Raw genomic sequence first — 55921 nt, 5'->3', positions numbered from 1 at the left:
CGCCGTCCGGCAGCGGGTCGACCCGGATCTGCCCGAGGGCGGCGTTCTCACGCTGGCTGACGAAGCGTCCGGTGGGGTCGGCGAGCATCCAGCGGCGGTCTCCGGCCAGACCCCAGGGGTGGACCGCGGCGGTGTCGGGGCTGAGGCGGTACATCGACTTGACGGGGTAGACGTGGAGTCCGGTGAGGTGCATCCCTCCATCCTGCCAGCAGCGGTCGGGGCGGACGCGGCTGCCCCGGAGGCGCCCCTGAGCGACTCCCGCCCGCGTGGTCCGGTACGGTCCGGCCCTCTCCGAAGCCCCCGTACGCGCACGGACCGCCCGGTACGCCGTGGGGGGCGTTCCGGGCGGTCCGTGGATGACCCGTTCTCCGTTCGCCCGGCGTTCAGGGGGCGCCGGGTGGTGCTCAGGTGGTGCGGGTGCGGGCCGGTGGGGTCGGCCCTGTGGTGTGCTCGGGCTCAGTAACCCTGGCCCTGCGGCTGGTAGCCGCCCTGCTGGTAGCCGCCGGGCTCGCCGTACGGGCCCGGGCGCTGCGGCTGCATCGGGCGGACCGGCGCGACCGGCGCCATGGCCGGGCGCAGCTGGGCGCCGCCGAAGCTCTGGTCGCCGCCCTGGCCCTGGAAGCCGGGGCCGGCCGGGTTCGGGCCGCCGAAGCCCTGCTGGCCGCCGAAGGACTGCGGACCGCCCTGCGGGAGGCCGCCGGGCTGGCCCTGGCCGAAACCGGCCGGTCCGCCGGTGGGCTGCGCGCCGAAGGTCTGCTGCCCGCCCTGGCCGATGAAGGTGTTCTGGCCGCCGAAGCTCTGGCCGCCGGTCGGCTGGTAGCCACCGCTGGCGGTCTGCGCGAAGGTCGGGGCTGCGGGTTGCGGTCGCTGGTACGGCTGGGGGGCGCCGTAACCGGGGACGGGCGGTTGCGGCGCGGAGGCGTACGCGGGCGCGGGCTGCGCCGGGATGTACGCCGTGGCCGGGCCGGCGGAGGGGCCACTGCTCGGGCCGGGGCCCAGGGCGAGGCGGGCGGGCGGCAGCGCGGGGAGGTTGCTGCCGGCGCTCTCGTACCCGTTGCCGTACCGGTTCTCGTAGGACTGGCCGGGGCCGGATCCGTAACCGGAGGACAGCGCCGGGGGCAGGGCCGCCGGCACGTTGATGGGTGCGATCTGGGGGACGCCGCGCTCAGCCACGAGGCTGTCGTAAATCGGCGTGCCGGAGGAGAAGGACGGAGAGGGGTAGCCGACTCCGTCGTAGGAGCGGGGCGAGGTCATGGGGCATACGGTAAGCCCACAATGCGCCTGCTGAGGAGAGCGGGAGGGGGAGCAGTTCGAGTGTTTACACAGTCTTCGCCCGCACAAAGGTTTCGAAAGTAGGAAGAACGGACATACCGGCGTACAGTTCCGGACAGTCCTGGCGCCCCGTCAGTGATCGAACAGCACCCGGACGCGGCCGCCGCAAGGCCTTGCGGTGACCGGCCGGTGGCCGTTCGGAGGCGTCGTGGAGAAACTTTTGCGGACGGGGCGTGCGCCGGCGCATTCGAGCCCCCGCCGACGGTCCGGCGGGGGCTCGTGAATGTTTGGGGAATAAATTTCCCGTCAGCGCCCACAGTGGGCGATCCGGACGCGGTCGGGACGCGGTGCGGACTCGATCAGGGCACGGTCCGGACGCGATTCGGCGTCAGTGCGACTGCAGCGCCTGGGACTGCGCGGGCAGACCGGGCCGGGCGGCCACCTCGGTGGTGCAGAAGGAGCAGCGGGTCGCGGCGGCCGGGATCGAGCTCAGGCACTCCGGGCAGTCGACCTTCGCGGCCGGCGCCGGCGCGGCCTTCTCGAAGCGCTCCTGCAGCTTGCCGACCGGCACCACCACGGCGAAGTAGATGAGCGCGCTGACCAGCACGAACCCGATCAGCGCGTTGACGAAGAGGCCGTACGGGAACTTGGTGCCGCCCACCTCGAAGGTCTTCTGGGTGAAGTCGCCGACCGCGCCGGTGGCGACCCCGATCAGCGGGGTGAGGAACGCGCTGACGAACCCGGTGACGACGGCGGTGAAGGCCGCGCCGATCACGATGCCGACCGCGAGGTCCACCACGTTGCCACGCAGCAGGAAGCTGCGGAATCCCTTGAACACCGGGTGACTCCAAATCCGAACGGGGAAGGGGGAGATGGGGCAGAACGGCGGGCGCCCCGGCCGGACATCCTGCCGACCGGCGCGGGCCGAGGTCCAACCGCGTTCACCCGATTCGCGTAACCGGCCGACGGCCCGGAGCGGGTGCGCCGGGGCGGGGTACGGGCCCTCCGCGTACCGGCGGTCGGGCCGCCGACGGCCCGCGGTTGACCCATTGGTGTGACGCGCCGGTGCGAGCCGCTGGTGTGACCCGCTGCTGCGGCCCGCCGGTGCGGCCTCCCGGTGCCCCCTCCCGGCGGCGTGAGCCGGTGCCCGACGCGGCGTGCGGGGGAGCGAAGGGCGGCCCCGCGGAGCGGCAGGGGGCGAGGCGGGGCGCACGGCGGTCGCAACCGGCGCACGACGGCGGGTCCTCAGCGCACACCGGGTGTACGGGCGCGGGCGCACGGGCCACCACCAGGTTGCGCGAAGGGGCTGTACGGCGCGGGGCGCTGTGCCAAGGTCGGTCCATGCCCGACCCTACGGCGGCCGATTCGGCCGGAGCCCGCCCGCGTGTCCTGCACCTGATCAGCGACGAACGCCGGGGCGGCGCCCAGAACTTCGCCCGTGACCTCCACCGGGAACTGCGCCGCCGGGGCCAGGCCTCCGCGCTGTGCGCGCTCGCCCCGCACCCGGCCGTACCGCCCGCCCGACCGGGTGCGGGCACGACCGGGGTGTGCACCGCGGGGACGGCCGTCCCGGGGACCTGCGGCGAGGGCTGCCCCGACACCGCCCGGCTGCGCGCCGCCGCCGTCCTCGGCCCCGGCCGCCTGCGCCCGAGCACCCTGTGGGCGCTGCGCTCCGCCGCCCGCGCCGCCGACGTGGTGCTCGCCCATGGCTCCGACACCCTGGCCGCCTGCGCCCTCGCCCTGGCCGGCACCCCGACCCCCTTCGTCTACGTCTCGGTCGGCCACCCCCGCTACTGGACCGCCAACCGGCTGCGCAGGCTGCGCGGGGCCGCCCTGATGCACCGCGCCGCCGCCGTCACCACGCTCACCGACGAGGCGCGCGCGGTGCTGGAGGAGCAGTTCGAGCTGCCCGGCGGCAAGGTCCGGGTGATCCCCAACTCCCGTGCCGCCGAGAGCTATCCGCCCGCCGACGGCCGGGACGACCGGCGCGCCGCCCGACACGCCCTGGGCCTGCCCGCCGACGTCCTGCTGGTCGCCTGGATCGGTGCGATAGCCCCCGAGAAGCGGTTCGACCTCGCGCTCGACGTGCTCGACCGGCTGCCCGACGTCCGGATGGCCGTCGCCGGGGACGGTCCGCTGCTGGAGACCCTGGCCCGTCACCCGGCCGCCGCCCGCGCCCACTTCCTCGGCCCGCTGCCCGACCCGGCCCCGCTCTACCGGGCCGCCGACGCGCTGCTGCTCACCAGCGACAGCGAGGGAGTGCCCGGGGCGCTGATCGAGGCGGCCCTGGCCGGGGTGCCCGCCGTGGCCACCGACGTCGGCTGGGTGCGCGAGGTGGTCCGGGACGGCGCCACCGGAGCGCTGGTCGCCCCCGGGGACCCGCTCGCACTGGCCGAGGCGCTGGCCAAGGTGCTGGCCTGCAACCGCGCGGGCCTCGGCGCGGCCGCCCGGGCGCACGCGCTGGAGCACTTCGAGCTGGGCGCGGTGGTGGACGACTGGCAGCGGCTGGTCGCCGAGGTGTGGAGGGGCGGCCCGCCGAGCTGAGCCGCGGCCCGGTTACGCCGTTCGGGCGAATCCGGGCCCGCCGCTACGTACCGACTCGCCGGTAACGGGGCGTCGGCACCACACTGCCCGGTGTGAACTCGAAGTCGCTGCTGCGGTCCACCGTCCTGCTCGCCGTCGCCGCCGGGATCGCCGCGTCCCCCGTCCAGGCCGGTGCGGTGACCCACCAATCACCCTCCGAGGGAGCGCAGTTCGTCAAGCTCGACCACCCGCAACCGGTGCGCGAGGACACCCGCACCGAGGCCGTCGAGTTCTTCTGGTACGACTGCGGCCACTCCCAGGCGCTGGAGCAGCCGCTGGAGGCCTGGGCCGAGAAGCACCGCTCCGACGTCGCGCTCCGCCGGGTCCCGGCGATCTGGCCGGGCAGTCCGGAGGAGGGCGTGCAGCGCGCTCACGCCCGGCTGTACTACACCCTGGAGCGCCTCGACCTGGTCGACCGGCTCCAGGTCAGCGCCTTCCGCTCGATCCACTCCGACCACGCCGACCTCACCACCGAGACCGCCGCCACCGACTGGGCGGTGCGCCACGGTGTCGACGCCCAGCGCTTCCACGCCGCCTACCGCTCCGCCGAGGTGCGGCAGTCGGTGGACGACGCGGCCGCCCAGTTCGTCCGCTACGGCATCAACGAGCTGCCGACGGTGGTCGTCCAGGGCGAGTACCGGACCTCGCCGACCAAGGCCGGCGGCGTCGAGGCGATGCCCGAGGTGCTCGACTACCTGGTGCAGCAGGAGCAGGTGAAGAGCCACCGGACCACGACCGGCAGGTGATCATCGGTCAGCTCGCTGCTGGTGGGCCTTCGCCGGACCCCACCAGCCCGTGCCTAACCGTTCAGATGCTCTTTAATGGTTAGCATGAGTGAGCTGACGAGCGGCCAGTACGAGGGCGCACCACCGACCCGAGCCTGGTCGCCCCCGACGGCTGGACCCTCGACCAGCACTTCCTCGACCAGCACTTCCTCGACCTGCCCGGCCGCAAGGGCATCCAGGTCGAACTCGCCCTCGACTACTTCTCCAACGTCGAGCTCTATCCGGCCTGGCAGGCCTGGCTGCGCGCCGAGCAGCCGCCCACGCTGGTGATCTGGGGGCGCAGCGACCCGTTCTTCACCGAGGCCGGCGCCCGCGCCTACCTGCGCGACCTGCCCGGGGCCGAACTGCACGTCCTCGACACCGGGCACTTCGCCCTGGAGGAGAAGCTGCCCGAAATCGCCCCGCTGATCGACGACTTCCTCGCCAGGACGCAGAAGTAGCCCTGCCGGAAGGGAAGTTCAGTCCCGGCGCAGCAGCAGGGTGACGAAGCCGAGCGTCCCCCGGTAGCCGTGCAGCCATCCGGTGCGGTGCTCGGCCGCGGCCTCGCGGGCGGCCGCCGCGTCCGGGTCCTCCGGGTGGTCCAGCGCCCACTCGGCCAGCGAACCCGTCCAGGAGAACTCGTAGTCGTCCCACTCCCGCGCCGAGCTGACGTGTCCGTACACCGGCGTCCAACCCTCCGCGAGCACCTGGTCGGTGGTCGTCGCGAGGTCCGCGAAGTCCCCCCGGGCGGCGCCCAGCCCGTCCAGCGCGGCCCGGGACGGCTCCCGCTCCCAGAACCCCTCACCGACCAGCAACCGCCCACCGGGCGACAGGAGTTCACGGGCCGCCACGAGCGTGGGCAGCAGCCCGTCGAAGGCGTGGGTGGCACCCACGCAGAGCACCAGGTCGAAGGGCTCGCGGTCGGTGAACTCCCGGGCGTCCCGGTGGTGCAGGCCGATCCGGCGCACCATGCCGAGCGTCGTCGCCGCCTCTCTCGCCCGGGTCAGCGCCGCGGCGTCCACGTCCACTCCCACCGCCCGCCAGCCCGGCCGCGCGGCCAGCGCCCGCAGCAGCCAGGCGCCCTCCCCGCAGCCGAGGTCCAGCACCCGGCCGCTGTCCTGCCCACCCAGGGCGCGCTCCAGCAGCCGGGACACCGAGCCGTCCGACAGGGGCGCCGCGATCGGGTGGTGGGCGTGGGCGAGCCGGGAGATCCGCTGACGGTCCATCCGAGCAGTATGGGCCGAGAGCGGCCCGCCGCGCCCGGCTTTTCCCGCCTCCCGGCTCACGTTTCGGTTCATGTCCCGGCCCCCCTCCCGGCCCCCTCCCGGCTTACGTCCCGGAGTAGGTCCGGCCCTTCCAGGCGGCGCCCCGGCCGCGCCAGTGCTGCACCGCCGAGTCCACCGTCATCAGCAGGTACAGCGAAGCGGTGAACGGCAACAGCAGCACGGCCACGGCCGGCTGCCCGTAGTACCGGACCATCGGCAGGTAGGTGGCCGCCATCAACGCCCAGGCCGCCCCGCCCGCCGCCGCCACCCACGGCGCCCCCGCCACCAGCCCGGCCACCAGCGCCACCGGCGGCACCAGGTACACCAGCGCCAGCCCCAGCACCGTCCCCAGCAGCAACAGCGGCGAGTGCCGCAGCTGGGCGTACGCGCTGCGCGACACCATCCGCCACAACTGCTCCAGCCGCGGGTACGGGCGGACGCTGTCCACCTCCCCGGCCAGGCCCAGCCAGGTGCGCCCACCCGAGGACTTCACCGACCGGGCCAGCGACACGTCGTCGATCACCGCGCCCCGGATCCCCGCCACCCCGCCCGCCCGCTCCAGCGCCTCCCGCCGCACCAGCGAACAGCCGCCCGCCGCGGCCGCCGTCCGCGCGCCCGGGCGGTTGCTCCGGCGGAAGGGGTACAGCTGGGCGAAGAAGTACACGAAGGCCGGCACGACCAGCCGCTCCCAGCCGGTCTCCACCCGCAGCCGGGCCATCTGCGACACCAGGTCCAGCCCGTTCGACTCGGCCGCGGCGACCAGCTCGGCCAGCGAGTCCGGGCCGTGCGCGATGTCCGCGTCCGTCAGCAGCAGGTACTGGACGTCCGGGCCGGCCAGCTCCACCCCGTGCCGCAGCGCCCACAGCTTGCCCGTCCAGCCCTCGGGCAGCGGGGGAGGGGTGGTGACGGTCAGCTCCAGCCCGTCCAGCGTCCGCAGCTCCGCCGCCACCGCGCCGGTGCCGTCCGAGCTGTGGTCGTCCACCAGGATCACCCGCGCCCGCCCCGGGTACTTCTGTGCCAGCAGCGTCGGCAGGCTCACCGGCAGCACCGGCGCCTCGTCCCGGGCCGGCACCACGATCGCCGCCTCCGGCCACCGGGCCGGCGGACGGCGCGGCGGCAGCCGGACGTCGGTGCGCCAGAACGAACCGTGGCAGCACGCCAGCCAGAGCCAGACCAGCAGGGAGAACGCGGCGATCCACAGCAGCACGGTCACCCCGGCAGTCTGCCGCAGAACCGGCGGCGAGGGGTGGATCGACTAAAGTCTTGCCTCGTGAAGATCGCACTGATGGACTCCGGAATCGGCCTGCTGGCCGCCGCCGCCGCGATCCGGGAGCTGCGCCCGGACGCCGATCTGGTGCTCTCCTCCAACCCGGCCTCGATGCCGTGGGGGCCCCGCACGCCCGAAGAGGTCACCGAGCTGGCCCTCGGCTGCTGCCGGGCCGCGGCCGCCCTCGGCCCCGACGCCCTGGTGATCGCCTGCAACACGGCCTCGGTCCACGCGCTCGACACGCTGCGCGCCGAACTCGAACCCGGCCTGCCCGTCATCGGCACCGTCCCGGCGATCAAGCCCGCCGCCGCCCTCGGCGGCCGCGTCGCGATCTGGGCCACCCCCGCCACCACCGGCAGCGCCTACCAGCGCGGGCTGATCCGTGACTTCGGCGGCACCGCCGAGATCACCGAGGTCGCCTGCCCCGGCCTGGCGGACGCGGTCGAACACGGCGACGACGCCGCCATCACCGCGGCCGTCGCCGACGCGGCCGCCCGGACTCCGGAGGGCACCGACGTGGTGGTGCTCGGCTGCACCCACTACGAACTCGTGGCCGACCGCATCCGCGCGGCCGTCGCCCCCACCGCGGCCCCGGGTCTGGTCCTCCACGGCTCCGCCGAGGCCGTCGCCGCCCAGGCCCTCCGCCGCGTCGCCGACCCCGCCCGCACCGGCAGCGGCACCCTCACCGTCCTCCACGCCGGAGCCCCCGCCACCCTCCCCCCCACCGCCACCCTCTACCCCCAGGGCCTCACCCTCACCCCGATCCCCGCCTGACCCCACCCGCCCCTGGGGCCGCAGCCGAATGGCCCACCCGGGCGCGGCCCCTACGGGCTCCGGCGCACAGAAAGTCGGCCCCGTCGACTTCCGGTGCACCACGGCCGCCGCCCGCCGGGCGCCTCCTCCGGTGCTTCTGTGCTTCCGCACTCCGGGGCCATGGCCCCGGCGCCTGCACAGGAAGTCGACCCGGCCGACCTTTCGTGCTGCAGGACTCGGCCCCTGGTCACCCAGGTGCTGTCCGCTCGACATCCGGGCCGGAACCGCACTACGGCGCCACTACACCCTGCACGGGAAATCGACCCGGCCGACCTTGCGTGCTGCGGGGCCCCGCCCCTGGCCACCCGGCCGCCGCCTGCTCGGCGCCCGGGGGCGGAATCGCCCTTCGACCCACCGCACTCGGCACGGGAAGTCGGCCAGGCCGGCTTCCCCCGGTCCTGAGGCGCTCTGCGGTGCCGCATCCCCCTGGTGCTGAGCGATCCTCGCCCGCCCTGATCCTCCGCCGGCCGAGCGCGCGTCCCAATGTCGACTTGTTGCCACGGCGCCCGCCGCACAGGAAGTCGACCCGGCCGACGCTGTGTGCTGAGAGGTTCGACCCCCCTGGGCGCCCAGGCCGCGCCTAGCCGACTGCCCGCCGCTGCACGGCTCCCGTGAGGCGCCCGGGGCGGCCGATGCGGCGGGTCCAGGCTCTGACGCCACCCTTCCCCGGTCCTGCGCAGCAGGGACCGGCTGAATTCGTTCGCCGGGGCATCAACCCGATCTCCCTGCTGGCCACGTGCCCCCACTTCGAAGTCGATCCGTTGCTGCGATGCCCGTGGCCACCCCGTACCGGAAGTCGGCCTGGCCGACTTCTCGTGTGCCTGTGGGGTGGCTGGGGTGCTGCGGCCTCCGCAGCTGCGCGCCGCACAGGAAGTCGGCCTGGCCGACTTTTCATGAAGCAGCGCCCTGCCGTGAGGAGGTGGGGCCGCAATTCGGTCTCCCGTGCGGGGGCTGAGTGGTGCGCGCTGGTCGCCGGACGTCGGCCGGGCCGACTTCTCGAGCGCGGCGGTGGTGCCGTTCGGGCAGCGGGCCTGCCTGGGAGGCAGGGCGGGGTGTGTAGCAGAGCGCCGCGCCGCGCCGCGCGGGGAGTCGCCCGGTCGACTTCCCGCGCGGCGGTGTCACCCGTCAGGCCACCTCTTGGCGGCGCCAGCGGCGGTAGGCGGGTTCGAGGCCGGAGAGGATGGTGTCGAAGCGGCGGGTGCTGGTGGTGGAGTCGACCTGGAGGCGGCTGATCTGGAGGGGGTGGGAGGGGAGTCGGGGGCCGAGGCGGTGGTCGGAGAGGAAGCCGAGCTGGTAGCCGAGCTCCTGCAGGACGGTTTCAGCACGGGGGTCGTGGCCGCCGTCGGGGTAGGCGAAGGCCGCGGGGGGTTCGCCGAGCCAGTGGGTGAGGGCTTCGTGGGCGCCGGTGATCTCGGCGCGGACGGTGGCGTCGTCGCAGCGGCCGAGGCACGGGTGCCCCTGGGTGTGGTTGCCGATGGCGACCCCGCCGTCCCGCAGGGCGAGCAGGTCGGCCGGGGTGAGCTGTTCCTGGCGGGGCGGTCGGCGGTCGGCGCTGACCCGCAGTTCGTGCAGGCTGCGGCGCCGGTCCGGGTCGGGCATGGCCTTGAGCCGGGGGAGCAGCTGGGAGGGGTGGCCGCAGTCGAGTGAGCGGGCGCGGCCGCCGTGGCGGGCGAGGAAGTCGGCCTCGTGCCACCAGAACGGGCGCTCGGTGCCGATGAGTTCGGAGATGACGAAGGCGGTGGCGGGGATGCCACGGGCGTCGAGGGCGGGCAGGGCGTGGGTGAGGACGCTCCGGTCGGCGTCGTCGAAGGTGACCAGGACGCTGCGCGGCGGCAGTGGCCGCCGCTCGGTGACCGCCTGGAGGACGGCCTGCAGCGAGACCGGGGTGGCGAGCCGCCGGAGCCGGTCGAGCTGGGCGCCGAAGGAGCGGTGGTCGGTCACCCCGTGGTAGGCGAGGACGGCGAGTCGCTGGGCGGCCCGGGCCCGGAACAGCGGTTGTACGGGGGCGAACCGCAGCCATTCGCCCCGTGCGTCCTGCTGTTCCTTCGCGGAGTGCTTCGCGTCTACCTGCTCGGTCTCCAGGTGTTTGGTGTCGAGGCGTTTGGCGGCGAGCCGGGTCGAGTCGAGCAGGGTCGGGTCGAGCCGGCCCGCGTCGAACCGGGTCGGGTCGAGCAGGGTGGGCTCGACCCGGGTCTTCTCGATCCGCACCGTTTCGAGCCGGCCCGCGTCGAGTCGGCCCGCGTCGAGTCGGCCCGCGTCGAGGCGCTTGGTCTCGACGGCCGGACGGGGTCGGCCGGCGCCGTGGTGGTCGGACGCGCAGCCGGTGGTGGGTGGGAGGGGGCGCAGGCCAGGCCGGGGCCTGGCGCGCGCTGTGGCGGTCGATGGGGTGGACTGGGTCTGCGGCAACGGTTCCCCCTTGGTCGCCGAGCGGCGTGGCGGTACCGCCGGAGGACGGAGCCCGGCCTCCGGCTCCAGGGGGCGGCGGCTCCGCTCCCTGGGTATTCCGGTTCGCGGTGGGGTTCTCGCCCGTCCCGTGAACGGCTCCTGGATCACTCGATGCCATTGAGACCCCTGCACCGGACGGATGGTTGTACCGGGGGGACGAGGATTTTTCGTGGACTGATTGTGGAGCCCGTACACGCGTCAGCAGGCTTGGAGCACCTCCGGACGGGCGGTTGCGGAGGGTGTGCCGGCCTTCACTCCCTGCGGGCTGCCTCGGGGGCTCGCCCGGGGTACCTTGGGCTCATGGCAGATGCGGACCGTGATCACTTCCACCTGCACGGGGCGACCCGGTGGAACCGCGCGTGCAGCGGCGGAGCCCTGGTCACCCACCGGATTCCGCTGGCGGTGGCGGGTGTGGCCTGTCTGGTGCTGGGCATCGTGGTGGCCGTGATCGTTCCGGACAGTGACGGTCCGGCGTGGGCGATGGCGGTGGCCGGCTGTTTGGCGGCAGGGGTCCTGCTGCTCGGCCGGATCGCCTTCGGGGTGGTCCGGCGGCGGGGTGCCACGCTCTGACGGAGCCCTCGCGGTCACTCCGTCGGACGCCCGGTCGAACGGTCCGGTGTGGGCCGATCAACTTTTCAACAGATGTATCAACAGATAAGCGAATTTGGTCAGAACGACCGAATTTCATCTCATCAGACAATCCCGCACCCCCTTCTCCCGCAATTCCGGACGACGGTCCCTTCCCCCCTCTCCGGTGAATGCGTTTCCCGCGGCCCCGACCGTCCCGAGCGGCCCGAGCGGCCCGACCGGCCCGAGCGGCCGGTGGCGGTGACCGCCGGAGGCCCGCGCGGCGGCCTGGATAGGCTGCGTCGCATGGCGATCCCTCCCTTCCTCCTCGAACTCCGCTCCCTCGTGGGCCACCGTCCGCTCTGGCTGAGCGCCGTCGCCGCCGTCGTCGTGGACGACCGGGGACGGGTGCTGCTCGCCCGCCGGGCCGACGACGGCCGGTGGGCGTCGGTCGGCGGCATCCTCGACCCCGGCGAGCAGCCTGCCGACGGTGTGGTGCGCGAGTGCCTGGAGGAGACCGGTGTGGAGGTGGTGCCCGAGCTGCTCGCCTCGGCCACGGTCAGCCGTCCGGTCCACTACCCGAACGGCGATGTGACCCAGTACCTGGAGCTGACCTTCCGCTGCCGGGCGGTCGGCGGCGAGGCCCGGGTGAACGACGACGAGTCGCTGGAGGTGGGCTGGTTCGGGCTGGACGAGCTGCCGCCGATGCTCGACTTCGAGCACGACCGGCTGCGCCACGCGCTGGAGTGCCGGGGCCCGGCGGTGTTCAGCTGGGAGGGCCGGGAGCGCCCGTAGCGGGCCCGGCGGGTTTCAGCCCTTGCGACGGGCCTCGGTCCTCGTGATGTGCCTCAACCCGTGTGACGGGCCTCAGCCCTTGTGCTGCCGGTAGGCCTCCTCCGCGGCGTCCAGCACCGCGGCCAGGTCCCCGCCCGCCGTGGCGGTCGCGGTGGCGGCCACCGCGCCCTCCACGAACGGCGCGTTCGCGAAGCGGACCGGGAACGGCAGACCGTGCTCGTCGGCGTCCGAGAGCAGCGCCCGCACGGTGGTGACGGCTCCGCCCAGGTCGGCGAGCACCACCACGCCGTGGCCCTGGTCGACCCGCCGGGTGGCGGCGGCCACCAGGACCGCGCTGATGCCCGGTCCGTCCGCCGGGTCGCCGCCCGTCGCGGCGACCGGCGCGGGGGAGTCGGATCCGGTCAGCGCGAGCGCCAGGGAGCGTACGGCGGTGGCCAGTTCCTGGCTGTGCGAGACCAGCACGATCCCGACCCGGCCGTGCGTGGGGGGCCGCGCCGGGGTGGGGCGGGGCAGCGGGGTGGGCGAGGGCGGGGTGCGGGGGGCCGGCGGGTGGGCCGAGGGAGCGTCGGAGATGGGGATGACGTCGGCGCGGGTGCCGTCCCGGCGGCTCATCGGCTGCTCCCTGGGTCGAGGTGGCGGGCGGGGTGGTGGGCGGGGCGCGGGCGGGACCGTACGCGCCCTGGCAGCACTCTGGCAGCTGCCCGCGGCCCGGTCCGGCGGGACACGCCCCACCGGGCCCCGACCGCTCCTCCACCGGCCCTCCGCCCCGTACGGCGGGAGACGTGGCGCGGACGCGGCGCGGACGTGGCAAAGTCGCGGCGCCGGCGTCGGGGGCGACCTCGCCAACCCGCTGACCGGGGCCGCTGGCTGTGGTTAGGCTGGCGCTGGAATGCCGTCGGGAGGAGATCGGTCAGTGGCAGTCAACAGCGGTACGGACACCGGGGCGAACACCGGGACGGTCGGCGCCGAGCCGGAGCTCGCGCGGAACGGGAAGCCGAAGGTGGACTTCACCGGGGCCGAGTGGCTGTGCAGCAGCCAGGGCGTCGGGGACGTCCAGATCGCGTTCGTGGACGGGTACATCGGGATGCGGGACGGTCGTCAGGAGGACGGGCCGGTCCTGGTCTTCACCCCGGCCGAGTGGCGGGCCTTCGTACTTGGCGCCCGCGACGGGGAGTTCGACCTCACCTGATCGTCCGCGCCGTCCGGGCGCACCCGCGGAGCGGTCCGAGCTGCAGGAAGAGGTGCGGCGTCCGGGTCCGCTCCGTCGGTGTGTCCGGGCCAGCCGGGTCGGCCTGGGACGGCCTGGTCAGCCCGGGTCGGTCGGGTCGCTGATTCCGGTACCGAACATACCGAACATCACAACTGATGATCTTTTGAGCGTGCCCCGTCAGAATTTCTGTTGACTGTTAGACAAACGCAGCTCAGAGTATGAGCACAGGCAGACGCCGTGCCCACCGCCCCCACGCGGCCAGACACGGCGCCTGCTGTTGCGGCCCGGCAGCACTGCCAGGCCATACCTCCCAGTCATCCCCTGCGCACCGGGGTGCGTCGGCCGGTCCCGGCCCACGAGGGGCCGGCAGTCGCCGGGAGGCTGGCGCCACCGCCGAGAGCGACTCGGCTGACGGCACCGTTTGCTCGGGACCCGCACGCCCCCACGCGGCGGCGTCCCGAGCAGATCCACGGGAGCGACGGGCCGGGGCCCCGCGGATCTGGCTCTTGTTGCACGGAACTGCGATGGAACTGTTGGCTTGTGTGTTTGTGCTGTGTGCGACGACGAAGCTGGGTGCTCGGCAGTTCGGCACGACAGGTGCACAGTGAGGGATACGCGTGTAGGGCCGCGTTGCGACATGCCGTCCCCCCGGAGGGTGAAACCCAGAACGGCTGTCGTGCTGAACCGAACGTAGCCCGGACGGTTGCTCAGAGTCAACATTGGTCTCTGAGCGTCGACCTCCCGCCCGTCCCCCGTCGGTGCCCCACCCGCCTCGCGAGTGTGGTGTGCCGGACACGTACGATGTTCCCATGTCTTTTCTCCGCCGTCGCTCCGGACAGCCCGCCGGCCCGGACTTCGACGTGCTCGCGATGGACCCGGGTGACTGGCCCGGCGACTTCGGTGCGGCCATGATGACCGGCCCGGACGGCTCCTGCCAGGGGATTTTCCTGCGCTACGACCTGTTCGGCGGCAGAGGCCCGGCGATGTTCATCGGCAACCTCCCCGAGGGGTCGCCCGCCCGGGACACCGGCGACGAGGTGCCCTTCGAGGTGCGGCAGCTGCTCGCGGCGCTGGAGAACGACGAGCCGGTCGAGTTCACCTCGGCCGAGGACTTCCCGGTGATGCTCGGGGACGACCTGCTGATCGTGCAGAAGGTCAAGGTCAGCGAGGAGCGCGTGTTCTGCGCCCAGTTCGGCCGCAGCGACGGGGTGCTGGTCACCATCGCGTCCTGGGACCGACCGATTTCGGACGACCTGTATCAGCTGTTGAAGCCGCTGCCGGCCGACATGTTCCAGCAGGGCTGACCGACACCGCCCCGGCCTGCCCGCGGCCCGGTTGGGGCCCGGTCGGGGCCCGGGGTCGGGGCCCGGCCAGGGCTCGGACGCTGCTTGACGGTATCGATCACCGGTTCGTACAGTCGCGAACATGCCGTGCCGTCTCCCGCTGTTGACCCGTCGCAGGCATCTGGACCTGTGCCGGACCGCCGGCGGGGTGTGTCCGGGCCACTGAGGGGGGATCTCGCCCCCGTGGCGGTGGGCAGCCGACCGGACCGGGTCGGCGCCGAGACCGGGGGGTGGGCCGCGGGCCGGCCTCCGGGGCCGCCGGCCCGTCCGCGCGCCCGTACGGCGTGCCGTCCGCACCCGCTGAGCCCATGCTGCCGCCCGGAGGCACCAGTCCCATGACGACCATCGCCGCCGACGACCGTTCACCGAACGATCGTCCCCGAACCGAGCCGTCGGATTCCGGCCATCTCGCACCCACCGCCCCGCCCGCGCGTCCGGCGGCCCCCGCCCGCCCCGCCCGGCCGGCGGCACCCGTCCCGCCCGCACCCGCCGCTCCCGCCGCACCTGCCGCCTCCGGTGCCGCAGCCGGACCGGCGACGGCCACCGGCGCCGCCGCGGCCACCGAGTCCGACCGCTCGGCGGTCGAGGCCGCCCTGGCCGGCCTGCCCCGGGTGGTCGACCTGCTCGCCGCCCGCGCCGAGGAGCACGACCGCGACGCGACCTTCCCGTACCAGGGCATCGAGGCCGTCCACGAGGCCGGGCTGCTCACCCTGACGGTCTCCCAGCGGTACGGCGGACCGGGCGGGACGCTCGCCGACACCGTCCGGGTGCTGGCCCAACTCGGCCGCGGGGACGCCTCGGTGGCCGTGGTCACCGCCTTCACCTTGCTCCAGCACGCCGAGCAGGCCCGCCGCGCGAGCTGGCCGGCGGCCGGCTACCGGCGGCTGCTGAGCGAGTCCCGGCGCGGGCCCGCGCTGGTCAACACGCTGCGGGCGGAGCCCGGCGGCCGGCCGGACGAGCCGCTCGGGACGGTGGCCCGACGCGACGACGAGGGCTGGCTGCTGACCGGTCGCAAGACGTACTGCACCGGCGCCGAGGCGCTGGCCTGGATGGCCGTCACCGCGCGGACCGACGAACCCGAGCCGCGGGTCGGCACCTTCCTGGTCCGGGGCGAGAGCGAGGGCCTGGAGATCGACCCCACCTGGGACCAGCTCGGCCTGCGGGCCAGCGCCAGCCACGACGTCGTCCTCGACGCGGTGCGGGTCCCGCTCGAACTCGGGCTCGGGCTGCGCACACCCGACCGGGAGGGCGCGCAGGAGGCCGAACTCGCCCGCGCCTGGCACGACCTGGCCCTCGCCGCGGTGGCGGTCGGGGTCGCCCGGGCCGCCGAGGCCTGGCTGGTCCGCTTCCTGAACCAGCGCACTCCGGCCAATCTCACCGAGCCGCTCGGCACCCTGCCGCGCTACCGCGCCGCCCTCGGCGAGATCGACGCCCAGCTGATCGGTGCCGAGGAGCTGCTGCACGGGCTGGCCCCCCGGGTGGACCGGGGCGAGCCGGACGCCGTGGCCCGGACCGGGCCGGCCCACCTGCTGGCCACCCGGGCCGCCACCGCGGCCGTCCAGCAGGCCGTCGCGCTCACCGGCAACCCGGGACTGAGCCGGCGTCACCCGCTGGAGCGCTACCTGCGGGACGTGCTCAGCAGCCGGGTGCACCTGGCGCCCGAGGAGGCCGTGCTGGACGCAGCCGGCCTGGCCGCCCTGGCGCACGGCGCCAGGGCGTAGCGTCACCGGCCGCGGCGCGGTGCGCCAGGGCCGGTGACGGGGGCAGCGGAGCCGACAGGGCCAGCAGGGCTTCGGCGGAGGCCTCAGCGGGTGCCGACCGCCGCCCGGACCGCGCGGCGGGCCAGCGCGGCGTCGTCGTAGAGCCGGCGGATCATGATCCGCTGCTCCTCGCCGGCGCCCGGCACGTCGTACAGCCGGAGCTCCCGCATCAGCACCAGCACCAGGTTCACCAGGAACGCGTCCCGGGCCAGGGTGCCGCCGCTCTGGGCGAGTTGGCTGATCTGGCGGCGGGCGGCGGTGTCGCCGGAGAGCACGCTCCAGAGCACCGCCAGGTCGTAGCCCGGCAGGTACCAGCCGGCCTGCTCCCAGTCGACCAGCACCGGCCCGGACGGCGCCAGCAGCATGTTGCTGAGCAGCGCGTCGCCGTGGCACAGCTGCAGCGGGGTGTTGCCCAGGCCGTGCAGCAGGCCGCGCAGGTCGCCGGCGTCCCGGTCGGTGAGCTGGCCCACCGAGTGGTAGCGGGAGATCTCCAACTGGTAGTCCAGGCGCGGCTGGAAGACGTCGCTCGGCGGCCGCCAGAGGTTCAGCGTCCGGACGGCGCCGAGCAGGGCGCGGACCTCGCCCGGGGTGGGCGCGTTGACCGGGTGGCGCTCCCGGGCGGCCGGGCGGCCGGGGACCCGCTCCATGACCAGCACGCACCGGTCGTGGTCGGCCGCGACCAGCCGGGGCAGCCGCACCGGCGGGCGGTGCCGGACGAACGCCCGGTAGACCGCGACCTCGTGGTGGAAGTCGGCCACCAGCTGCTCGAAGTACTCACTCCGCACCGCCTGCGGCGCCAGGCACTTGGCGACCACCGGCGCCCGCCCGATGGTGCCCGCCACCAGGATGTGGCGGCTGCCCTCGCGCAGGACCTGGCGCGGGGTGAACGCCGGACATATCCGCGCGATGCTCCCCAGCGCGGCCCGTACCGACGGGGTCTGCAGCGCCGCCGGGTCGATCCGCTCGGGCCCGACCGGCTGGCCGGGCCGCCGGGTGCGCAGCACCTGGCCGTCGGCCTGCCGGGCCAGCGGGAGGCGGTGGCCGGCCGCCGGCGGGGCGGCCTCGGGGGTGCGCAGTCCCAGCGCCGTGCGGCCGACCGGGACCCGGGCGTCCGCGGCCCGGCCCTCGGTGCCCCGCGGGGCCACCGGACGGCTCGCCGGGGGCACCTGCCTGGGCCCCGGACGGCCGGTGGCTGCGGTGGGGGGGCGCAGCGCGGTGCGGCTCGCGGTCGGCGTGGGGGTCGTCGCTGAGGAGTACATGGGCTGAGGGTGGTCCCTTCCGGTCCGTCTGCGGGTTCGCCCCGCGGGGCGGGGGAGGGCTGGTGCCGCGTGCTTCCTGGCGTGACGGCGGCCCTGCTTCGGTCGGTGGGTGGTGCGCGGGCGCCGGGCACGGACGAGGGGTCGGAAACCCCTGTTCGACGGCGTCCCGGTCGTCCGCACCCTGGGGAATGCGGTCGCCCGGACTGCCGTGGCCGTGCCCGGCGCCCCCGCGCCACCCGGCCGCGCCACCCCCTCGGGTGATGACCGGGAGCGTCCCGTGCCACGGTCGGGGGACCGCCCCGACGCTGGTGGGACGCCGCCCGACCCGAGGGGCGAGGTGGCGCATCCCTACAACACACCCGTCGGGCACTGGCTTAGTAGTCTGGCGGGCCCTGGCGAACGGTGGCGAATGCTCGCCTGGCACTTGCCGGAGCCTCTAGCCTCGGAGGTGCCGAGGAACCTGGGGGCTTCATTTGAGCAGGGAACCCAACACCCGACTCGCCGATCTGTTCGTCCTGACCGGATGGTCCAAGGGCGAACTGGCCCGGCTGGTCAACCGTCGGGGTGCCGCGATGGGTCAGCAGCAGCTGTCCACCGACACGTCGAGGGTACGGCGGTGGATCGAGCAGGGGGAGATCCCGCGCGATCCGGTGCCGAGGGTGCTGGCGGCCGTGTTCACGGAGCGGCTCGGACGTGTCGTCACCACTGAGGACCTCGGTCTGGAACGACACCGGCCCACCAGGTCCGGAGCGGAGCCGTCCGCAGCAGTCCCGTGGTCGCCGGATCGAACAGCCGCGGTCCTCACCGAGTTCACGGGAATGGACCTCATGCTGAACCGACGTGGATTGGTGGGCGCCGGAGCCGCGCTCACGGCCGGGGCGGTCGTCGCCGACTCCCTCAAGGGCTGGCTGGGCGGGGACGCGGTCGCGTACGCGGCCTCCCTGCCGGGCCCGCGCCAGGTGGTCACCGGGGGCGGCGCGCGCCCGGTGGTCGACGTGTACGACGCGGGCCCGGTCGGGCTCGACGAGGTGGAGTCGCTGGAGCGCTCCGTGCAGGTGTTCCGGGCCTGGGACGCCGCGCGCGGCGGCGGGCTCCAGCGCAAGGCGGTGGTCGGCCAACTCAACGAGGTCGGCGGCCTGTTGACGCACCGGCACGCGCCGGTGGTGGCGCAGCGGCTGTGGCTGGTCGCGGCCGACCTGGCGGTGCTGGCCGGCTGGATGTCGCACGACGTGGGCCTGGAGCCCACCGCCCAGAAGTACTTCATGATGGCGGCCGAGGCGGCCAAGGAGGCCGGCGACCGGCCGCGGGCCGGCGAGGCGATCTCCCGGGCGGCCCGGCAGATGGTGCACCTCGGCCGGGCCGACGACGCGATCGAACTGATGTCGGCGGCCAAGGCGGGCGGCGGCCTGCTGCTGCCCAGAACGCAGGCGATGTTCAACACCGTTGAGGCCTGGGCGCACGCCTCGATCGGGCACTCCCAGGACACCTACCGGCTGCTCGGCGAGGCGGAGGACCTCTTCACCGAGGACGCGCCGGCGCCGCCGCCGACCTGGATGCAGGTCTTCGACGAGGCCGAACTGCGCGGTATGCAGGCGCTGGTGCTGCGCACCCTGGCCGAGCACGACCCGGCGGCGGCCCCGCTGGCGCGGCGGCACGCGGAGCGGGTGATCACCCTGCGGGAGGGCACCGGGCAGCTGCGTTCGGCGCTGTTCGACCGGATCACCCTGGCCTCGGTGCACTGGATCACCGGGGAGCCGGACGCGGCGGAGTTCCAGGCCAAGATGGTGATGAACCTGATCGGCCAGAACTCCTCGCACCGCACCTGGGACCGGCTGCGCGAGATGTACCGGCTGACCGCCCGGTACCGGGGGCTGCCGGTGGTGGACGAGCTGCGGGCCCAGCTGGGGCGGGAGCTGCGGGCGGCGGACGCGAAGAACCGGCCGCGGCCGTCGTGAGACGGGCGGCCGGTCCGCGGGCGGAGCGGGTCGCAGCCGGGCGGGAGCGGGAAGGGCCCGGGGTTCAGGTCGGCAGGGCCGGCCCGGACGGTGCGGGCCGGGCGGAGCCGGTCGGGAAGGGCCCGGGGTTCAGGTCGGCGGGGCCGGCCGGAGCAGCATCCGCAGCGCGGTGACGGTGCCGTCGGCGTCGAGCACGGGCTCGCCCGCGCATTCGACGTGGTCGTGCCGTCCGCCGGGGCGGCGGATCCGCAGGGTGCCGGCGGCCGGACGGCCGTGCACCAGGGCGTCGGTCATCATCCGGCGCAGCAGCGGCCGGTCCGCCTCGGGGAGGCGGTCGGGCAGCCGGTCCAGGCTGAGCGGGCCGTGGCCCGGGTCGCAGCCGAGAAGGAGGTAGGTCGCCTGGTCCCAGCGGACGCCGTCGGTCAGCAGGTCCCACTCGGCCGAGCCGACGGGCCGGTCCTCGCCGGTGCCGCCGCCGAGGTAGGGCCCGGACGGCTCCTGCGCCGTGCCGTCCACTCTGCCGTCCGTTCCGCTGTCGGAGCCGTCGTCGGCGCCGCCGTCCGCGCCCGCCCGGGCGCCGTCCACCGTGGCGGTGTCCGGCGGGCGGGCGGTGCCTAAGGGCATGTTCATGACGGGTCCATCGCTCGGTGTGTCCCCCTGTGTGCGGGGCGTCGTGGTGGTGAGAAGACTGTCGCACAGCGGCCCGGGCGGTGTGGGCGGTTTGGACAGAACGCAGGCAAAATTCCCCTGGCATATGCCACTGTGGCAGTGGCCTCTGTCGCCCTGTGTGCGGAAGGGGATCCGAGGCGGTAACCTTCGGTGATTCCGGCGCCCGGGCGCCCACCGCAGTACCGACCAGAGACCCCGGCGACGGAAATCCCGTTGCCACTACGACCGCCGCAACGGATGCTGACCTCATGTTCGAGCCAGTGATAGCACCTAGCGCCAGCCTCCTTGGCCTCCTGCAACGAGGCCGTGGTGACGGGCAGCTCCATGCGCTGGCTGCCGACCGTGCCGAGGCCATCGCCGCGCTGGAGGAATGCGTCACCAGGGATCCGCGGGCCGACTGGCAGGTCGAGAGCCGCTCCCTCTACTACGCCCGCCTCTACATGGAGCTGGAGGCCTCCCTCGAGGGCATCGAGGACCACCTCCACTCCGCCGAGGACCTCGTCAGCGACGACGAGAGCCGCACCGGCCTCGCTCTCTCCGTCCTGGGCCACCTCGCCGCCTACGGCCGGCGCGACGCGCTGCTGATGCTGCGCGAGTACGCCGCCACGGGCGCCAACTGGGCCTGGGCCCTCGACGAACTCGCCCTGCGCGACGACGACCGGGGCCTGCTGCTGCTCGGGACGGCCGTGCTGGACCGGTTCCCGCCGGGCCCGGAGGGCGACGCCGAGCTGCGCGACTTCATCCGCAACGCCTACGAACCCAGGCCCTGGCGGCTCTGGGCGGCCTACCACCCGCGAGTGGCCGCCGCCGCCGAGCAGTCACCCTTCGACCTCTGGCAGCGGCAGCTCAACCGCGGCGGCGTCACCCCGGGCTGGTCCACCGCCGACGTCCTGGCCTGGGCCGATCAGGGCCAGCTGGGCGACCTCGGCGCCGGCGCCTTCCTGAGCCGCCCCGAGCCGGTGCGTACCGACGAGGACCGCTCCGGCCCCGACGCCGTGGACCGCCGGGCCGCCGCGGCCGCCCGCTGTCTGACCGCCGTGGTCCGCCCCGAGGACCGTCCGGTCCTGCTGGAGGCCGCCCGTGGCGGCCTGCCCGGCGCCCGGCGGGCCGCCCTGCGCTACCTGGTCGACCAGCGCGACCCGGCCGCCCTCGAACTGATCGAGGCCGCCGCAGCTGACGTGGACGACCGGATCGTCCGGGCCGCGTTGGAGCTGCTCGGCCGGATGCGCGGCCCCGAGGTGCTGGCGCAGGCCCGCCGCTGGGCCGACCCGGCCAGCGGGGGCGCCGACAGTGCGCTCGGCGAGACCGCCGTGCGCCTGCTCGCCGACGCGGGCGAGCCGGCCGACGCACCGCTGGTGGTCGCCGGTCTGCGCCGCTGGATCTCCGTGCACGGGGTCAGCGGTGCCGGGCTGGGGTCCCTGGTCGACGGTGCGGGGCGGCTGGCCGCCGCCGACGCCGTCCCGGTCCTGCGCCACGTCTACGGGGAGGCTGCCTCCTCCGAACTGCGCGGCCGCGCCGCCCGGGCGCTCGCCGTGACCGATGTGCACTTCCCCGAGGGGCCCGCCGTCGAGTGCCTCTGGGACTGCGAGGAGTCCACCCGCGAGCTCGCCGCGCGCCATGTCGCCACCACCGGCGACGCGCGTGTGCTGGAGCGACTGCGCAGGCTCGCCGCCGACCCGGCCGAGGAGGCCGAGGTCCACGCCGCCGTTCGCGGCCGGCTGACCGCCCGGGAGCCCGGGCGGTAGGGCGTGTCTGACAATTCGCGTCGGATCAGCGCGCGGCGTTGGGGTGCGTGCATCGCAAGGCGGAGGAGGGAGTCCATGCGGAGCATCGGCGACTGACGACAACGCGGCGAGGTGCGTGCCCCGGCGTCGCGCGCCCGGCGGGAATTGTCAGACACGCCCTTGTGGTCCGGTCGGCATCGGGTGGGCCGGGGCACCGTGTCGGTGCCCCGGCCCACCGTCCTTCCCGGCCCACCGTCCTTCCCGGGCCGTTCCGGCCCTTGGTGGAACGGCGTTCTACTTCACCGGGCCCGCGTCCGGGGCCAGCACGCCGCCCGCCACCAGGCCGATGATCAGAACGCCGAGCAGCACCCGGTACACCACGAACGGCAGGAAACTGTTGTTCGAGATGTACTTGAGGAACCAGGCGATCGCCGCGTAGCCGACCGCGAAGGCGATCAGGGTGGCCAGGATCGTCGGACCCCAGGCCGGCGCCGGGCCCTCGCCGATCTTGAACAGCTCCAGCGTCCCCGAGGCGAGCACCGCCGGGATCGCGAGCAGGAACGAGTAGCGGGCCGCCGCCTCCCGGCTGTAGCCGAGCAGCAGGCCCGCGCTGATCGTGCCGCCGGAGCGGGAGACCCCGGGGATCAGCGCCAGCGCCTGGGCGAAGCCGTAGGCGGCCGCGTGCGGCAGGGTCAGGTCGGTGATCGGACGGGCGTGGCGGACGGCGCGGGTGCGGTCCGCGAGGGCCAGCACGAGGCCGAACACGATCAGCGTGGTGCCGATGATCCGCAGGTCGCGCAGGTGGGTTTCGATGGAGTCCTGGAACAGCTTGCCGAGGACGCCGATCGGCAGCGTCCCGATGATCACGAACCAGCCCGTCCGGGCGTCCGGGTCGGAGCGCAGCGCCGGGCGGACCAGCGACAGCGCCCAAGTGCGGACGATCGAGGCGATGTCCCGGCGGAAGTAGATCAGCACGGCGGCCTCGGTGCCGAGCTGGGTGACGGCGGTGAAGGCGGCGCCCGGGTCGTCCCAGCCCAACAGGGCCGAGAACACCCGCAGGTGGGCGCTGGAGGAGACGGGCAGGAACTCGGTGAGCCCCTGGATCAGGCCGAGAACGGCCCCGTGGAACCAGTCGATCACCGAACACCCGCCGGGGGTATCGGGCGGGCGTGGCGGGGGTGCGGCATGGGCGGGTCCTCGCGGGTCGGTGCGGGCGTGCGGACGACCGCGACCCGCGCGACCCCGGGCCGCGCACGGGCCCGGCGCGCGGCCGATGGTACGGGGTGAAGGTAACATTTCTTTGTTCACCCTTTAATCGGACTTTGCGCACCGGGCTCGCACCGGGGCGGCGTCGGTTTCCGCGCCCGGGCCCGCGCCGGGCTAGCCGGCCGGCCGGGCCCGGACCCAGGTGCGGTCCTCCGTCAGGTACGTCTCGACCCGCAGTCCCGCGTCCGCCAGGGCCTCCTCGAAGGCCGCCGTCGAGAGCGGGCGGGACAGGAAGGTCTGGGTCCAGGTGCCGTCCGGGAAGACGTACTCCGCCCGGACCGAATTCACCCCGGCACCGACCGGTGTCGCCGAGAGGATCCGGACCACCCCGTCCGTCCCGGCGATCCGGCTCTCCCGCGGCACGTTCCGGTGCCAGTCCTCGCCCTCGCGCTGCACCAGCACACAGCCGTCCCCGGCGACGTGGCGGCGGCAGGTCTCCAACAGGCCCTGGCGGACGGCCGGATCGCTGGCGTGCACCAGGAAGGAGGCGAGCAGCACGACGTCGAAGCGCTCGCCGAGGTCCAGCCGTTCGATCGGGCTGCGCACCGTACGGACCTCCGGGCGCACCCGGGCGAGCATCTCGGCGGACTCGTCCACAGCCGTCACGGTGAAGCCGCGCTCGACCAGCGGGTGGGTCATCCGGCCGACGCCGCAACCCAGTTCGAGGATCCGGGCGCCGGGCGGGGCGGCCGCCTCGATCACGTCCGGGGCGTCACCCACCGGGAGGCGGGTCCACACCTCCACCGCGCAGCCGTCCGGGGTGATCGCGCCCGCGCCCGTGCCGTCGTAGCCCTCGCGCCGCCCGTCCTGCTGGTGCGCGTCGCCGTTCTCGTGCGAGTCGTTGCCCATGGGGCCATCGGAACACGCGCGGGGTGGGGAGGGAAGGCGGTTCCGATGGCTTTCGGTCAACCCGTCGGGAGCTCCAGCTCGGCCAGGGTGGCGCGCAGCCAGGCGAGTTCGGCCTCGGTGGTGGCCCGGGCGGTCAGCAGCAGGCCGCGCCGGAACGGGTCGGTGAACTCCTCGGCGCTGCGCGGGCGGTCGCCCTCGTAGAAGAAGCTGGCCGGCTCGGACAGGAAGGCCAGTCGGCGCCGGAGTACGGCGGCCTGGGCGGCCGGGTCGTCGAGGTGGCGCAGGAAGGAGACCACGGTGGTCCAGCGGTTGCCGTCGCTGATGTCGAGCGGCTCGGGCTCGCGCAGCCGGTCGAGCAGCGCGGCGCGGCCGGCCCCGGTCAGGTGGAGGGTGTGCCGGGGCGCGGCGGCGCTGCCGGGCTCGGTCTCGCGCACCAGCAGGCCGTCGGCCTCCAGTCGCTTGATCGCGGGGTAGAGCGAGCCGTCGCTGATCGGGCGGATGTGACCGGTGAGCGCGGCGAGGTGGCGGCGCAGTTCGTAGCCGTGCAGCGGGCGGTCGTACAGGAAGCCGAGGATCGCGAGCTTGAGCATGAGGTCACTCTCCCAGATCCGTGTCTCGGTACGCCGGTATATCGGTTCCGGTATACCTCGACTTCGAGGTATGGTCTGGCCTCGACAGTACCGAACCGCAGCACCGAACCGCAGCACCGAACCGCAGCCATCGAGCGACCCGACCCAGGAGTGTGTGCACGTGCGCGAGACCCCCGTCACCCCGAACGGCGACCGCATCCGCTGGGTCGAGCTGCCCGGCGCCGAGCCCGCCCGGCTCTACCTGCACGGCCTCGGCTCCAGCTCGCCGGTCTACTTCGCGGCCGCCGCCGCCCACCCGCTGCTCACCGGGCGCCGCGCGCTGCTGCTCGACCTGCTCGGCTTCGGGATCAGCGACCGGCCCACCGACTTCGGCTACACCCTGGAGCAGCACGCCGACGCGGTCGCCAGGGCCGTCGCGGCGGCCGGGCTCCGGCAGGTCGAGGTGATCGCCCACAGCATGGGCGGCGCGATCGCGATCGTCCTGGCGCACCGCCACCCCGGGCTGGTCTCCCGGCTGGTCCTGGTGGACGCCAATCTCGACCCGGTCGCGCCCGATCGCGAGCGGATCGGCAGCAGCGGGATAGCCGACTACACCGAGGCCGAGTTCCTGGCCGGCGGCCGGGCGGAGGTCGCCGAGCGGGTCGGCCCGTCCTGGTGGTCCACCATGCGGCTGGCCGGGCCCGAGGCCCTCCACCGCAGCGCCGTGCACCTCGCCCGGGGCAGCGAGCCGACCATGCGCGCCCTGCTGCTCGGACTCGACCTCCCGCGCACCTTCCTCCACCCGGCGGCGGACGCCCCCTCGGACGCCGACGGCCTGCGCGCGGCAGGGGTCCGGGTGGTGGAGGTGCCGGACTGCGGGCACAACATCATGCTCGACAATCCGGACGGCTTCGCGGCGGCCGCCGCCACGGCGCTCGGGGAGTCCGCGCAGGCTCCCAACTAGGCTGGACGGCACCGTCGGAGAGGAGCCCGTACCATGCCCGTCCTCGTCCCGCCCGCACTGGCCGCCTCACTGGCCGGGTACCTCGGCGCGCGGGGACGCGCCTGGGCGGCCCGACTCCCCTCCCTGGCAGCCGAGTTGACCGAACACTGGGAGCTGTGCCCGGACGGGCCGGTGGCCCACGGCGTGGTCGCGCTGGTGCTGCCGGTGCGCCGCGCCGACGGTACGCCCGCGGCGCTCAAGCTCCAGCCGGTGGACGAGGAGACGGCGGGCGAGCCGCTCGCCCTCCGGGCCTGGGGCGGCCGCGGCGCCGTCCGGCTGCTCGACCACCAACCGGCCACCGGCGCGATGCTGTTGGAGCGCCTGGACCCGTCCCGCTCGCTGCTCAGCGTGGCCGACGACCTCGCCGCGGTACGGGTGATCGCCGATCTGCTACGGGAGTTGACGTTCCATCAGGCACCGCCCGGCCTGCGCACCTTGGCCGATCTTGCGGACGACCTGCTGCTGCGCGCCCCGGCCGCGGTCGCCGCCCACACCGACCCGGACGAGCGGCGCCTGCTCGCCGACTGCGCGGCCGCCCTCCGTGCCGCCCGCGCCGAGCCGGGGGACCAGCTGCTGCACTGGGACCTCCACTACGGCAACGTCCTCGCCCCGCTGCCGGGCGCCGACCGGGCGCCCTGGCTGGCCATCGACCCCAAGCCGCTGGCCGGGCACCCCGGCTTCGAACTGTTGCCCGCGCTGCGCAACCGCTGGGCGGACGTCACGGCCGGCGGAAGTCCGGCCCGGGCGCTGCGGCGCCGCTTCGACCTGCTGGTGGAGGCGCTGGAGGTGGACCGGGAGGTGGCGGCCGCCTGGACGCTCGCCCGGGTGCTGCAGTACGCGGTCTGGGCGGTCGAGGAGGGGGAGACGGCGCTCGACCCGGCCCAACGCGTCATCGCTGAGCTGTTGTCGGGCCGGGGCTGACGGGCGCCCGGTGCCTCCTCCGGGTGCAAGCTCGGCCCCCACGCCGCCACGGCTCCGCCCCGCCTGCCCCCTGCTCCGCCCGCCCCGCCGCTACGCCCGTACCGCCGTGAACCGGACCCGCACCCCCGGCGCCAGCAGGGCCGCCGGCTCCCGGGCCGGGTCCCAGAGCGCCAGCGCCGTCCGCCCGATCAGCTGCCAGCCGCCGGGCGACGGGCTCGGGTAGACACCGGTGTACCTCCCGGCCAGCGCCACCGAGCCGGCCGGGACGGCGCTGCGCGGGGTGGCCCGGCGCGGCACCCCGTACTGCGGCGGCAGTCCGGTGAGGTAGCCGAAGCCGGGGGCGAAGCCGCAGAAGGCGACCACGTACTCGGGCTCGGTGTGGATCCGTACGGCCGCCTCGGCGGAGACGCCCCAGAGCGCCGCGACCTCCGCGAGGTCGGCGCCGTCGTACACGGTCGGGACCTCCACCAGCGGCCCGTCCGCCGCGGTGGCCGCCGCCGGACGGGCGGTGCGCAGCAGCGCGGCCACCGCGGCGACGTCCGCGACCTCGTCCAGCAGGACGGTGCGGGCGGCGGGCACGATCTCGCCGACCTCGCCGAGCTCCCCGCCGGCCTGCCGGTCGCGCAGCCAGCCGTACAGCGCGGCGACCTCGGCCGTCCCCGGGAGCTCGACCAGCAGCGCCCGCTCGCCCACCCGCCGCACCGACGGGCCCGCGCCGGGCGGTTCGCCGCTGAGCCCCCCGCCGAGTCCGGCGCCGAGGCCCCCGCCGAGCCGCCCCCCGGCGGCGCCCGTCATGTGAACGCCTCGACCCGCACCCCGGCCGAGGCCAGCGCCCCGCGGATCCGCCAGGCGAGCTGGGCGGCGCCGGGGGTGTCGCCGTGGACGCACAGCGAGCGGGCCTCGACGGCGATCCGGTCGCCGCCGACGGCCTCCACCGCGCCGTCCCGGGCGATCCCGACCGCCCGGGTGATGACCGTCTCGGGGTCGTGCACCACCGCGTCGGGTTCGCGGCGCGGGACGAGGGTGCCGGCCCAGGTGTAGGCGCGGTCGGCGAAGGCCTCGGCGACCACCGGCAGACCGACCCCCTCGGCGACGGCGAGCAGCCGGGAGCCGGGCAGTCCCAGGACGGGCAGCGGCCCGTCGCAGACCGCGCCGGCCCGCAGCACCCCGGCCACCACGGCCTCGGCCTGTTCGGAGTCGGAGACCACCCGGTTGTAGAGCGCGCCGTGCGGTTTGACGTAGGAGACCCGGGAGCCGGCCGCCCGGGCGAAGACCTGGAGGGCGCCGATCTGGTAGGCGATCTCGTCGGCGAGTTCCTCCGGCGGGACGTCCATGGCGCGGCGGCCGAAGCCCGCGAGGTCGCGGTAGGAGACCTGGGCGCCGATCCGGACGCCGCGTTCGGCGGCCAGGGCGCAGACCCGGCGCATCGTCGACGGGTCCCCGGCGTGGAAGCCGCAGGCGACGTTGGCGCTGGTCACCACGGAGAGCAGGGCCTCGTCGTCGGTCAGGGTCCACCGCCCGAACCCCTCGCCGAGGTCCGCATTGAGATCGATCACCGCATCGGCCACGCCCGTCCGCCTTCCAGCAGCTGTTGAGCCAGATGGTAGGGCCTGGCGGTGAAGCCCGTTGTCCGTCACCCGGATGGGCGGCGGGCCGACCGGCGCGCAGCCTTTACGTGCGCGCCCTGGGGTGGCGCCCCGGCGCGGTGGACTCAGTTCGCGGCAAGGCGCTGCTGGAAGGAACGTTCCAGCGGGCGCAGGGCTCGGAGCACGATCAGCAGCGGAATGACACCGAAGACGCCGAACGACATGTCGATGAATCGCCACGCCGGCGGGTCCCGCGCAGCGGTCCGCAGATCACCGGCTCCGGATGCACCGCCCCCAGACGCACCGCCCCCGGACGAACCGGCGCCCGGCCGAGGCCCGGCGACCGCCCCCGGATGCACCGGCCCCGGACGCACCGGTGCCCGGGCGCCGAAGCGGCACCCGGGCACCGGGAGGGGGAGCGGCTACGCCGTGTACGTGAACGTCATCGGCGCGCTGGTGCCGCCCGCCGTGGTGACCGTGACGTCCACCGGCCCGGGCCCACCGACCGGCGGCGCGTACGCCGTGCAGTACTGCGGCCCGCAGGAGACGCGGTCGGCGGGCACCCCGCCGAACCGCACCGCGCCGTACGTCAGGTTGCGGCCCGCGATGGAGACCGAGGTGCCGCCGGCCACCGGCCCGGCGGCCGGGCCGAGGTACGTGACCGTCGGCGCGGGCGGCGCCGGCGGGGCGGCACCGGTGTAGTCGAAGGCCGCCGGGGCCGCGGCCGTGCCGCCCGGGGTGACCACGCTGACCGGGGCGCTGCCGGATCCGCCGGGGGTGGTCACCGTGCAGGCGGTGTCGGTGCAGCTGCCCGGCGCCGGGACGCCGCCGACCAGCACCATGCCGTGGGCCAGGTTGCCGCCGCTGACGGTGACCGGGGTGCCGCCCGCGCCCGGGCCGGTGGCGGTGTCCAGGCCGGTCACGGACGGCGCGTCCGGGACGACCGGCGCGGGGGTGCTGCCGTCCAGCGTCGCGATCGCGACGTGGCCGGTCGGGTCGGTGTCGTTCGGGTTGCCGATGGTGGCGACCAGTTGGCCGGACGCCTTGGACGGGTCGCCGTACACCTTCAGCTTCATGAACTCGGAGAACCCGACCCGCCGGGAGCCCACCAGGACGGCGTCCAGGTGGCGGCCGTCCGGCGAGACGGTCTCGGTGAAGGTGTAGTCGTACGGCGTGGAGTAGAACATCGCGCCGTCGGTGGTGAGGCCCTGCGGCAGGTCGAGGGTGATGTGGGTCGGCCCGGTGAGGTCGGCCGTGCCGGCCGAGGTCCAGCCGACCGAGAACTGGCCCGGCCCGGGCGGGGCGGTGCGCGGCAGGTAGCCGTTCAGCGAGACCGTCACGTGCTGGGCCGAGGGGCCGGGCGTATCGGTCGGCGTGGCCGTGGCGGCCGTGGCGGCGGTGGCGCCTGCGACGAGGGTGGTCACGGACAGCGCGGCGGCGAGGCCGGCTTTCGCCAGTCGGGTGATCATGGGTCGATCATCACCGAACCATCGCGCTGACCTCACGGTTTTCTCGCATGCTCGTTCGAGAATGGCGGGATTCCGTCGAAATCCCGTTCCGATTCGGCCCCGTGCACCGCCGCCCAGCTGCCGCTCCGCCCGTCCGCAAGGTCCGTTTCGGTCGATGTCGGTGCGAACCTCTAATCTTGTCCACCGTGACCGCCATCGCTGACCCGCCCACCGAGCCCGGCCTCCGCCCGGCCGCCGGCGCCGCCGTGCCCGCACCGCGGCCCGCGCCCGGCCCCGCCGCCGACGAGGGCCTGGCCCGCCGGCTCAAGGCGCTGGCCTGCACCGCCCCGCTGCACGACCTGGACAGCCGCAAGGTCAACCTGGCCGGCGAGTACGGCGGCTACGCGATGGCCGAGGTCGGCCTCGCCGCGATCGACCTGGTCACCCTGCACATGGACTTCGACACCGGGGCCGACCGCGAGATAGTGCTCGCCCGGATGCTGCCCCGGGTCGCCGCCCAGGCCCCGCGCCGGCCCGCCCCCGAGCACGAGCGGGTCGCCCGCTGGGTGCTGGAGTCGCTGATCAACGTCGGCAGCGTGGACCGCGGCTTCCGCGCCGTCTACGGCACCTTCGGCGCCGACGGCGAGTACGTCCGCCGGGACTACGACTTCAAGCTGATCGAGGAGGTCCCCGGCCCCGACGGCGGCGTCTACCTGCGCACCACCGACGAGGCGGTCAACGTCCTGGTCGGCGCCCTCGACACCGACGTCACCTCGGCCCAGATCGCCGCCGAGGTCAAGCTGGAGGTGCTGATCCGCCGCGGCCGCCTGGCCGACGCCCAGCTCGCCGCCGAACAGGCCCGCTACCGCACCGTCCAGTACGCCGAGACGCTGCGCCGCGCCCTCGACGCCACCCGCCGCAACGTCCGCGCGGTCGACTGGATGCAGGCCGTCCCGGACCTCATCGACGAGGCGCTGGACCACATCGCCGACCGCTACCGGCACGAGAACGCGATTCTCACCAACATCCGCAAGGCCCGCGACGAGGCCGAGGACCAGGAGCACAAGCGCCGCGCCGCCGAGCTGGTCGACATCGTCAAGGACTGCATCCGCCGCCACACCCAGCTCCAGACCCGGCTGCTGGAGGCCGGGCCGCTGTTCCGCGCCGAGCAGGACCGGCAGGCCTTCGCCACCCCCGGCGCCCGCAGCGGCATCGACCTGTACGGCCAGCTGCTCGCCCCCGTGCTGCGGCTGCCGGTGGAGCAGGCCGTCCGGCCCACCGGCGCCTTCTTCGCCCGCGGCGCCGGACTGCGCACCCCCGTCTCGGTCCGGGTCACCGACCTGGTCGACCTGCTGCTCACCCCGCCGGTCGAGCGCGAGCACCTCGGCGCCGAGCTGCCCGACCCGGACCTCGTCGCCACCCCGGACGACAGCCGCTTCTCCGAGGCCCAGCTGGAAGCCGCCCAGGAACTCCTCGACCTGCCCCCGGACGCCCCCCGCCGGCTCTCCGGCCTGCTCGCCGACGCCCGCAAGCAGGACCCGGAACTCCCCTACCTGGTGGCCCTGCTGGCCGTGCACGCGGCCAGCCCGCCGGTCGGCACCGCCTACCGCCAGGGCGAGGAGCGGCTGCTGTTCGCCGTGGACGACGGCACCCCGCTGCGCGACCGGGAGTTCGGCGGCGCCGACCTGATCGTCGGCAGCGCCCTGCTCGACGCGGTCGGCATGGCCGCCGACCGCAAGGACGCCGGCTGACGGCCCGGCCGCGACACCCCCAGGCACCCACGTTGACGACCCACCACCACCGCGCCACCCCCGAGGAGCACCGCCCGTGACGACCCACCACGACACGTCCTGGGCGGCCGAGACCGAACCCGCGGCCCCCGCGCCGATCACCCCGGCCGACGTCGCCGACGCCGCCCGGCTGGTCTCCTTCGGCCTCCAGGCCAAGCTGCTCCCCGCCCGCGACGCCGAGTACGCCGAACTCGTCCGCCGCCACCGCGAGGACCCGCCGTTCGCCCGCCTCGCCGACGCCGTCGCCACCGGCATGGGCCTGGTCGTCCTGGAGGTCTCGCCGCGGGCCGGGATGGCCGTCGCCGCCGCCGAGGAGTCGCTGTTCGCCGTCCGGATGGGCGACTACTCCCGCCGCGCCGCCTCCGAGTCCACCGACCGCTTCCTGCACGGACTGGCCCACCTCGCCGTCGCCGCGATGGCCTTCCCCCGCCCCGAGGACCTCGCCGACGACGGCTACCTCGGCCGGATCACCGTCAACGGCGTCGACTCCTTCGTCCGGCAGGCCTGCCGCCGCCTGGAGGAGCAGGCCGACGCCGAGGGCGCCAACACCGACCCGGCCAGCGACGCCCCCGGTCTGGAGGCCGCCTGGCGGGTCTGGGCCCGGCGCACCGCCACCGGTGCCACCAAGGACGCCCGCCGGCTCTCCGGCTCCACCATCGGCATCGTGGCCAAGGCGGTGATGTTCCTGGTCGACTCCGGCTTCCTGCAGAAGGTCTCCGACGACTCCGGCGGCACCTACCGCACCACCGCCCGCTACCAGCTCCAGGTCCGCGACCTGGCCGGCAGCGCCGCGATGGCCGAACTGCTCGACCTCGGCATCGTCCCGGTCTCCGACGGCACCGCCAGCCTGCTGCCGCCGGACACCTCCGACGAGCTGGTCGCCGACGCCGGCCTGCCGTTCCACTCGCTCTGATCGTTCTGACAACCCCATAGACGCACGGAGAACCGCCGCACATGTACGAGCTCAACCGGGTCCGCCTCTACTCGATCGGACCGGCCGGCGCCCGCTACGCCGACACGGTGCTCGACCTGCGCGGCGTCGGCGAGCCCGTCGCCGACCCGGCCCCCCAGCAGATCGGCCTGTTCGGCGAGGACACCGACGGCCCGGTCCGCCGCCCCGCCCCGGCCGGCGTGCTCTTCCTGGAGAACGGCGGCGGCAAGTCCGTCCTGCTCAAGCTGATCTTCTCGGTGATGCTCCCCGGCCACCGCAACACCCTCGGCGGTGCCAGCTCCGGCGTGCTGCGCAAGTTCCTGCTCGCCGACGACTGCGGCCACGTCGCCCTGGAGTGGCAGCACACCGTCACCGGCGAACTGATCGTGGTCGGCAAGGTCAGCGAGTGGCGCGGCCGCCAGGTCTCCTCCGACCCGCGCAAGTTCGCCGAGACCTGGTACTCCTTCCGCCCCGGCCCCGGCCTCACCCTCGACTCGCTCCCCGTCGCCGAACGGGTCAGCCTGGCCGGCGACCAGAAGGCCCGCGGCCGCCGCCGCACCATGAAGGGCTTCCGCGACGCCCTCACCGAGGCCGGCAAGGCCCACCCCCACCTCGACCTGGTCTTCGAGGACGGCCACGACCGCTGGACCGAACACCTCGGCGAACTCGGCCTCGACCCCGAACTCTTCCGCTACCAGCGCGAGATGAACGCCGACGAGGGCGAGGCGGCCGGCCTCTTCGCGGTCAAGCAGGACAAGGACTTCACCGACCTGCTGCTGCGCGCCGTCACCGACACCCGGGACACCGACGGCCTGGCCGACCTCGTCCACGGCTTCGCCGCCAAGCTCGGCCTGCGCTCCGAACTCACCGCCGAACGCGACTTCACCGCCGGCTCGCTCGACCTGCTGGAACGCATCGTCGAGGCCACCGGCGCCCGCGAGACCGTCCGCGAGGCGCACCGCACCGCCGAACGCCGCGCCCGCCGCCTCGCCCACGCCCTCACCTCCCGCGCCGCCGCCGAACGCGACCGCGCCCAGGACCTCGCCATCGAGGTCGCCGCCGCCGTGAGCGCCGTCACCGCCGCCGAGGCCGACCGCACCCGGCACAGCCTGATCGCCGACGAACTCACCCACCGGCACGCCACCCTGAGCCTCGCCGCGGCCACCGCCGAGGCCGCCACCCTGCGCCGCGAACTCATCGACGCCCGCACCCTGCACTCCGCCTGGCAGGCCGCCGAGGCCGTGCTGCGCCAGCGCGCCGCCGCCGACCGGGTCGCCCGGGTCGCCGTCGCCATCCGCGAGGCCGAACTGGACGCCGCCCCGGCGCTCGCCGCCCGCGCCCGCGCCGCCGGCGCGCTCGCCCGCGCCCTGGAAGCCGCCGCCGCGGCCGCCGAGACCCGCGCCGACACCGAGGAGCAGCGCGCCAGCGAGCTCCAGGAGGACGGCGGCAAGGCCCAGACCGACGCCACCGAGGCCGCCACCGCCGCCCAGAAGGCCCGCAGCGAGGCCGAGCACCTGCGCCAGCGCCTCGCCGAGGTCGAGCAGGAGACCGAGGCCGCCGTCGAGGCCGGCTTCATCGACTCCGACGGCGACGTGGACCCGGCCCGCGCCGCCCTGCACGCCGCCGACGTGGAGCAGGCCGCCGCCGCGGCCCTCGCCCAGGCCCGGACCGCCGCGAAGGCCGCCGCCACCCGGCTGCGCGAGGCCGCGGCCGCCACCTCGCGCGCCGAACTCGCCGCCGAACGGGCCGGTGACGCCCGCAAGGACGCGGCCCGGGCGCTGGCCGCCGAGCAGCGCACCGCCGCCCTGCTCGCCACCGAGCAGCGCCTCGCCGACCTGCTCTCCCTCACCCCGTACCAGGACGGCGCCGAGGAGGACGCCGGCTTCCTCACCCCCGCCGTCCTCGACCGCAACGCCGAGTACCTGCGCGAACTCCTCGACGAGGCCATCGCCACCGCCGAACGCACCCTGTTCGACCTGCGCACCGCCGCCGCCGACGACTCCCGCATCCTCGCCGCCCTCGGTGACGGCGGCCTGCTGCCGCCCGGCCCCGACGTGCTGGCCACCGTCGAGTACCTGGCCGAGCACGGCATCCCCGCCCTGCCCGGCTGGCGCTACCTCGCCCAGTCCGTCGACCCCGCCGACCACGAGGCGATCCTCGCCGCCCGCCCCGAACTGGTGGACGGCGTGGTCGTCACCGACCCGGCCTCGCTGGAGCGCGCCCGCGAGGCCCTCCAGGCCGCCGCCCTGCTGCCGCGCTCCACCGTCGCCGTCGGCGCCGCCGCCTCGCTGATCGCCCCGATCACCGACGAGCCCGCCTTCTTCCTGGTGCCGCCGAACCCGGCCATGCACGACGAGTCCGCCGCCGACGGCGAGCGCCGCGAACTGCGCGCCCGCGCCGCCGCCCGCGAGGAGCACATCCGCGAACTCGCCGGCCGGCTCGGCGCCGACCGCGCCCTCGCCGCCCGGCTCGCCTCCTGGCACGCCAGCTGCCCGCCCGGCACCCTCGCCGAACTCGCCACCGCCGCCGAGGCCGCCCGCGAGCACGCCGAGCAGGCCGCCGCCGCCCTGGCCACCCTGCGCGCCGACCACGACGAGGCCGAGACCGACCACGCGGCCGCCGCCTCCGCCCACGAGGAGCACCGGGAGGCCGCCCAGCGCGCCCGCCGCCGTGCCGACGCCCTCTCCGGCCTCGCCTTCCGGCTGCGCGAGCGCGCCAACTGGGCCCGCCGCCAGCGCGAACTCGCCGAGGACGCGGCCGAGTGCGACCGCCGCCAGGCCGTCTGCGCCGAACGCGCCCGCACCTGCGACGAGGACCGCCGCGCCGCCCAGCGCGCCGCCGACGACGCCCGCCGCACCGCGCGCGCGCTGCGCGCCGAACGCGCCGAGATCCCCGCCGCCGAGCAGGCCGACGAGCCCGCCGAGCAGACCGCCCCCGCCGCGCTGCCGGCCCTGCGCGAGGCCTACCGGGCCGCCGCCCAGCTGTACGAGAAGGTCGGCGTCGGCGCCGACCTGCGCGCCGAGCAGGCCCGCGCCGAAGGCGACGAGGCCGCCGCCGCGGCCGAGCTCGACCGGCTCACCAACAAGGTCCGCACCCGCGCCGAGGAACTCCTCGGCAGCCCCGACGGCGCCGACGGCCCCGCCCGCCAGGCCGCCGCCGCCCGCGCCGAGGAACTGGTCGCCACCATCGAGGCCCGCTCCGCCGCCGCCAGCGAGCAGCTCGGCCGGCTGCGCGGCGAGGTCGAGCGCTCCGCCCCCGCCGACGGCGAGGCGCACACCGAGCTGCCCGAGGAGCTGGTCCCCACCGACCCCGAGCACGCCCAGGTGCTGCTGCGTACGGCCACCAGCCGGCTCGCCGAGTGCCGCGAGGCCGTCGAGACCGCCCGCACCGCGCACGCCGACCTCCAGCGCACCTTCGACGCCGCCCAGTCGGCCGCCGCCGACTTCGACGAGCTGGCCGGCCAGCTGCGCGACGGCCTGCGCGAGCAGCCGGAGGAGGACGGCCAGCCGGTCGAGCCCTACCTCGGCCCGCTGCCCGAGGCCCGCAACGCCTCCACCGAGGCCCGCCGCGCCCTGCGCACGGCCGTCGGCGAGCTGTCCTCCGCCGAACTCGCCGTCCGGGACGCCTCCGACGCGCTGGTCCGGCACGCCAACGCGGCCCGCTACGAGGCCGTCCGCACGCCCGCCCGCCAGCAGATCCGCGAACTGCCCGCGTCCGCGCTGCCCGAGCACGCGGCCGCCTGGGCCGCCGCCTTCGCCCCCCGGCTGCGGGTGCTCACCGACGAGCTCACCCAGCTGGAGAAGAACCGCGGCTCGATCGTCGACCGGCTGCGCGGACTGGTCGAGTCCTCGCTCACCACCCTGCGCGCCGCCCAGCGGCTGTCCCGGCTGCCCGAGGGCCTGGGGGAGTGGTCCGGCCAGGAGTTCCTGCGGATCCGCTTCGAGGACCCGGACCACGCCACCCTGGTCGAGCGCCTCGGCGAGGTCATCGACGAGGCCACCCGCGCCGCCGTCCGGAAGAACAGCGACCTGCGCCGCGACGGCATGTCCCTGCTGCTGCGCGGCGTCGCCGCCGCGATCGGCCCCAAGGGCGTCAGCGTCGAGATCCTCAAGCCCGACGCGGTGCTGCGCGCCGAGCGGGTGAGCGTCGGCCAGATGTCCGACGTGTTCTCCGGCGGCCAGCTGCTCACCGCCGCCATCGCGCTCTACTGCACGATGGCCGCGCTGCGCGCCAACGACCGCGGCCAGTCCCAACTGCGGCACGCCGGCACGCTGTTCCTCGACAACCCGATCGGCCGCGCCAACGCCACCTACCTGTTGGAGCTCCAGCGTGCGGTGGCGGACGCGCTCGGCGTCCAGCTGATCTACACCACCGGCCTGTTCGACACCACGGCGCTCGCCGAGTTCCCGCTGGTGATCCGGCTGCGCAACGACGCCGACCTGCGGGCCGGCCTCAAGTACATCTCGGTGGAGGAGCACCTGCGCCCGGGCCTGCCCGCCCCGCAGGACCCGGACGGCCCGACCATCCACGGCGAGATCACCGCCACCCGGATGTTCAAGCGCCCGGCGGAGGTTCCCGCCCAGCCGTGAACTGATTAGCGTGATCGCCATGTTGACGATCGCGCACCTCAGTGACATCCACCTCGGCCAGGTCCACCGTCGGGACGGCGGCAAGCGCGCCCGGCGGCGGGCCGAGCAGGTGATGGCGTACCTCGACGCCCTGCCCGGCCCGCTGGACGCGGTGCTGGTCACCGGCGACCTCGCCGACCACGGCTCGCCCGAGGAGTACCGCCAGGTCGCCGAGGTGCTGGAGTCCCGGCACCCGGTGCTCACCTGCCCCGGCAACCACGACGTCCGGGAGCCGTACCGGGAGGTGCTGCTCGGCGAGGCGCCGTCGACGGGCCCGGTCAACCGGCTGCACCGGCTGCCCGGCGTCGACGTGCTGATGCTCGACTCCTCGATACCCGGGCAGCACGACGGCCTGCTGGCGGACGCCACCCTCGACTGGCTGGAGGCCCAACTCGCCTCCGGCCGCCAGGAGTCGCCGGCCCTGGTGGCCTTCCACCACCCGCCGGTCGAGCTGCACATCCCGAGCGTCGACCGGATCCGCCAGTTCGGCGAGGCCCGGCTGGCGGAGGTGCTGCGCCGGCACCCCCGGGTGGCCGCGCTGCTCTGCGGCCACTCCCACACGCCCGCCGCGTCCACCTTCGCGGGCCTGCCGCTGCTGGTCGCACCCGGGGTGGTCTCCACCACCACGCTGCCCTGCGAGGGCGGGAGGGGCATCACCTTCGACCACCCGCCGATGCTCGCCTTCCACGTCCTGGACGACGACCGCCGGCTCACCACCCACTACCGGATCGTGATCTGACGGCCCGTCGTTCACCGCCTGGCCAGAGCGCCCGGCCGCAGCGCCCGGTCACAGCGCCCGGTCAGGTGGTCGGCAACTGCGGCGGCTGCTGCGACTGGCCCCGGTACGGAGCCTGGCCGGGCCGCCCGGCCTGCGGCTGCTGAGCCTGCGGCGGCTGCGGGCGGTAGGACTGCTGCGGCGCGCTGCCCGGCCCCGGCCGGGGGAACGGGCGGGGCGCCAGCGGTTCGGGGGCGACCCGGCTGCCCGCCATCGGGTGCGCGGAGTTCGGCCCGCGCATCCGCTGGGCGGCGACCTGGCGGGAGATCAGGATCTCCAGCAGGCACCACATCGTGCCGAACACCCCCAGCCCCATCGCCAACAGCGCGGGTGTCAGCAGCCAACTGCCCGCGTACGAGGCCAAGGTCGCGACGACCACGCCCACCAGCGTGAAGGAGAGGCAGAGCACCGCCCGGACTGCGGCGGAGCGCACCTCGTCGGGCAGGCGGCGGCGACGGCGTGGCGCGGACATCGGGCGACCCCCAGGCGCGGATCCGGTGCTGGAACGGGGAACGGGCGCACACGAATTGCGCCCCCTTCACCTCACTCTGCCCCCGCCGAACCCGGACCATGCGTCCGAATCCACCGAACTGCCGTCAAACCGTGCCATCCGGGCAGGCGGCGGGAGCGGAGCTCACCCCAACTGCTGGTTGAGCTCCTCCAGGGCGCCGGTGACGATCGTCCGCATCGCCCGTTCGGCGTGCGCGGCGTCGCCGCCGCAGATCGCGTCGGCGACCTCCCGGTGCAGTCTGATCGCGTACGGCTCGGGCTGATGGGGCATCAGATGGTACTCGGTCCGGCCGGTGAGCACCGCCCCGACGGTGTCGCCGAGGTGGGCGAACATCTCGTTCCCGGAGGCGCGCAGGACGAGGGCGTGGAAGGCGATGTCGTACCCGAGGAAGGTGGTGAGGTCGGCCTCCCGGGCGGAGACCGTCAACTCCACCGCCAGCGAGCTGAGTTCGCGCCGGTCGTCGTCGCTGGCGTGGCTCGCGGCGAGCGCGGCCGCGGCCGGTTCGACGGCCACCCGCAGGGAGCCGAGCGAGCGCAGCTGGGCGGGCCGGTCGGCGCCGGCCAGTCGCCAGCGGATCACCATGGGGTCGAAGACGTCCCAGAGCGACTTCGGCTGGACGGTGATCCCGACCCGCCGCCGGGACGCCACCAGGCGCATCCCCTCCAGGACGCGCACCGCCTCCCGGACGACCGTCCGGGACACCCCGAACCGCTCCTCCAGGTCCTCCCCGCGCAGCACCGCGCCCTCGGGGATCTCCCCGGACGCGATCGCCGGCCCGAGTTCGTCAAGCAGCCGGCCGGGCAGCCCCTGGATCTCCATCCGCCCAGGGTAGTCGGCCGCCCCCGCGCGGTGCGCATCGCCCTGCGATCTACCCCACACCCCAAAAGTATGACGATTTGGTTTCCGGCACTTGAATACGTCATATCTTTGAAGCGATAGTGGCGGCCTGCAACGAAGGAGCACCACTGATGGCTCTCAACGTCGAGAACCGCGCCCTCCCGGGCACCCCCCTCACCGTCGTGGTGATGGGCGTCTCCGGTGTCGGCAAGACCACCCTGGCCCGCCTCCTGGCCGACCGCCTCGATCTCCCCTTCGCCGAGGCGGACGAGTTCCACCCGCCGGCCAACATCGCCAAGATGTCCGCCGGCACCCCGCTGGACGACCAGGACCGGGAACCCTGGCTGCGCGCCATCGGCGCCTGGCTCAAGGAGCACACCGAGTCCGGCACCGGCGGCGTGGTCACCTGCTCGGCGTTGAAGCACGGCTACCGCGACATCCTGCGCGCGGCCGCCCCGGGCGCCTTCTTCCTGCACCTCAGCGGCGGTCACGAGCTGGTCGAGGACCGGCTCTCCCACCGCACCGGCCACTTCATGCCGTCGTCGCTGCTCGGATCCCAGTACGCCACCCTGGAGCCCCTGGGTGCGGACGAGCGCGGCGCCGTCCTGGACGTGGGCCCGTCCCCCGAAGAACTCGTCGAGATGGCCGTGGCGCTGCTGCGGCCCGTCAATGGAGACCTCACGTGAGCGAGCGAAGCGAGCGAGCCGTCAGAAGGCGCGTACGGGCGAATGCCCCTGCCGAGCGAAGTGAGGCGGGCGCATGAGTATTGCCCCCACCCTCGCCCCGACCCTCCTGGCGGCCGCCCCACCGGCCCTGCCGCACACCGGCAGCGACTCCCAGCTGCTGCTCGCGGTGCTGCTCAGCATCGGCGCGATCGTGCTGCTGATCACCAAGCTGAAACTGCACCCCTTCCTCGCCCTCACGCTCGGCTCCGGCCTGCTGGCGGCCGTCGCGGGTGCCCCCTTCGACAAGCTGCTGAGCAGCTTCTCCACGGGCTTCGGATCCACCGTGGCCAGTGTCGGGCTGCTGATCGGCCTGGGCGCGATGCTCGGCAAGCTGCTCGCGGACTCGGGCGGCGCCAACATCATCGCGGACACCGTACTGTCCCGGACCGGCAACAGGGCGCTGCCCTGGGCGATGGCGCTGATCGCCGCCGTGCTCGGCCTGCCGCTGTTCTTCGAGGTGGGCGTCGTCCTGCTGATCCCGATCGTGCTGCTGGTCGCCCGCCGCGGCAACGTGCCGCTGATGCGGGTCGGCATCCCGGCGCTGGCCGGCCTGTCGGTGCTGCACGGCCTGGTGCCCCCGCACCCGGGCCCGCTGGTCGCCGTCGACGCGCTCAAGGCCGACCTCGGCATCACCCTGGCGCTCGGCCTGCTGATCGCCGTCCCGACCCTGATCATCGCCGGCCCGCTGTTCGCCCGGGTCGCCGAGCGCTGGGTGGGCCCGCTGGAGATCCCGGCCGCCACGGCCCCCGAGGGAACCGCCGAGTCCGAGCGCACCCCGTCGTTCGGCGCGGTGCTGGCCACCATCCTGCTGCCCGTCGTGCTGATGCTCGGCAAGGCCCTGGCCGACGTGGTGATCGACGACCCGAAGGCGGTCGGCCAGCGGGTCTTCGACTTCATCGGCTCCCCGCTGATCGCCCTGCTCGCCGCCACCCTGCTGGCCATGCTGACCCTCGGCAGGGCGGCCGGCTTCGACAAGGCCCGGATCTCCGACACCGTCGGCAAGGCGCTCGGCCCGATCGCCGGCATCGTGTTCATCGTCGGCGCCGGCGGCGGCTTCAAGCAGACCCTGATCGACGTGGGCGTCGGCAACGCGGTGAGCGAGTGGTCCGGCAAGTGGCACATCTCCGCGCTGCTGCTGGGCTGGCTGATCGCGGTGCTGATCCGCCTGGCCACCGGCTCGGCGACGGTCGCCACCATCACCGCGGCCGGCATCGTGTCGCCGCTCGCCGCGAACATGTCCTCGACCCACGCGGCCCTGCTGGTGCTCGCGATCGGGGCCGGCTCGCTGTTCCTGTCGCACGTCAACGACGCCGGCTTCTGGCTGGTGAAGGAGTACTTCGGGATGAGCGTCGGGCAGACGCTCAAGTCCTGGTCGGTGATGGAGACGGTGATCTCGGTGGTCGCGATCGCCCTGATCATGCCGCTGAGCCTGATCATCTAGCGCCGGCGCGCCTTCGTCCGCAGGGGCGGCACCCGTACGTACGGGTGCCGCCCCTGCGGCGTTGCGGTCAGTTTCCGAGCAGTCCGGAGAGCACCGCCGTGGTGGCCGCCAGCAGCTCCTCGGCCGCCTCGCCGCCGGCCGCCGTACGGGCCAGCAGCCCCTCGCGCGCCGCCAGCACGACCGCCGCCGTCCGCCCGGCCCCGGCCCCGGCCGGCACCAGCTCGGGCAGCACCCGCTCCAGGACGTCCGCCAGCGCCCGCGCCACCGTCCGGTCGTGCTCGGCGAGCTGCTCGGCCAGCGTCGCGGACCGGGCCGCGACCAGCCGGAACTCCAGGAACAGCAGGATCCACCCGCTCTCCGCCGGCTCGACCCGCAGCAGCGCCTCGACCAGCAGTCGGGCCCGCTCCGGCGGCGCGAGCGCCTCGCAGGCCGCGGCGAGCCGCTCCAGCTCGGCCATCCGCCGGGCGGCCTGGTCGTCGAAGAGCGCCAGCAGCAGGTCCTCCTTGCTGCCGAAGTTCGAGTAGAAGGCTCCGCGGGTGTACCCGGCGGCGGCGCAGACGTCCTCGATGCTCGTCCGGGCGAAGCCGATCGAGAGGAACAGTTCGCTCGCCGCGGCCAGCAGTCGGGCCCGGGTGTGGACGCGCCGCCGGGGTGGTCGGGGAGCGTCGGCTTCGGTGGGGGGTGGGTTCACAGCAGCACGATACATGGTGTATTCAGTACGGGTCGTATTCAATACGTGCCGTACTGAACCATGCGCGCCCGAAGGAGCCGGACATGACCCGCCTGCTGATCACCAACGCCCACCTGCTCCACCCCGAGGACGGCACCCGCACCGAGCCGGGCTGGCTGGAGGCCGCCGACGGCCGGATCACCGCCACCGGCACCGGCCGCCCGCCGGCCGTCACCGAGACGGTCCGGGTCCTGGACGCGCAGGGCGCCACCGTGCTGCCCGGCCTGATCGACGCCCACGTCCACCTGCTGGTCACCTCGCTCGACCTGCGCGACGTCGCGAACTGGACGCCCGGCTACGCCACCGTCCGGGCCCTGGCCGAGGCCGAACGCATGCTGCGCCGCGGCTTCACCACCGTCCGCGACGTCGGCGGCGCGGACCACGGCATGGCCCGCGCCCTGGCCGAGGGCCTCGTCCCCGGCCCGCGCCTGCTGCACGGCGGCAAGGCGCTCTCCCAGACCGGCGGCCACGGCGACCTGCGCCCGCTCGGGGACGACTCGCTGCCCTGCTGCGAGGCCCGCCCCCACTTCGGCCGGATCGCCGACGGCGTGGACGCGGTGCGCGCCGCCGCCCGGGACGAGTTCCGCAAGGGCGCCCGGCACCTCAAGGTGCTGCTCTCCGGCGGCGTCGCCTCCCCGCACGACGAGATCGCCGCGGTCCAGTACAGCGAGGAGGAGATCCGGGCGGCCGTCCAGGAGGCCGAGAACCACAACCGCTACGTCACCGTGCACGCCTACCACCCGCGCGCGATCGACCGCGCCCTGCGGGCCGGCGTGCGCTGCGTCGAACACGGCAACCTGCTGGACGACACCACCGTCGAGCTGCTGCTGGAGAAGGACGCCTTCCTGGTCCCCACCCTGGTCGCCTACGAGCGGACCGCGAAGCTCGGCGCCGCCTCCGGCCTGCCGCCGGCCTCCCTGGCCAAGCTCGCCGAGGTCCGCGACCGCGGCCTGGAGGCCCTGGAGCTCGCCCACCGCGCGGGCGTCAACCTGGTCTACGGCAGCGACCTGCTCGGCCCGCTGCACCACGCCCAGCTGGAGGAGTTCACCCTGCGCGCCCAGGTCCAGCCGGCCCTCGACGTGCTCCGCTCGGCGACCACCACGGCGGCCCGGCTGCTCGGCCTGGCGGGGGAGATCGGCACCCTCGCCCCGGGCGCGCACGCGGACCTGCTGGTCGTCGACGGCGACCCGCTGGCCGACCTCACCGTGCTGACCCGCCCGGAACAGCACCTCCGGCACGTGGTCAAGGCGGGCGCCGTGGTGTGAAAAAGCCGGCGGGCGTCCGGGGAAACCCCGAACGCCCGCCCGCCGTACCGCAGTTACTCTTACTTGTTCCCGCGCTTCGCGAGGAAGGCCTCGACCTCGTCCCGGATCTCCGGGGTGTCCAACCCGCGCACCGTCATGGTGGTGCGGCGGCGCAGCACGTCGTCCGCCGTGTACGCCCACTCGTTCTCGGCCGCGTAGGCGACCTGCGCCCAGACGTCCGGGCCGTCCTCGTGGATCGGCCGGCCGAGCTCCGGGTTCTCGTCGATCATGCGGGCGATGTCGAAGGACAGGGTGCCGTAGTGGCTGGCCAGGTGCTTGGCGACCAGCGGCTCCATCCGCGAGCCCGGCTCGCGGTCGATCAGCAGGCGGTGCGCGACGGCGTTCGGCGCGCCGACGCCCGGCAGCGGGACGGTCGGGGCGATCGGGGACATGTCCTCGGCGAGGCCGGTGCCGGGCACGTGCGCCAGCTTCTCCAGCACCGCGCGGCCGATGTGCCGGTAGGTGGTCCACTTGCCGCCGGAGACCGACAGCATGCCGCCGCGGCCCTCGGTGACGACGGTCTCGCGCTTGGCGGCGGCGGTGTCACCCGGGCCGCCGGGCAGCACGCGCAGGCCGGCGAAGGAGTAGGTGATCAGGTCGCGGTCGAGGTGCTCGTCGCGGATCGCGTGCGCGGCCTCGCCCATGATCTGGTCGATGTCCGCCTCGGTGGCCCGGACGTCCTTCGGGTCGCCGGTGTACTCCTCGTCGGTGGTGCCGAGGAGGACGTGGTCCTCCCACGGGATGGCGAAGGAGACGCGGTACTTGTCGATCGGGATGGTCAGCGCGGCGCGCCACGGCGAGCGGCGCTTGACGACGACGTGGGCGCCCTTGGAGAGGCGGATCGACGGCGCGGCGCCGGCGTCCTCCATGGTGCGCAGGTGGTCGACCCACGGGCCGGTGGCGTTGAGCACCAGGCGGGCGTTCACGCCGAACTCGCTGCCGTCCAGGCGGTCGCGCAGCTCGGCGCCGGTGACCCGGCCGCCGGTGAAGCGCAGGCCGGTGACCTCGGCGTGGTTGAGCACCACGGCGCCGGCGTCGACGGCGGCGCGCACGGTCATCACCGCGACGCGCGAGTCGTTCATCTGGTGGTCGCCGTAGACGGCCACCGAGCGCAGGCCCTCGGTGCGCAGCGCGGGCACCTGCTGGGCGGCGTGCGCGGCGGTGGAGACCCGGCCCATGCCGTCGCGGAAGGCGGACAGCGCCGAGTACAGGAACACGCCGGCGCCGAGCTTGGCCGCGCCGTGCGGGCCGCCCTTGTAGACCGGCACGAAGAAGGTCAGCGGGTTGACCAGGTGCGGGGCCACGTCGGTGGAGAGCGCGCGGCGCTCCTTGTGGTTCTCGGCGACCAGCTTGACCGCGCCGGTCTGCAGGTAGCGCAGACCGCCGTGGACGAGCTTGGAGGAGGCGCTGGAGGTGGCACCGGCGAAGTCGCCGGCGTCGACCATGGCGACCTTCAGGCCGGCCTGGGACGCGGTCCAGGCGACGGCCGTGCCGAGGATGCCGCCCCCGATCACCAGCAGGTCGTAGGTGGCCTTGCCGAGCAGCTCACGGGTCTCGGCACGGGAAGCGGTGCGGCCGGCGGTGCGCTCGGCGCCCAGGGTCGGGATGGTTGCCATGGTGGTTGTGTACGGCGCGCTGTTCCGGCTGCGCCGTTACTCCTCTCGGGTGCGGTGCGGCCCCTGCTGGAGAGGCCGGTCGGCCCGGTGCGGCGGGCCGGTGAAACACGGTTGCGCCCGTTGCCGGAACAGCGGGCGGCCGGCCGGGGCACGGGGCCCCGACCGGCGGGTCGGTCAGTTGGTCTCTTCCTCCTCCACCCAGCCCATGGTGCGCTCCACGGCCTTGAGCCACTTCTTGTACTCGCGCTCCCGGGTGTCCTCGTCCATGCGCGGGGTCCACTCGGCGGCGCGGTGCCAGTTGGCCCGCAGGGTGTCGAGGTCGTTCCAGAAGCCGACGGCGAGACCGGCCGCGTAGGCGGCGCCGAGGGCGGTGGTCTCGGCCACGTACGGGCGCTCGACCGGGGCGTTCAGGACGTCGGCGATGTTCTGCATGAGCAGGTTGTTGCTGGTCATGCCGCCGTCGACCTTGAGGGCGGTGAGCTCGACCCCGGAGTCCTTCTGCATGGCGTCGACGACCTCGCGGGTCTGCCAGGCGGTGGCCTCCAGGACGGCCCGGGCCAGGTGGCCCTTGGTGACGTACCGGGTCAGACCGGCGATCACACCGCGGGCGTCGGAGCGCCAGTACGGGGCGAACAGGCCGGAGAAGGCCGGGACGAAGTAGGCGCCGCCGTTGTCCTCGACGGTGTTGGCGAGGGTCTCGATCTCGGCGGCGGTGGAGATGATGCCGAGCTGGTCGCGCAGCCACTGGACGAGCGAGCCGGTGACGGCGATCGAGCCCTCCAGCGCGTAGACCGGGGCCTGGTCGCCGATCCGGTAGCCGACCGTGGTCAGCAGGCCGTGGTACGAGTTGACGATCTTCTCGCCGGTGTTCAGCAGCAGGAAGGTGCCGGTGCCGTAGGTCGACTTGGCCTCGCCCTCGTTGAAGCAGGTCTGGCCGAACAGCGCGGCCTGCTGGTCGCCGAGCGCGGAGGCGACCGGGACGCCGGCCAGGTCGCCGACGGCCTCGCCGTAGACCTCGGCGGAGGAGCGGATCTCCGGGAGGACGGCCATCGGCACGCCCATCGACTCGGCGATGCTCTCGTCCCAGGCGAGGGTCTTGAGGTTCATCAGCATGGTGCGGCTGGCGTTGGTGACGTCGGTGACGTGCTTGCCGCCGTTGACACCGCCGGTGAGGTTCCAGATCACCCAGGTGTCCATGGTGCCGAACAGGATGTCGCCGGCCTCGGCGCGCTCGCGCAGGCCCTCGACGTTGTCCAGCAGCCAGCGGATCTTCGGGCCGGCGAAGTAGCTGGCCAGCGGGAGGCCGGTCTCGCGGCGGAAGCGGTCCTGGCCGACGTTGCGGCCCAGCTCGCGGCAGAGGCCCTCGGTGCGGGTGTCCTGCCACACCAGCGCGTTGTGCACCGGCTCACCGGTGTTCCTGTCCCACAGGACGGTGGTCTCGCGCTGGTTGGTGATGCCGATCGCGCGGATGTCGTCCTTGGTCAGGCCGGCCTTCTCCAGCGCGCCGCGGACGACCGACTGCACCCGGGTCCAGATCTCGGCGGCGTCGTGCTCGACGTAGCCGGGCTGGGGGAAGATCTGCCGGTGCTCCTGCTGGTCGACGGCGACGATCCGGCCGTCGGCGCCGAAGATGATGCAGCGGCTGGAGGTGGTGCCCTGGTCGATCGCGGCGATGTAGTTGCCAGTGGAGGTCATGTGGAGGGTCCTCGGCTCAAGTTCGGGGGTTACGGGGTGGATGGGCCTGACACGGACGTTCGTTACCCGTACGTCCGGTCAGTCCCCGTGCTCGGCGGTTTCCAACCGGGCCTTTAGAACAGGGCGTTGTACACGCCGCCGGCCGCGAGGCCGCCCAGGAGCGGGCCGACGACCGGGATCCAGGCGTACGACCAGTCCGAGCCGCCCTTGTTCGGGATCGGCAGGAAGGTGTGGGCGATGCGCGGGCCGAGGTCGCGGGCCGGGTTGATCGCGTAGCCGGTCGGGCCACCGAGGGAGAGGCCGATGCCGACGACGGTGAGGGCGACGATCAGGGTGCCCATGCCGCTGTCGCCCAGGCCCTTGGTGGTGCCGAGGGTGAGGATCGCCATGCAGAGCACGAAGGTGCCGATGACCTCGGTGATCACGTTCTGGAGCGGGTTCCGGATCTCGGGCCCGGTCGAGAAGATGCCGAGGGTCGGCTCCTTGTTGGCCTGGAACTGGCCGAGGTAGGCGAGCCAGACCATGACGGCGCCGATGATCGCGCCGAGCAGCTGGGAGCCGATGTACAGCGGCACCTGGCTCCACTCGCCGGTCTTGACGGCGATGGCGACGGTGACGGCCGGGTTGAGGTGGGCGCCGGACTTGGCCCCGGTCATGTAGGCGGCGATGAGGACCGCGAAGCCCCAGCCGAAGGTGATCGCCAGCCAGCCGGCGTTGAAGGCCTTCGACTTCTTGAGGGTCACGGCGGCACAGACGCCGCCGCCGAGGAGTATCAGGGCGGCGGTGCCGAGGGTTTCGCCGACGAAGACGTCGCCGTTGGAGATGGCGGACACAAAGACTCCCTTGTCATGGCCCGAAGTGCGGGTGGGGGCAGGCGGCCGGTCGATCCCTGTGCGGGTGAGCGTGCTGTGGGAGTGATCTTCCCGGCCATCGTTCGACAATGTCGACCGTCATGCGGAAGCTTCCTCCCCAGGTCGGCCCCGCGTCAAGGCGGGGTTACGCAGCTGTGACCCTTCCCTCGGAAGGTCCCCCGAAGTTACCCAGCGGAGTGCCCCGAATCGGGGCAAAACGCCAAGGCGCGGACAGGCTCACCGCCCGTCCGCGCCTCAGCGTGACGAATCGACCGCGTTGCTCAGAACCGCCCGGCGCCCAGATCGCGGGAGATCGCCCGCGCCGCGCTGCGCACCGACGCCACCAGCGAGGGCTTCACGAAGCCGTCCTCGCAGACCCGCTCCACCGGCCCGTTGATGCACACCGCGCCCACCGGGTTGCGCCGCCGGTCCTGGATCAGCGCCGCGATCGAGGCCACGCCCTCCCAGGTCTCCTCGATCGAGTCCGCCCAGCCGCGCTCGCGGATCAGCGCGCACTCGGCGTCCAGGTCGCTCGCCTCGGTCAGCGTCCGCACGGTGTACGACTCGTACGGTCCCTCGCCCAACTCCCCGCGCGCGACCGGGTCGTAGGCCACCAGGACCTTGCCGATCGCGGTGCTGTGCAGCGGCTGCATCGAGCCGACCTCCAGCACTTGCCGGGTGTCGTCGGGCCGGAACACGTGGTGCACGATCAGCACGCCCTGCTGGTGCAGCACCCCCAGGTAGACGGTCTCCCCGGCCGCCCGGGCCAGGTCGTCCGCCCACACCAGCGCCCGCGCCCGCAGCTCGTGCACGTCCAGGTAGCTCTGCCCCAGCCGCAGCAGCTCGGCGCCCAGCTGGTACTTGCCGCTCTCCGGGTCCTGCTCGACGAAGCCCTCCTGCTGCAGCGTGCGCAGGATCCCGTGCGCGGTGCCCTTGGCGAGGTCCAGTGCCGTCGCGACCTCGGACAGCCCCAGGCGGCGCTCGCCGCCGGCCAGCAGGCGCATGATCGCGGCGGCCCGGGAGAGCGACTGGATCGGGCCGGGCATGGATACCTCCGGGCTGACAGGCGGTCGACATTGTCGACCGCAGGGGTGACGGGACGAGTCTGCCAGGCCGCCGTCCGTCCGTGCACCTTCCCCCTCGGTAACCCGTGCTCGACCCGGTGTTAACCTTCCGCGCCCGGCCCGTGCGCTACCCTTCCACCCCGCTGAGCAGCCCGCGCCGCACCGACACCTCGGCCGCCAGCGCGGCGATCCCGTCGGTGCCGACCCGGCAGCAGCCGCCGACCAGCCGCGCGCCGTCCGCCAGCCAGCCGCCCACCCGCGCCGAGCGGAAGGTCGACTCCCCGCGCCAGTCCCGGCGGTCCGGGTCCCACTGCTCCCCGCTGTTCGGATAGACCACCACCGGCTTCCCGGTCACCTCCGCGGCCACCGCCACCGCCAGGTCCGCGTCCTGCGGAGTGCAGCAGTTGACGCCCACCGCCAGCACCTCGTCCACCTCCGCCGCCAGCGCGAACGCCTCCGCCAGCGGCTGCCCGGCCCTGGTCCGGCCGTCCGCCACGCTGTACGACAACCAGGCCGGCACCCCCAGCCCGCGCACCAGCTCCAGCAGCGCCCGCGCCTCGTCCGCGTCCGGCACCGTCTCCAACGCCAGCACGTCCGGCCGGGCCGCCGCCAGCACCTCCAGCCGCGGCCGGTGGAACGCCATCAGCTCCGCGTGGTCCAGGCCGTACCGGCCCCGGTACTCCGAACCGTCCGCCAGCACCGCTCCGTACGGGCCGACCGAGGCCGCCACCCAGCGCCGCCGGCCGCCCGGCTCGGCCCGCGCCGCCTCCCGGGCCAGCTCCACGCTGCTCGCCAGCAGCCGGGCCGCCGCCGCGTGCCCCACCCCGCGCCGGGCGAAGCCCTCGAAACTCGCCTGGTAGCTCGCCGTGATCGCGACGTCGGCCCCCGCCGCGAAGTACGCCCGGTGCGCCGCCACCACCGCGTCCGGATCGTCCGCGAGCAGCCGCGCCGACCACAGCGCGTCCGAGAGGTCGTGCCCCGCGGCGGCCAGCTGGTTGGACATCCCGCCGTCCAGGACCAGCGGGCCGGCCGCCAGCGCCGTGGCGAAGTCCGGCGGGGGAGCAGTGGGCATCTCGGCCTCCTCGGGCGCGGTCGTTCCTGGTCACAGCCTAGAAGCCGGAGCCCGCCGCCGACCGGGAAAACCGTTTGCCGCCGGGGAACGGAGTCGTTACGTTGTGCTCATCCCGAGAACGACAGCACCAGGGCCCCAGGGGCGCGGAGAGGAGCCGGCGATGGCAGCGGACGACCCGTCCCCCCAGCCCGCCGCCGGGCCCGCGGCCGAGCAGGAATGGCTCGCCGCGTACGACCCGCGCGCCTACGCCCCGATCGCCGTCACCGTCGACGTGGTGGCGCTGACGCTGCGCAGCGGCCGGCTGCACGTGCTGCTGGTCGAACGCGGCGCCCCGCCCTACCAGGGCTGCTGGGCGCTGCCCGGCGGCTTCCTGCGGGCGGGGGAGGAGGGCCTCGACGAGGCCGCCGCCCGCGAGCTCGCCGAGGAGACCGGCCTCCAGGGCGTCTCCGAGGCCGAGGCCGCGCTCTGCCGCCTGCACCTCGAACAGCTCGGCACCTACGGCGCCCCCGATCGGGACCCACGGATGCACGTCGTCTCCGTCGCCTACCTGGCCTTCGCCCCGGACCTGCCCGACCCGCAGGCCGGCACGGACGCCGCGGCCGCCGCCTGGCACCCGGTGGCCGACCTCGATCCGGCCCCGCGGTCCCCGGACCGCGCCCCAGCCGCCGGTGTGCCCGCCGACACCCACGGGGGTGGCGTCGACGGGCACACCGGCCCCCCGCCGGTCGCACCGCACCCGATCCGGCTCGCCTTCGACCACGCCCGCATCCTGGCCGACGGCCTCGACCGGGTACGCGCCAAGCTGGAGTACAGCCCGCTCGCCACCGCCTTCCTGCCCCACGACTTCACCATCCCCGACCTCCGCGCCGTCTACGAGGCCGTCTGGGACGAGAAGCTCCACCCCGGCAACTTCCACCGCAAGGTCCTCTCCGTCCCCGGCTTCGTCGAGAGCACCGGCACCACCACCGAGCGCGGCGGCGCCCGCGGCGGCCCCCGCGCCCGCACCTACCACGCCGGGGGCGCCCAACTGCTGCACCCCGCCCTGCTCCGCCCCGCCCGCGAGGACGGCCAGGGCGTCGGAGCCCCCACCGCCCCCGACCACCCCCGCTGAGCCCCGGGCTACCATCCGCCCATGAGCACCGACGAAGCGACCCGCACCATCCACCGGCCGTTCTCCCACTGCCACTTCTGCGGCACGCCGTACCCGCCCGGCACCGAGGCCTGGCCCCGCACCTGCCCCGGCTGCGCCGAGATCAGCTACCGCAACCCGCTGCCCGTCGCCGTCACCGTCCTGCCCGTCACCCGGCCCGACGCCGACCCGGCCCTGGTGGTCATCCGCCGCACCATCGAACCCGGCTACGGCGGACTCGCCTTCCCCGGCGGCTACATGGACTTCGGCGAGACCTGGCAGCAGGCCTGCGTGCGCGAACTCGCCGAGGAGACCGGCATCCTGGCCGACGCCGCCGACGTCCGCCTGATCCACATCGCCTCCGACCCCAACGGCCGCTTCATCATGCTCTGCGGACTCCTCCCCGCCCGCCCGCTCGCCGAACTCCCGCCCTCCCTCCCCACCGACGAGACCGAGGGCTGGCTGCTCGCCACCGCCGACACCGCGCTGGTCTGGGACTTCCACAACGGCATCCTGCGCCGCTGGTTCGACGGCGAGTTCACCCCCCGCTGAGGGGTGGCGCAACCCCCGGCCGACCCTGGCGCAGCGGCCGCTCGCATGGCATGGTCTGCACCGACAGCCCAACCGGACGGGTTGGCCACGAGCTCACCCGTCCCCACCACCGGCCGGGAGACCACCACCGTGAGCACCCCTTCCCAGGACCAGCCGCTCTGGCGCCCCAACCCCGCTCGCGCCGCCGCCACCAGCCTGGTCGCCTTCCAGGCCTGGGCCGCCGAGCACCACGGAGCCCCGGCCGCCCCGCTCGCCCCGGCCGACGACGACCAGCAGGCCGCCCAGCGCTACGCGGACCTGCACGCCTGGTCCACCGCCGACCTCGACCGCTTCTGGACGGCGGTCACCCAGTGGTTCGACGTCCGCTTCACCGAGGCCCCCGAGGCCGTCCTCGCCGACCCGGCCATGCCCGGCGCCCGCTGGTTCCCCGGCGCCCGCCTCAACTACGCCGAGCACGCCCTGCGCGCCGCCGAGGACCCCGCCAACGCGGACCGCCCGGCCGTCCTCCACCTGGACGAGACCACCGAGCAGCCGGCCGCCCTCAGCTGGTCCGAGCTGCGCCGCCAGGTCGGCTCGCTCGCCGCCGCCCTGCGCGCCCGCGGCGTCCGCCCCGGCGACCGGGTCAGCGCCTACCTGCCCAACATCCCGCAGGCCGCCGTCGCACTGCTCGCCACCGCCGCCGTCGGCGCGATCTGGACCAGCTGCGCCCCCGACTTCGGCGCCCGCAGCGTCCTCGACCGCCTCCAGCAGATCGAACCCGCGGTCCTCTTCGCCGTCGACGGCTACCACTACGGCGGCAAGGACCACGACCGCACCGAGGTCGTCGCCGAGCTGCGCCGCGAACTCCCCAGCCTGCACACCGTGGTGCACGTCCCGCTGCTCGGTGCCCCGGCCCCCGAGGGCGCCCTCCAGTGGGACGACCTGGTCGCCGACGACGTGGCGCCGGTGTTCGAGCCGGTCCCCTTCGACCACCCGCTCTGGGTCCTCTACTCCTCCGGCACCACCGGCCTGCCCAAGGCCATCGTCCAGAGCCAGGGCGGCATCCTGCTCGAACACCTCAAGCAGGCCGGCCTCCACCTCGACCTCGGCCCCCAGGACCGCTTCCTCTGGTACACCTCCACCGGCTGGATGATGTGGAACTTCCTGCTGGCCGGCCTCCTGGTCGGGGCCACGATCGTCACCTACGACGGCAGCCCCGGCCACCCCGACACCGGCGCCCTGTGGTCCGTCGCCGCCCGCACCCGCGCCACCGTCCTCGGCACCTCCGCCGCGTACGTCATCGCCAGCCGCAAGGCCGAGCTGCACCCCGGCCGCGAACTCGACCTCTCCGCCGTCCGCTGCATCGGCACCACCGGCTCCCCGCTCCCGCCGGACGGCTTCCGCTGGATCTACGACGAGGTCAAGCAGGACGTCTGGCTCGCCTCGGTCAGCGGCGGCACCGACGTCTGCTCCTGCTTCGTCGGCGGCGTCCCCACCCTGCCGGTACACCTCGGCGAGATCCAGGCCCCCTGCCTGGGCGCCGCCGTCGAGTCCTGGGACGTCCAGGGCCACCCGCACACCGACACCGTCGGCGAACTCGTCGTCACCAAGCCGATCCCGTCGATGCCCACCGGCTTCTGGAACGACCCCGAGGGCACCCGGTACCACGACAGCTACTTCGACACCTACCCCGGCATCTGGCGCCACGGCGACTGGATCACCGTCACCTCCCGGGGCACCGTCGTCATCCACGGCCGCTCCGACTCCACCCTCAACCGCCAGGGCGTCCGGATGGGCTCCTCGGACATCTACGAGGTGGTCGAGCGCCTCCCCGAGATCGCCGAGTCCCTGGTCATCGGCCTGGAGGAGCCCGACGGCGGCTACTGGATGCCGCTGTTCGTCGTCCTCGCCCCCGGCGCCGAACTCGACGAGGACCTCATCGGCCGCATCCGCACCTCGCTGCGCACCGAGCTCTCCCCGCGCCACGTCCCGGACGAGGTGGTCGCCGTCCGCGGCCTGCCGCACACGCTGACCGGCAAGCGCATCGAGGTCCCGGTCAAGCGGATCCTCTCCGGCACCCCGCTGGAGCAGGCCGTCAACCCCGGTTCGGTCGACAACCTCGACCACCTGCGCTTCTTCGAGCAGCTCCGGGTCGACCGCCAGGCCTGACCGACCCGGGAAACGCCGAAGGGGCGCCCCCACCAGTTGCGGTGGGGGCGCCCCTTCGGCGTTCGCCCGGGTCCTACTCGCCGGAGAGCACCTGCTGCGCGGCGGCCCGCGCATCCTCGGCGCTGTCCGCGGCCCGGGCCGCCTCGGCTGCCCGGCGGCACTGCGCCAGCGTGTACTTCGCCAGCGTGCTCCGCACGTAGGGGATCGAGGCCGAGCCCATGGAGAGGCTGGTGACGCCCAGACCGGTCAGCACCACGGCCAGCAGCGGGTCGGACGCGGCCTCACCGCACACGCCGCAGCTCTTGCCGGTCGCCTGCGCGGCCTCGGCGGCCGCGGCGACCAGGTCCAGCAGCGCCGGCTGCCACGGGTCCTGCAGCCGGGCCAGCGCACCGACCTGACGGTCGGCGGCGAAGGTGTACTGGGCCAGGTCGTTGGTCCCCAGCGACAGGAACTCGACCTCCTGGAGGATCGACCGGGCCCGCAGCGCGGCCGACGGGATCTCCACCATCGCACCGAACTTGGCGTCCAGCCCGGCCTCGCGGCACGCGGCGGCGAAGGCCGCGGCGTCCTTGCGGTCGGCCACCATCGGGGCCATCACCTCGAGGTGCACCGGCAGGCCCGCGGCCGCCGTGGCCAGCGCCCGCAGCTGGGTGCGCAGCACCTCCGGGTGCTCCAGCAGGGTGCGCAGACCGCGCACGCCCAGCGCGGGGTTCGGCTCGTCGGCCGGGGTCAGGAAGTCCAGCGGCTTGTCCGCGCCCGCGTCCAGCACCCGGACCACGACCCGGCCCTCCGGGAAGGCCTCCAGCACCTTGCGGTACGCCTCGACCTGCTTCTCCTCGCCGGGAGCCTTCGCCGAGTCGTCCAGGAACAGGAACTCGGTACGGAACAGGCCGACGCCCTCCGCACCGTTCTCCAGCGCGGCCGGCACGTCCGCCGGGCCGCCGACGTTGGCCAGCAGCGGTACCCGGTGTCCGTCCGAGGTCTGCCCCGGGCCGGAGGAGGCGGCCAGCGCGGCCTTGCGCTCGGCGGCGACGGCCCGCAGCTCGTCCTGCTTCTGCTGCGACGGGTCCAGCAGTACGTCGCCCGAGCTGCCGTCCACCGCGACGACGGTGCCCTCGGCGACGTCCGTCGCCCCCGACAGCGCGACCACGGCCGGCACGCCCATCGCCCGCGCCAGGATGGCGCTGTGGCTGGTCGGCCCGCCCTCCTCGGTCACGAAGCCGAGCACCAGCGCCGGGTCCAGCAGCGCGGTGTCGGCCGGCGCCAGGTCCCGCGCGAACAGCACGTACGGTTCGTCGCTGTCCGGCACGCCCGGCATCGGCACGCCCAGCAGGCGGGCCACGATGCGGTTGCGCACGTCGTCCAGGTCGGCGACCCGCCCGGCCAGGTACTCCCCGGCGGAGGCCAGCAGCGCCCGGTAGGCCGCGAAGGCGTCGTACACGCCGCGCTCGGCACTGCTGCCGACGGCGATCCGACGGGACACGTCGGCCATCAGCTCCGGGTCCTGCGCCATCAGCGCCTGGGCCTCCAGCACGGCCTGCGCCTCACCGCCGGCCAGGTTGCCGCGCGCGATCAGGTCGGCCGCGACCGCCTCGACGGCCGCCTGGGCACGAGCCTGCTCGCGAGGGGCGTCCTCGGTCGGGATCTGGGTGGCCGGGGGCTCCAGGACCGCCGTGCCCATGTGCCGCACCTGGCCGATCGCGACCCCGTGGCTGACACCCACGCCGCGCAGTGTCTTCTCCATGTACCTGTTTCTCCGCTGAGAGGAGCGGCCCCGCCGGGAACCGCTGAGTGCCGGGTCGCCCCGTCAACTCCTGCGGGGCGGGTGTGTGTCGGTGGTTGAGGGGTCAGTTCCAGCTGAACAGGTGGTCGTCCGCCTGGACCTCGCCGGACTCGACCAGGGCACCCAGGGAGTCGGGGGCGGCCTCCAGCGCCACGACCGGCGAGATCGGCGACTTGCCCGCGGCCTCGACCGCGGCCGGGTCCCACCGGATCACGGCCTGACCACGGGTCACCGTGTCGCCCTTGTTGACGAGCAGTTCGAAGCCCTCGCCGTTCAGCTGCACCGTGTCGATGCCCAGGTGGGTCAGCACACCGTGCCCGTCCGCGTCCACCACCACGAAGGCGTGCGGGTGCATGGAGACCACGACGCCGTCCACCGGAGCGACCGCCTCGGTGGGCTCGCGCACCGGGTCGATCGCGGTGCCCGGACCGACCATCGCGCCCGCGAACACCGGGTCGGGCACGTTGGCAAGCCCGACAGCCCGGCCGGTCAGCGGCGACGTCACAATGGTCATGGTTGTGCCTCCCAAGTGCGCAATACAGCGAGCGGCCGCGAGGTGCGGCACACAATCAACTGAAGCCTAAATCATGTCAACTTCGGACATCTGTTGACGTTCCCGGGCGAAGACCCACGCCCCGCCCGTCTACCGACCGGCGTCACATCGACTCGCGACTGGTCTAGTCCTCTTGGTCGATGCGCCGCACTCTACAGGCATCTTGGCGAATCGGGACCATTGCTGTATATGCTCGCGAGAGCAACAAATCATGCCGCCGTCCGGGTGACCCACGGCGGGCCCCGATTCGCGCTCCGGCAACCGACCCGCTATGGTTGGGCGAGTCGCCGCAAGTCGGCGGGTTAACGCCAGATTTCAGATGCAAAAAGCCCCGGTAAACGGAGCGGAAAGCATCTGGTAAGCTGGAAACACGAAAGAACGAAGCGCCCGGAGGGCCCGCTGGAAGGCGGTCCGAAGGAAGCGTCCGTTCCTTGAGAACTCAACAGCGTGCCA

The 55921-nt window shown here is 74.5% G+C and carries 49 protein-coding genes (1 of these 49 cut by a window edge); 24 read left to right on the top strand and 25 right to left on the bottom strand.

Features of this window, described 5'->3' with window-relative positions; translation table 11 throughout:
• From ACIQWA_RS35925 to mscL, 3 genes are all read right to left on the bottom strand, one after another.
• A protein-coding gene (locus tag ACIQWA_RS35925; protein ID WP_402489993.1) for an MOSC domain-containing protein crosses the window boundary here: on the bottom strand, positions 1-193 show its beginning. Its footprint begins 683 nt before the window's first position; only the first 193 of its 876 coding nucleotides appear in the window; the start codon lies at positions 191-193; its stop codon lies beyond the left edge, outside the window.
• 263 nt (positions 194-456) lie between these two features.
• Entirely contained in the window at positions 457-1254 is a 798-nt protein-coding gene (locus ACIQWA_RS35920) for a DUF6643 family protein (protein WP_360244704.1), read from the bottom strand.
• A 406-nt stretch (positions 1255-1660) separates the two neighbouring features.
• Complete coding sequence (gene mscL / locus ACIQWA_RS35915; protein WP_402489990.1) at positions 1661-2110, bottom strand: large conductance mechanosensitive channel protein MscL; 450 nt, start codon at positions 2108-2110, stop codon at positions 1661-1663.
• Positions 2111-2613: 503 nt separating this feature from the next.
• On the opposite strand from mscL, the gene ACIQWA_RS35910 reads away from it, so the two are divergent.
• The 3 genes from ACIQWA_RS35910 to ACIQWA_RS35900 all read left to right on the top strand — a co-directional run bounded on the left by ACIQWA_RS35910 (position 2614) and on the right by ACIQWA_RS35900 (position 5080).
• Positions 2614-3816, top strand: coding sequence for a glycosyltransferase family 4 protein (locus tag ACIQWA_RS35910; protein WP_402489987.1), 1203 nt, complete (start codon positions 2614-2616; stop codon positions 3814-3816).
• Positions 3817-3908: 92 nt separating this feature from the next.
• Positions 3909-4601: a thiol:disulfide interchange protein DsbA/DsbL gene (locus tag ACIQWA_RS35905; protein ID WP_402489984.1), complete on the top strand. Its 693-nt coding sequence runs from the start codon at positions 3909-3911 to the stop codon at positions 4599-4601.
• Positions 4602-4735: 134 nt separating this feature from the next.
• Positions 4736-5080 (top strand): alpha/beta fold hydrolase, encoded by a 345-nt coding sequence (locus tag ACIQWA_RS35900; protein WP_402490065.1) that lies wholly within the window; start codon positions 4736-4738, stop codon positions 5078-5080.
• An 18-nt stretch (positions 5081-5098) separates the two neighbouring features.
• Here the strand turns inward: ACIQWA_RS35900 and ACIQWA_RS35895 are convergent, their stop codons facing one another.
• Entirely contained in the window at positions 5099-5845 is a 747-nt protein-coding gene (locus ACIQWA_RS35895; protein WP_402489981.1) for an SAM-dependent methyltransferase, read from the bottom strand.
• 103 nt (positions 5846-5948) lie between these two features.
• Positions 5949-7097 carry a glycosyltransferase gene (locus ACIQWA_RS35890; RefSeq protein ID WP_402489979.1) on the bottom strand — a complete coding sequence of 383 codons (1149 nt, stop codon included), beginning with the start codon at positions 7095-7097 and terminating at the stop codon, positions 5949-5951.
• Between the two features lie 57 nt (positions 7098-7154).
• Between ACIQWA_RS35890 and ACIQWA_RS35885 the strand changes: the two genes are divergently transcribed.
• A complete protein-coding gene (locus ACIQWA_RS35885) occupies positions 7155-7925 on the top strand; it encodes a glutamate racemase (RefSeq protein WP_402489977.1) in 771 nt (256 codons plus the stop codon).
• A 1164-nt stretch (positions 7926-9089) separates the two neighbouring features.
• Here the strand turns inward: ACIQWA_RS35885 and ACIQWA_RS35880 are convergent.
• Positions 9090-10370 (bottom strand): polysaccharide deacetylase family protein, encoded by a 1281-nt coding sequence (locus tag ACIQWA_RS35880; RefSeq protein WP_402489975.1) that lies wholly within the window; start codon positions 10368-10370, stop codon positions 9090-9092.
• 339 nt (positions 10371-10709) lie between these two features.
• Between ACIQWA_RS35880 and ACIQWA_RS35875 the strand changes: the two genes are divergently transcribed.
• A complete protein-coding gene (locus ACIQWA_RS35875; protein WP_402489973.1) occupies positions 10710-10979 on the top strand; it encodes a hypothetical protein in 270 nt (89 codons plus the stop codon).
• Between the two features lie 303 nt (positions 10980-11282).
• Complete coding sequence (locus tag ACIQWA_RS35870; protein WP_402489970.1) at positions 11283-11771, top strand: NUDIX hydrolase; 489 nt, start codon at positions 11283-11285, stop codon at positions 11769-11771.
• Between the two features lie 72 nt (positions 11772-11843).
• Here the strand turns inward: ACIQWA_RS35870 and ACIQWA_RS35865 are convergent, their stop codons facing one another.
• Complete coding sequence (locus ACIQWA_RS35865) at positions 11844-12383, bottom strand: PTS-dependent dihydroxyacetone kinase phosphotransferase subunit DhaM (RefSeq protein WP_402489967.1); 540 nt, start codon at positions 12381-12383, stop codon at positions 11844-11846.
• Positions 12384-12771: 388 nt separating this feature from the next.
• Here ACIQWA_RS35865 and ACIQWA_RS35860 point away from each other — a divergent pair, with 388 nt between their 5' ends.
• From ACIQWA_RS35860 to ACIQWA_RS35845, 4 genes are all read left to right on the top strand, one after another.
• Positions 12772-12960, top strand: coding sequence for a DUF397 domain-containing protein (locus ACIQWA_RS35860; RefSeq protein WP_360243590.1), 189 nt, complete (start codon positions 12772-12774; stop codon positions 12958-12960).
• Positions 12961-13790: 830 nt separating this feature from the next.
• On the top strand, positions 13791-14285 hold the full coding sequence (locus tag ACIQWA_RS35855) for a hypothetical protein (RefSeq protein WP_402489964.1): 495 nt from the start codon (positions 13791-13793) through the stop codon (positions 14283-14285).
• Positions 14286-14406: 121 nt separating this feature from the next.
• Positions 14407-14490, top strand: coding sequence for a putative leader peptide (locus ACIQWA_RS35850; protein WP_360243587.1), 84 nt, complete (start codon positions 14407-14409; stop codon positions 14488-14490).
• Positions 14491-14659: 169 nt separating this feature from the next.
• Positions 14660-16045, top strand: coding sequence for an acyl-CoA dehydrogenase family protein (locus ACIQWA_RS35845; protein WP_402489961.1), 1386 nt, complete (start codon positions 14660-14662; stop codon positions 16043-16045).
• A gap of 83 nt (positions 16046-16128) precedes the next feature.
• On the opposite strand, the gene ACIQWA_RS35840 is transcribed toward ACIQWA_RS35845, so the two are convergent.
• Positions 16129-17343, bottom strand: a complete 1215-nt coding sequence (locus ACIQWA_RS35840) for a phosphotransferase (RefSeq protein ID WP_360243559.1) — start codon at positions 17341-17343, stop codon at positions 16129-16131.
• A 473-nt stretch (positions 17344-17816) separates the two neighbouring features.
• Between ACIQWA_RS35840 and ACIQWA_RS35835 the strand changes: the two genes are divergently transcribed.
• Positions 17817-19298, top strand: coding sequence for a hypothetical protein (locus ACIQWA_RS35835; RefSeq protein ID WP_402489958.1), 1482 nt, complete (start codon positions 17817-17819; stop codon positions 19296-19298).
• 129 nt (positions 19299-19427) lie between these two features.
• Here ACIQWA_RS35835 and ACIQWA_RS35830 read toward each other — a convergent pair whose 3' ends face one another.
• Positions 19428-19928: a PAS domain-containing protein gene (locus ACIQWA_RS35830; protein WP_360243554.1), complete on the bottom strand. Its 501-nt coding sequence runs from the start codon at positions 19926-19928 to the stop codon at positions 19428-19430.
• A 287-nt stretch (positions 19929-20215) separates the two neighbouring features.
• Here ACIQWA_RS35830 and ACIQWA_RS35825 point away from each other — a divergent pair, with 287 nt between their 5' ends.
• Positions 20216-21712 (top strand): HEAT repeat domain-containing protein, encoded by a 1497-nt coding sequence (locus tag ACIQWA_RS35825; protein ID WP_402489955.1) that lies wholly within the window; start codon positions 20216-20218, stop codon positions 21710-21712.
• Positions 21713-21985: 273 nt separating this feature from the next.
• Here the strand turns inward: ACIQWA_RS35825 and ACIQWA_RS35820 are convergent, their stop codons facing one another.
• The 3 genes from ACIQWA_RS35820 to ACIQWA_RS35810 all read right to left on the bottom strand — a co-directional run bounded on the left by ACIQWA_RS35820 (position 21986) and on the right by ACIQWA_RS35810 (position 24396).
• Positions 21986-22828: an undecaprenyl-diphosphate phosphatase gene (locus ACIQWA_RS35820; RefSeq protein WP_402490060.1), complete on the bottom strand. Its 843-nt coding sequence runs from the start codon at positions 22826-22828 to the stop codon at positions 21986-21988.
• Between the two features lie 243 nt (positions 22829-23071).
• Positions 23072-23806, bottom strand: a complete 735-nt coding sequence (locus ACIQWA_RS35815) for a class I SAM-dependent methyltransferase (RefSeq protein ID WP_402489952.1) — start codon at positions 23804-23806, stop codon at positions 23072-23074.
• Between the two features lie 56 nt (positions 23807-23862).
• Positions 23863-24396, bottom strand: a complete 534-nt coding sequence (locus ACIQWA_RS35810; protein WP_402489949.1) for a PadR family transcriptional regulator — start codon at positions 24394-24396, stop codon at positions 23863-23865.
• A gap of 160 nt (positions 24397-24556) precedes the next feature.
• Between ACIQWA_RS35810 and ACIQWA_RS35805 the strand changes: the two genes are divergently transcribed.
• Positions 24557-25339: an alpha/beta fold hydrolase gene (locus ACIQWA_RS35805; RefSeq protein ID WP_402489946.1), complete on the top strand. Its 783-nt coding sequence runs from the start codon at positions 24557-24559 to the stop codon at positions 25337-25339.
• Between the two features lie 33 nt (positions 25340-25372).
• The gene (locus ACIQWA_RS35800; RefSeq protein WP_402489943.1) at positions 25373-26299 is read left to right on the top strand and encodes an aminoglycoside phosphotransferase family protein; all 927 of its coding nucleotides are present in this window, start codon (positions 25373-25375) and stop codon (positions 26297-26299) included.
• Positions 26300-26389: 90 nt separating this feature from the next.
• Here ACIQWA_RS35800 and pxpB read toward each other — a convergent pair whose 3' ends face one another.
• The 3 genes from pxpB to ACIQWA_RS35785 all read right to left on the bottom strand — a co-directional run bounded on the left by pxpB (position 26390) and on the right by ACIQWA_RS35785 (position 29354).
• The gene (gene pxpB, locus ACIQWA_RS35795; RefSeq protein WP_402489940.1) at positions 26390-27094 is read right to left on the bottom strand and encodes a 5-oxoprolinase subunit PxpB; all 705 of its coding nucleotides are present in this window, start codon (positions 27092-27094) and stop codon (positions 26390-26392) included.
• A complete protein-coding gene (locus ACIQWA_RS35790; protein ID WP_360243531.1) occupies positions 27091-27867 on the bottom strand; it encodes a 5-oxoprolinase subunit PxpA in 777 nt (258 codons plus the stop codon). The genes pxpB and ACIQWA_RS35790 overlap by 4 nt, the downstream gene beginning before the upstream one ends.
• Before the next feature lie 440 nt (positions 27868-28307).
• Complete coding sequence (locus ACIQWA_RS35785; RefSeq protein ID WP_402489938.1) at positions 28308-29354, bottom strand: IPT/TIG domain-containing protein; 1047 nt, start codon at positions 29352-29354, stop codon at positions 28308-28310.
• Positions 29355-29539: 185 nt separating this feature from the next.
• On the opposite strand from ACIQWA_RS35785, the gene ACIQWA_RS35780 reads away from it, so the two are divergent.
• From ACIQWA_RS35780 to ACIQWA_RS35765, 4 genes are all read left to right on the top strand, one after another.
• Positions 29540-31084: a hypothetical protein gene (locus ACIQWA_RS35780; RefSeq protein ID WP_402489935.1), complete on the top strand. Its 1545-nt coding sequence runs from the start codon at positions 29540-29542 to the stop codon at positions 31082-31084.
• A 76-nt stretch (positions 31085-31160) separates the two neighbouring features.
• Positions 31161-32036, top strand: a complete 876-nt coding sequence (locus ACIQWA_RS35775; protein WP_360243525.1) for a hypothetical protein — start codon at positions 31161-31163, stop codon at positions 32034-32036.
• A gap of 41 nt (positions 32037-32077) precedes the next feature.
• A complete protein-coding gene (locus ACIQWA_RS35770) occupies positions 32078-36643 on the top strand; it encodes a hypothetical protein (protein WP_402489932.1) in 4566 nt (1521 codons plus the stop codon).
• A gap of 19 nt (positions 36644-36662) precedes the next feature.
• Complete coding sequence (locus ACIQWA_RS35765) at positions 36663-37421, top strand: phosphodiesterase (protein WP_402489930.1); 759 nt, start codon at positions 36663-36665, stop codon at positions 37419-37421.
• A gap of 61 nt (positions 37422-37482) precedes the next feature.
• Here ACIQWA_RS35765 and ACIQWA_RS35760 read toward each other — a convergent pair whose 3' ends face one another.
• Both ACIQWA_RS35760 and ACIQWA_RS35755 read right to left on the bottom strand, forming a co-directional pair.
• Complete coding sequence (locus tag ACIQWA_RS35760) at positions 37483-37929, bottom strand: hypothetical protein (RefSeq protein ID WP_402489927.1); 447 nt, start codon at positions 37927-37929, stop codon at positions 37483-37485.
• A 162-nt stretch (positions 37930-38091) separates the two neighbouring features.
• Complete coding sequence (locus ACIQWA_RS35755) at positions 38092-38787, bottom strand: FadR/GntR family transcriptional regulator (RefSeq protein WP_402489924.1); 696 nt, start codon at positions 38785-38787, stop codon at positions 38092-38094.
• Positions 38788-38936: 149 nt separating this feature from the next.
• On the opposite strand from ACIQWA_RS35755, the gene ACIQWA_RS35750 reads away from it, so the two are divergent.
• Positions 38937-39491, top strand: coding sequence for a gluconokinase (locus ACIQWA_RS35750; RefSeq protein WP_402489922.1), 555 nt, complete (start codon positions 38937-38939; stop codon positions 39489-39491).
• Between the two features lie 73 nt (positions 39492-39564).
• Entirely contained in the window at positions 39565-40971 is a 1407-nt protein-coding gene (locus ACIQWA_RS35745; protein ID WP_402489918.1) for a gluconate:H+ symporter, read from the top strand.
• A 67-nt stretch (positions 40972-41038) separates the two neighbouring features.
• Here ACIQWA_RS35745 and ACIQWA_RS35740 read toward each other — a convergent pair whose 3' ends face one another.
• Positions 41039-41662: a TetR/AcrR family transcriptional regulator gene (locus ACIQWA_RS35740; RefSeq protein WP_402489915.1), complete on the bottom strand. Its 624-nt coding sequence runs from the start codon at positions 41660-41662 to the stop codon at positions 41039-41041.
• Positions 41663-41745: 83 nt separating this feature from the next.
• Between ACIQWA_RS35740 and ACIQWA_RS35735 the strand changes: the two genes are divergently transcribed.
• Positions 41746-42966 (top strand): amidohydrolase family protein, encoded by a 1221-nt coding sequence (locus tag ACIQWA_RS35735; protein WP_402489912.1) that lies wholly within the window; start codon positions 41746-41748, stop codon positions 42964-42966.
• A gap of 59 nt (positions 42967-43025) precedes the next feature.
• Here ACIQWA_RS35735 and ACIQWA_RS35730 read toward each other — a convergent pair whose 3' ends face one another.
• The 5 genes from ACIQWA_RS35730 to mmuM all read right to left on the bottom strand — a co-directional run bounded on the left by ACIQWA_RS35730 (position 43026) and on the right by mmuM (position 49303).
• Positions 43026-44621, bottom strand: coding sequence for a glycerol-3-phosphate dehydrogenase/oxidase (locus tag ACIQWA_RS35730; RefSeq protein WP_360243501.1), 1596 nt, complete (start codon positions 44619-44621; stop codon positions 43026-43028).
• A gap of 174 nt (positions 44622-44795) precedes the next feature.
• Entirely contained in the window at positions 44796-46316 is a 1521-nt protein-coding gene (gene glpK / locus ACIQWA_RS35725) for a glycerol kinase GlpK (protein WP_360243498.1), read from the bottom strand.
• Between the two features lie 113 nt (positions 46317-46429).
• Positions 46430-47140 carry an MIP/aquaporin family protein gene (locus ACIQWA_RS35720; protein ID WP_402490057.1) on the bottom strand — a complete coding sequence of 237 codons (711 nt, stop codon included), beginning with the start codon at positions 47138-47140 and terminating at the stop codon, positions 46430-46432.
• Between the two features lie 308 nt (positions 47141-47448).
• Entirely contained in the window at positions 47449-48213 is a 765-nt protein-coding gene (locus tag ACIQWA_RS35715) for an IclR family transcriptional regulator (protein WP_360243495.1), read from the bottom strand.
• Positions 48214-48358: 145 nt separating this feature from the next.
• Positions 48359-49303, bottom strand: coding sequence for a homocysteine S-methyltransferase (gene mmuM / locus ACIQWA_RS35710; protein WP_402489908.1), 945 nt, complete (start codon positions 49301-49303; stop codon positions 48359-48361).
• Positions 49304-49463: 160 nt separating this feature from the next.
• On the opposite strand from mmuM, the gene ACIQWA_RS35705 reads away from it, so the two are divergent.
• The 3 genes from ACIQWA_RS35705 to ACIQWA_RS35695 are packed head-to-tail and all read left to right on the top strand — an operon-like array spanning position 49464 to position 53132.
• Positions 49464-50414 carry an NUDIX hydrolase gene (locus tag ACIQWA_RS35705; protein WP_402489905.1) on the top strand — a complete coding sequence of 317 codons (951 nt, stop codon included), beginning with the start codon at positions 49464-49466 and terminating at the stop codon, positions 50412-50414.
• A 21-nt stretch (positions 50415-50435) separates the two neighbouring features.
• Positions 50436-50984, top strand: a complete 549-nt coding sequence (locus ACIQWA_RS35700; RefSeq protein ID WP_402489903.1) for an NUDIX domain-containing protein — start codon at positions 50436-50438, stop codon at positions 50982-50984.
• A gap of 45 nt (positions 50985-51029) precedes the next feature.
• Positions 51030-53132, top strand: coding sequence for an acetoacetate--CoA ligase (locus tag ACIQWA_RS35695; RefSeq protein WP_402489901.1), 2103 nt, complete (start codon positions 51030-51032; stop codon positions 53130-53132).
• A 73-nt stretch (positions 53133-53205) separates the two neighbouring features.
• On the opposite strand, the gene ptsP is transcribed toward ACIQWA_RS35695, so the two are convergent.
• Both ptsP and ACIQWA_RS35685 read right to left on the bottom strand, forming a co-directional pair.
• A complete protein-coding gene (gene ptsP, locus ACIQWA_RS35690) occupies positions 53206-54876 on the bottom strand; it encodes a phosphoenolpyruvate--protein phosphotransferase (RefSeq protein WP_402489898.1) in 1671 nt (556 codons plus the stop codon).
• A gap of 103 nt (positions 54877-54979) precedes the next feature.
• Entirely contained in the window at positions 54980-55429 is a 450-nt protein-coding gene (locus ACIQWA_RS35685) for a PTS glucose transporter subunit IIA (RefSeq protein ID WP_402489895.1), read from the bottom strand.
• Positions 55430-55921: the final 492 nt, after the last annotated feature.

This window comes from Kitasatospora sp. NPDC098652, assembly GCF_044760155.1.
Taxonomy (GTDB): Bacteria; Actinomycetota; Actinomycetes; order Streptomycetales; family Streptomycetaceae; genus Kitasatospora.
The sequence above is the reverse complement of the archived record's forward strand: the minus strand, read 5'-3'. Positions and strand labels throughout refer to the sequence as shown.

Excerpts from the sequence above, each read along its gene's own strand:
- ACIQWA_RS35920 (WP_360244704.1), bottom strand. The coding sequence starts at position 1,254 with ATGACCTCGCCCCGCTCCTACGACGGAGTCGGCTACCCCTCTCCGTCC.
- ACIQWA_RS35910 (WP_402489987.1), top strand. The coding sequence starts at position 2,614 with ATGCCCGACCCTACGGCGGCCGATTCGGCCGGAGCCCGCCCGCGTGTC.
- ACIQWA_RS35895 (WP_402489981.1), bottom strand. The coding sequence starts at position 5,845 with ATGGACCGTCAGCGGATCTCCCGGCTCGCCCACGCCCACCACCCGATC.
- ACIQWA_RS35875 (WP_402489973.1), top strand. The coding sequence starts at position 10,710 with ATGGCAGATGCGGACCGTGATCACTTCCACCTGCACGGGGCGACCCGG.
- ACIQWA_RS35870 (WP_402489970.1), top strand. The coding sequence starts at position 11,283 with ATGGCGATCCCTCCCTTCCTCCTCGAACTCCGCTCCCTCGTGGGCCAC.
- ACIQWA_RS35865 (WP_402489967.1), bottom strand. The coding sequence starts at position 12,383 with ATGAGCCGCCGGGACGGCACCCGCGCCGACGTCATCCCCATCTCCGAC.
- ACIQWA_RS35855 (WP_402489964.1), top strand. The coding sequence starts at position 13,791 with ATGTCTTTTCTCCGCCGTCGCTCCGGACAGCCCGCCGGCCCGGACTTC.
- ACIQWA_RS35850 (WP_360243587.1), top strand. The coding sequence starts at position 14,407 with ATGCCGTGCCGTCTCCCGCTGTTGACCCGTCGCAGGCATCTGGACCTG.
- ACIQWA_RS35845 (WP_402489961.1), top strand. The coding sequence starts at position 14,660 with ATGACGACCATCGCCGCCGACGACCGTTCACCGAACGATCGTCCCCGA.
- ACIQWA_RS35840 (WP_360243559.1), bottom strand. The coding sequence starts at position 17,343 with ATGTACTCCTCAGCGACGACCCCCACGCCGACCGCGAGCCGCACCGCG.
- ACIQWA_RS35830 (WP_360243554.1), bottom strand. The coding sequence starts at position 19,928 with ATGAACATGCCCTTAGGCACCGCCCGCCCGCCGGACACCGCCACGGTG.
- ACIQWA_RS35825 (WP_402489955.1), top strand. The coding sequence starts at position 20,216 with ATGTTCGAGCCAGTGATAGCACCTAGCGCCAGCCTCCTTGGCCTCCTG.
- ACIQWA_RS35815 (WP_402489952.1), bottom strand. The coding sequence starts at position 23,806 with ATGGGCAACGACTCGCACGAGAACGGCGACGCGCACCAGCAGGACGGG.
- ACIQWA_RS35810 (WP_402489949.1), bottom strand. The coding sequence starts at position 24,396 with ATGCTCAAGCTCGCGATCCTCGGCTTCCTGTACGACCGCCCGCTGCAC.
- ACIQWA_RS35800 (WP_402489943.1), top strand. The coding sequence starts at position 25,373 with ATGCCCGTCCTCGTCCCGCCCGCACTGGCCGCCTCACTGGCCGGGTAC.
- pxpB (WP_402489940.1), bottom strand. The coding sequence starts at position 27,094 with ATGACGGGCGCCGCCGGGGGGCGGCTCGGCGGGGGCCTCGGCGCCGGA.
- ACIQWA_RS35785 (WP_402489938.1), bottom strand. The coding sequence starts at position 29,354 with ATGATCACCCGACTGGCGAAAGCCGGCCTCGCCGCCGCGCTGTCCGTG.
- ACIQWA_RS35770 (WP_402489932.1), top strand. The coding sequence starts at position 32,078 with ATGTACGAGCTCAACCGGGTCCGCCTCTACTCGATCGGACCGGCCGGC.
- ACIQWA_RS35765 (WP_402489930.1), top strand. The coding sequence starts at position 36,663 with ATGTTGACGATCGCGCACCTCAGTGACATCCACCTCGGCCAGGTCCAC.
- ACIQWA_RS35760 (WP_402489927.1), bottom strand. The coding sequence starts at position 37,929 with ATGTCCGCGCCACGCCGTCGCCGCCGCCTGCCCGACGAGGTGCGCTCC.
- ACIQWA_RS35755 (WP_402489924.1), bottom strand. The coding sequence starts at position 38,787 with ATGGAGATCCAGGGGCTGCCCGGCCGGCTGCTTGACGAACTCGGGCCG.
- ACIQWA_RS35750 (WP_402489922.1), top strand. The coding sequence starts at position 38,937 with ATGGCTCTCAACGTCGAGAACCGCGCCCTCCCGGGCACCCCCCTCACC.
- ACIQWA_RS35745 (WP_402489918.1), top strand. The coding sequence starts at position 39,565 with ATGAGTATTGCCCCCACCCTCGCCCCGACCCTCCTGGCGGCCGCCCCA.
- ACIQWA_RS35735 (WP_402489912.1), top strand. The coding sequence starts at position 41,746 with ATGACCCGCCTGCTGATCACCAACGCCCACCTGCTCCACCCCGAGGAC.
- ACIQWA_RS35730 (WP_360243501.1), bottom strand. The coding sequence starts at position 44,621 with ATGGCAACCATCCCGACCCTGGGCGCCGAGCGCACCGCCGGCCGCACC.
- glpK (WP_360243498.1), bottom strand. The coding sequence starts at position 46,316 with ATGACCTCCACTGGCAACTACATCGCCGCGATCGACCAGGGCACCACC.
- ACIQWA_RS35715 (WP_360243495.1), bottom strand. The coding sequence starts at position 48,213 with ATGCCCGGCCCGATCCAGTCGCTCTCCCGGGCCGCCGCGATCATGCGC.
- mmuM (WP_402489908.1), bottom strand. The coding sequence starts at position 49,303 with ATGCCCACTGCTCCCCCGCCGGACTTCGCCACGGCGCTGGCGGCCGGC.
- ACIQWA_RS35705 (WP_402489905.1), top strand. The coding sequence starts at position 49,464 with ATGGCAGCGGACGACCCGTCCCCCCAGCCCGCCGCCGGGCCCGCGGCC.
- ACIQWA_RS35700 (WP_402489903.1), top strand. The coding sequence starts at position 50,436 with ATGAGCACCGACGAAGCGACCCGCACCATCCACCGGCCGTTCTCCCAC.
- ACIQWA_RS35695 (WP_402489901.1), top strand. The coding sequence starts at position 51,030 with ATGGCATGGTCTGCACCGACAGCCCAACCGGACGGGTTGGCCACGAGC.
- ptsP (WP_402489898.1), bottom strand. The coding sequence starts at position 54,876 with ATGGAGAAGACACTGCGCGGCGTGGGTGTCAGCCACGGGGTCGCGATC.
- ACIQWA_RS35685 (WP_402489895.1), bottom strand. The coding sequence starts at position 55,429 with ATGACCATTGTGACGTCGCCGCTGACCGGCCGGGCTGTCGGGCTTGCC.